Source organism: Halobacillus sp. B23F22_1 (assembly GCF_043497005.1).
Lineage (GTDB): Bacteria > Bacillota > Bacilli > Bacillales > Halobacillaceae > Halobacillus_A.
Genome location: NZ_JBIEKE010000001.1, coordinates 461,017 through 518,348, shown reverse-complemented (window position 1 = coordinate 518,348; position 57,332 = coordinate 461,017). Strand labels below are relative to the sequence as shown.

57 protein-coding genes, 1 pseudogene and 1 riboswitch (2 of these 59 only partly in view) are annotated in these 57,332 nt (G+C 40.0%); of the genes and pseudogenes, 25 read left to right on the top strand and 33 right to left on the bottom strand.

Features of this window, described 5'->3' with window-relative positions:
* Positions 1-1,248 carry the 5' portion of an EAL and HDOD domain-containing protein gene (locus tag ACGTNH_RS02590; protein WP_394584799.1) on the bottom strand. It extends 3 nt beyond the left edge of the window, so only the first 1,248 of its 1,251 coding nucleotides appear in the window; the start codon lies at positions 1,246-1,248; its stop codon lies off the left edge, out of view.
* A 129-nt stretch (positions 1,249-1,377) separates the two neighbouring features.
* On the opposite strand from ACGTNH_RS02590, the gene ACGTNH_RS02585 reads away from it, so the two are divergent.
* On the top strand, positions 1,378-2,970 hold the full coding sequence (locus ACGTNH_RS02585; protein ID WP_394584798.1) for an FAD-dependent oxidoreductase: 1,593 nt from the start codon (positions 1,378-1,380) through the stop codon (positions 2,968-2,970).
* 105 nt (positions 2,971-3,075) lie between these two features.
* Positions 3,076-3,978 (top strand): EamA family transporter RarD, encoded by a 903-nt coding sequence (gene rarD, locus ACGTNH_RS02580; RefSeq protein WP_394584797.1) that lies wholly within the window; start codon positions 3,076-3,078, stop codon positions 3,976-3,978.
* A gap of 245 nt (positions 3,979-4,223) precedes the next feature.
* Here the strand turns inward: rarD and ACGTNH_RS02575 are convergent, their stop codons facing one another.
* Positions 4,224-5,165: an NAD(P)/FAD-dependent oxidoreductase gene (locus ACGTNH_RS02575; RefSeq protein WP_394584796.1), complete on the bottom strand. Its 942-nt coding sequence runs from the start codon at positions 5,163-5,165 to the stop codon at positions 4,224-4,226.
* Positions 5,166-5,447: 282 nt separating this feature from the next.
* On the opposite strand from ACGTNH_RS02575, the gene ACGTNH_RS02570 reads away from it, so the two are divergent.
* Positions 5,448-6,293, top strand: a complete 846-nt coding sequence (locus ACGTNH_RS02570) for a TetR/AcrR family transcriptional regulator (RefSeq protein ID WP_394584795.1) — start codon at positions 5,448-5,450, stop codon at positions 6,291-6,293.
* A 38-nt stretch (positions 6,294-6,331) separates the two neighbouring features.
* Here ACGTNH_RS02570 and ACGTNH_RS02565 read toward each other — a convergent pair whose 3' ends face one another.
* The 3 genes from ACGTNH_RS02565 to ACGTNH_RS02555 form a co-directional block, all read right to left on the bottom strand.
* Entirely contained in the window at positions 6,332-6,781 is a 450-nt protein-coding gene (locus tag ACGTNH_RS02565) for a hypothetical protein (RefSeq protein ID WP_394584794.1), read from the bottom strand.
* Between the two features lie 18 nt (positions 6,782-6,799).
* The gene (locus ACGTNH_RS02560; RefSeq protein WP_394584793.1) at positions 6,800-8,014 is read right to left on the bottom strand and encodes an NAD(P)/FAD-dependent oxidoreductase; all 1,215 of its coding nucleotides are present in this window, start codon (positions 8,012-8,014) and stop codon (positions 6,800-6,802) included.
* Between the two features lie 93 nt (positions 8,015-8,107).
* Positions 8,108-8,305, bottom strand: coding sequence for a DUF2188 domain-containing protein (locus tag ACGTNH_RS02555; protein ID WP_394584792.1), 198 nt, complete (start codon positions 8,303-8,305; stop codon positions 8,108-8,110).
* A 156-nt stretch (positions 8,306-8,461) separates the two neighbouring features.
* A riboswitch (SAM riboswitch) is annotated at positions 8,462-8,572 on the top strand.
* Between the two features lie 83 nt (positions 8,573-8,655).
* Here ACGTNH_RS02555 and metX point away from each other — a divergent pair.
* Both metX and ACGTNH_RS02545 read left to right on the top strand, forming a co-directional pair.
* Positions 8,656-9,729 (top strand): homoserine O-acetyltransferase MetX, encoded by a 1,074-nt coding sequence (gene metX / locus ACGTNH_RS02550; protein WP_394584791.1) that lies wholly within the window; start codon positions 8,656-8,658, stop codon positions 9,727-9,729.
* Positions 9,719-10,690, top strand: coding sequence for a homoserine dehydrogenase (locus tag ACGTNH_RS02545; RefSeq protein WP_394584790.1), 972 nt, complete (start codon positions 9,719-9,721; stop codon positions 10,688-10,690). The genes metX and ACGTNH_RS02545 overlap by 11 nt, the downstream gene beginning before the upstream one ends.
* A 75-nt stretch (positions 10,691-10,765) precedes the next feature.
* Here ACGTNH_RS02545 and ACGTNH_RS02540 read toward each other — a convergent pair whose 3' ends face one another.
* The 11 genes from ACGTNH_RS02540 to ACGTNH_RS02490 all read right to left on the bottom strand — a co-directional run bounded on the left by ACGTNH_RS02540 (position 10,766) and on the right by ACGTNH_RS02490 (position 20,691).
* Positions 10,766-11,485: a hypothetical protein gene (locus ACGTNH_RS02540; RefSeq protein ID WP_394584788.1), complete on the bottom strand. Its 720-nt coding sequence runs from the start codon at positions 11,483-11,485 to the stop codon at positions 10,766-10,768.
* 99 nt (positions 11,486-11,584) lie between these two features.
* A complete protein-coding gene (kynA, locus tag ACGTNH_RS02535; protein ID WP_394584787.1) occupies positions 11,585-12,421 on the bottom strand; it encodes a tryptophan 2,3-dioxygenase in 837 nt (278 codons plus the stop codon).
* 14 nt (positions 12,422-12,435) lie between these two features.
* Positions 12,436-13,080: a DUF4166 domain-containing protein gene (locus tag ACGTNH_RS02530; protein ID WP_394584785.1), complete on the bottom strand. Its 645-nt coding sequence runs from the start codon at positions 13,078-13,080 to the stop codon at positions 12,436-12,438.
* A gap of 86 nt (positions 13,081-13,166) precedes the next feature.
* Positions 13,167-14,693 carry an RQC-minor-2 family DNA-binding protein gene (locus ACGTNH_RS02525; protein WP_394584783.1) on the bottom strand — a complete coding sequence of 509 codons (1,527 nt, stop codon included), beginning with the start codon at positions 14,691-14,693 and terminating at the stop codon, positions 13,167-13,169.
* A gap of 84 nt (positions 14,694-14,777) precedes the next feature.
* Positions 14,778-15,479 carry a ribose 5-phosphate isomerase A gene (gene rpiA, locus ACGTNH_RS02520; RefSeq protein ID WP_394584781.1) on the bottom strand — a complete coding sequence of 234 codons (702 nt, stop codon included), beginning with the start codon at positions 15,477-15,479 and terminating at the stop codon, positions 14,778-14,780.
* 231 nt (positions 15,480-15,710) lie between these two features.
* On the bottom strand, positions 15,711-16,343 hold the full coding sequence (locus tag ACGTNH_RS02515; protein ID WP_394584779.1) for a response regulator: 633 nt from the start codon (positions 16,341-16,343) through the stop codon (positions 15,711-15,713).
* A complete protein-coding gene (locus ACGTNH_RS02510) occupies positions 16,340-17,383 on the bottom strand; it encodes a sensor histidine kinase (protein ID WP_394584777.1) in 1,044 nt (347 codons plus the stop codon). The genes ACGTNH_RS02515 and ACGTNH_RS02510 overlap by 4 nt, the downstream gene beginning before the upstream one ends.
* Entirely contained in the window at positions 17,380-18,096 is a 717-nt protein-coding gene (liaF, locus tag ACGTNH_RS02505) for a cell wall-active antibiotics response protein LiaF (protein ID WP_394584776.1), read from the bottom strand. Before liaF ends, ACGTNH_RS02510 begins: the two co-directional genes overlap by 4 nt.
* Before the next feature lie 79 nt (positions 18,097-18,175).
* Positions 18,176-18,820 (bottom strand): PspA/IM30 family protein, encoded by a 645-nt coding sequence (locus tag ACGTNH_RS02500; RefSeq protein WP_394584774.1) that lies wholly within the window; start codon positions 18,818-18,820, stop codon positions 18,176-18,178.
* A gap of 15 nt (positions 18,821-18,835) precedes the next feature.
* The gene (locus ACGTNH_RS02495; protein ID WP_394584772.1) at positions 18,836-19,186 is read right to left on the bottom strand and encodes a lmo0954 family membrane protein; all 351 of its coding nucleotides are present in this window, start codon (positions 19,184-19,186) and stop codon (positions 18,836-18,838) included.
* Between the two features lie 404 nt (positions 19,187-19,590).
* Positions 19,591-20,691 carry a M24 family metallopeptidase gene (locus ACGTNH_RS02490; RefSeq protein ID WP_394584770.1) on the bottom strand — a complete coding sequence of 367 codons (1,101 nt, stop codon included), beginning with the start codon at positions 20,689-20,691 and terminating at the stop codon, positions 19,591-19,593.
* 165 nt (positions 20,692-20,856) lie between these two features.
* On the opposite strand from ACGTNH_RS02490, the gene ACGTNH_RS02485 reads away from it, so the two are divergent.
* Complete coding sequence (locus ACGTNH_RS02485) at positions 20,857-21,255, top strand: hypothetical protein (protein ID WP_394584769.1); 399 nt, start codon at positions 20,857-20,859, stop codon at positions 21,253-21,255.
* 38 nt (positions 21,256-21,293) lie between these two features.
* On the opposite strand, the gene ACGTNH_RS02480 is transcribed toward ACGTNH_RS02485, so the two are convergent.
* The 3 genes from ACGTNH_RS02480 to ACGTNH_RS02470 all read right to left on the bottom strand — a co-directional run bounded on the left by ACGTNH_RS02480 (position 21,294) and on the right by ACGTNH_RS02470 (position 26,307).
* A complete protein-coding gene (locus ACGTNH_RS02480; RefSeq protein WP_394584767.1) occupies positions 21,294-22,367 on the bottom strand; it encodes a PQQ-dependent sugar dehydrogenase in 1,074 nt (357 codons plus the stop codon).
* Positions 22,368-22,609: 242 nt separating this feature from the next.
* Positions 22,610-23,869 (bottom strand): L-lactate MFS transporter, encoded by a 1,260-nt coding sequence (locus ACGTNH_RS02475; protein ID WP_394584765.1) that lies wholly within the window; start codon positions 23,867-23,869, stop codon positions 22,610-22,612.
* Between the two features lie 179 nt (positions 23,870-24,048).
* Positions 24,049-26,307 (bottom strand): ATP-dependent DNA helicase, encoded by a 2,259-nt coding sequence (locus tag ACGTNH_RS02470; RefSeq protein ID WP_394584763.1) that lies wholly within the window; start codon positions 26,305-26,307, stop codon positions 24,049-24,051.
* 244 nt (positions 26,308-26,551) lie between these two features.
* Here ACGTNH_RS02470 and ACGTNH_RS02465 point away from each other — a divergent pair, with 244 nt between their 5' ends.
* From ACGTNH_RS02465 to cysK, 3 genes are all read left to right on the top strand, one after another.
* Positions 26,552-27,496 (top strand): SGNH/GDSL hydrolase family protein, encoded by a 945-nt coding sequence (locus ACGTNH_RS02465; RefSeq protein ID WP_394584761.1) that lies wholly within the window; start codon positions 26,552-26,554, stop codon positions 27,494-27,496.
* Positions 27,497-27,514: 18 nt separating this feature from the next.
* The gene (locus ACGTNH_RS02460) at positions 27,515-28,171 is read left to right on the top strand and encodes a YpmS family protein (RefSeq protein ID WP_394584759.1); all 657 of its coding nucleotides are present in this window, start codon (positions 27,515-27,517) and stop codon (positions 28,169-28,171) included.
* A 100-nt stretch (positions 28,172-28,271) separates the two neighbouring features.
* Complete coding sequence (gene cysK / locus ACGTNH_RS02455; RefSeq protein WP_394584758.1) at positions 28,272-29,201, top strand: cysteine synthase A; 930 nt, start codon at positions 28,272-28,274, stop codon at positions 29,199-29,201.
* Positions 29,202-29,237: 36 nt separating this feature from the next.
* Here the strand turns inward: cysK and ACGTNH_RS02450 are convergent, their stop codons facing one another.
* Positions 29,238-29,849, bottom strand: coding sequence for a trimeric intracellular cation channel family protein (locus ACGTNH_RS02450; RefSeq protein WP_394584757.1), 612 nt, complete (start codon positions 29,847-29,849; stop codon positions 29,238-29,240).
* Positions 29,850-30,137: 288 nt separating this feature from the next.
* Between ACGTNH_RS02450 and ACGTNH_RS02445 the strand changes: the two genes are divergently transcribed.
* From ACGTNH_RS02445 to ACGTNH_RS02435, 3 genes are all read left to right on the top strand, one after another.
* Complete coding sequence (locus ACGTNH_RS02445; protein WP_394584756.1) at positions 30,138-30,665, top strand: helix-turn-helix domain-containing protein; 528 nt, start codon at positions 30,138-30,140, stop codon at positions 30,663-30,665.
* 18 nt (positions 30,666-30,683) lie between these two features.
* Positions 30,684-30,839: a sporulation histidine kinase inhibitor Sda gene (gene sda / locus ACGTNH_RS02440; protein ID WP_394584755.1), complete on the top strand. Its 156-nt coding sequence runs from the start codon at positions 30,684-30,686 to the stop codon at positions 30,837-30,839.
* A 113-nt stretch (positions 30,840-30,952) separates the two neighbouring features.
* Positions 30,953-31,906 carry a ring-cleaving dioxygenase gene (locus tag ACGTNH_RS02435; RefSeq protein ID WP_394584754.1) on the top strand — a complete coding sequence of 318 codons (954 nt, stop codon included), beginning with the start codon at positions 30,953-30,955 and terminating at the stop codon, positions 31,904-31,906.
* A 36-nt stretch (positions 31,907-31,942) separates the two neighbouring features.
* On the opposite strand, the gene ACGTNH_RS02430 is transcribed toward ACGTNH_RS02435, so the two are convergent.
* A complete protein-coding gene (locus ACGTNH_RS02430) occupies positions 31,943-33,892 on the bottom strand; it encodes an aconitate hydratase (RefSeq protein ID WP_394584753.1) in 1,950 nt (649 codons plus the stop codon).
* 331 nt (positions 33,893-34,223) lie between these two features.
* On the opposite strand from ACGTNH_RS02430, the gene ACGTNH_RS02425 reads away from it, so the two are divergent.
* Both ACGTNH_RS02425 and ACGTNH_RS02420 read left to right on the top strand, forming a co-directional pair.
* Entirely contained in the window at positions 34,224-35,507 is a 1,284-nt protein-coding gene (locus ACGTNH_RS02425) for a helix-turn-helix domain-containing protein (protein WP_394584752.1), read from the top strand.
* The gene (locus ACGTNH_RS02420) at positions 35,504-35,623 is read left to right on the top strand and encodes a lipoprotein (RefSeq protein ID WP_394584751.1); all 120 of its coding nucleotides are present in this window, start codon (positions 35,504-35,506) and stop codon (positions 35,621-35,623) included. Before ACGTNH_RS02425 ends, ACGTNH_RS02420 begins: the two co-directional genes overlap by 4 nt.
* A gap of 163 nt (positions 35,624-35,786) precedes the next feature.
* On the opposite strand, the gene ACGTNH_RS02415 is transcribed toward ACGTNH_RS02420, so the two are convergent.
* Both ACGTNH_RS02415 and ACGTNH_RS02410 read right to left on the bottom strand, forming a co-directional pair.
* A complete protein-coding gene (locus ACGTNH_RS02415; protein WP_394584750.1) occupies positions 35,787-37,193 on the bottom strand; it encodes an MBL fold metallo-hydrolase in 1,407 nt (468 codons plus the stop codon).
* 163 nt (positions 37,194-37,356) lie between these two features.
* Positions 37,357-37,860, bottom strand: coding sequence for a DUF6933 domain-containing protein (locus tag ACGTNH_RS02410; RefSeq protein ID WP_394584749.1), 504 nt, complete (start codon positions 37,858-37,860; stop codon positions 37,357-37,359).
* Positions 37,861-38,198: 338 nt separating this feature from the next.
* Here ACGTNH_RS02410 and ACGTNH_RS02405 point away from each other — a divergent pair, with 338 nt between their 5' ends.
* Positions 38,199-38,486, top strand: a complete 288-nt coding sequence (locus ACGTNH_RS02405) for a hypothetical protein (RefSeq protein ID WP_394584748.1) — start codon at positions 38,199-38,201, stop codon at positions 38,484-38,486.
* A gap of 423 nt (positions 38,487-38,909) precedes the next feature.
* Here ACGTNH_RS02405 and treR read toward each other — a convergent pair whose 3' ends face one another.
* Genes treR through ACGTNH_RS02385 form a run of 4 tightly spaced genes read right to left on the bottom strand, consistent with a single transcriptional unit; the run spans position 38,910 to position 42,916 of the window.
* Positions 38,910-39,623, bottom strand: coding sequence for a trehalose operon repressor (gene treR / locus ACGTNH_RS02400; RefSeq protein ID WP_394584746.1), 714 nt, complete (start codon positions 39,621-39,623; stop codon positions 38,910-38,912).
* Between the two features lie 24 nt (positions 39,624-39,647).
* The gene (treC, locus tag ACGTNH_RS02395) at positions 39,648-41,333 is read right to left on the bottom strand and encodes an alpha,alpha-phosphotrehalase (protein ID WP_394584744.1); all 1,686 of its coding nucleotides are present in this window, start codon (positions 41,331-41,333) and stop codon (positions 39,648-39,650) included.
* Positions 41,334-41,360: 27 nt separating this feature from the next.
* Positions 41,361-42,770 carry a PTS system trehalose-specific EIIBC component gene (treP, locus tag ACGTNH_RS02390; RefSeq protein ID WP_394584743.1) on the bottom strand — a complete coding sequence of 470 codons (1,410 nt, stop codon included), beginning with the start codon at positions 42,768-42,770 and terminating at the stop codon, positions 41,361-41,363.
* A gap of 20 nt (positions 42,771-42,790) precedes the next feature.
* Positions 42,791-42,916 (bottom strand): hypothetical protein, encoded by a 126-nt coding sequence (locus ACGTNH_RS02385; protein ID WP_394584742.1) that lies wholly within the window; start codon positions 42,914-42,916, stop codon positions 42,791-42,793.
* 371 nt (positions 42,917-43,287) lie between these two features.
* On the opposite strand from ACGTNH_RS02385, the pseudogene ACGTNH_RS02380 reads away from it, so the two are divergent.
* From ACGTNH_RS02380 to trhO, 3 genes and pseudogenes are all read left to right on the top strand, one after another.
* Positions 43,288-44,473 (top strand): annotated as a pseudogene (locus ACGTNH_RS02380) (MFS transporter).
* 58 nt (positions 44,474-44,531) lie between these two features.
* Entirely contained in the window at positions 44,532-45,080 is a 549-nt protein-coding gene (locus tag ACGTNH_RS02375) for a cysteine hydrolase family protein (RefSeq protein ID WP_394584741.1), read from the top strand.
* Positions 45,081-45,227: 147 nt separating this feature from the next.
* Positions 45,228-46,169, top strand: a complete 942-nt coding sequence (trhO, locus tag ACGTNH_RS02370; RefSeq protein WP_394584740.1) for an oxygen-dependent tRNA uridine(34) hydroxylase TrhO — start codon at positions 45,228-45,230, stop codon at positions 46,167-46,169.
* Between the two features lie 26 nt (positions 46,170-46,195).
* On the opposite strand, the gene ACGTNH_RS02365 is transcribed toward trhO, so the two are convergent.
* The 3 genes from ACGTNH_RS02365 to thiD are packed head-to-tail and all read right to left on the bottom strand — an operon-like array spanning position 46,196 to position 48,134.
* Entirely contained in the window at positions 46,196-46,642 is a 447-nt protein-coding gene (locus tag ACGTNH_RS02365) for a regulatory YrvL family protein (protein WP_394584739.1), read from the bottom strand.
* Between the two features lie 5 nt (positions 46,643-46,647).
* The gene (locus ACGTNH_RS02360) at positions 46,648-47,313 is read right to left on the bottom strand and encodes a Type 1 glutamine amidotransferase-like domain-containing protein (protein ID WP_394584738.1); all 666 of its coding nucleotides are present in this window, start codon (positions 47,311-47,313) and stop codon (positions 46,648-46,650) included.
* 17 nt (positions 47,314-47,330) lie between these two features.
* A complete protein-coding gene (thiD, locus tag ACGTNH_RS02355; protein WP_394584737.1) occupies positions 47,331-48,134 on the bottom strand; it encodes a bifunctional hydroxymethylpyrimidine kinase/phosphomethylpyrimidine kinase in 804 nt (267 codons plus the stop codon).
* Between the two features lie 93 nt (positions 48,135-48,227).
* On the opposite strand from thiD, the gene ACGTNH_RS02350 reads away from it, so the two are divergent.
* From ACGTNH_RS02350 to ACGTNH_RS02335, 4 genes are all read left to right on the top strand, one after another.
* Positions 48,228-48,530 (top strand): MGMT family protein, encoded by a 303-nt coding sequence (locus tag ACGTNH_RS02350; RefSeq protein ID WP_394584736.1) that lies wholly within the window; start codon positions 48,228-48,230, stop codon positions 48,528-48,530.
* A gap of 1 nt (position 48,531) precedes the next feature.
* Entirely contained in the window at positions 48,532-49,476 is a 945-nt protein-coding gene (locus ACGTNH_RS02345; RefSeq protein ID WP_394584735.1) for a PD-(D/E)XK nuclease family protein, read from the top strand.
* A 71-nt stretch (positions 49,477-49,547) separates the two neighbouring features.
* Positions 49,548-50,180, top strand: coding sequence for an SDR family oxidoreductase (locus ACGTNH_RS02340; protein WP_394584734.1), 633 nt, complete (start codon positions 49,548-49,550; stop codon positions 50,178-50,180).
* A gap of 189 nt (positions 50,181-50,369) precedes the next feature.
* Positions 50,370-51,620, top strand: a complete 1,251-nt coding sequence (locus ACGTNH_RS02335; protein ID WP_394584733.1) for a transcriptional regulator — start codon at positions 50,370-50,372, stop codon at positions 51,618-51,620.
* A 44-nt stretch (positions 51,621-51,664) separates the two neighbouring features.
* Here ACGTNH_RS02335 and ACGTNH_RS02330 read toward each other — a convergent pair whose 3' ends face one another.
* Positions 51,665-52,540 carry a 5'-3' exonuclease gene (locus ACGTNH_RS02330; RefSeq protein ID WP_394586115.1) on the bottom strand — a complete coding sequence of 292 codons (876 nt, stop codon included), beginning with the start codon at positions 52,538-52,540 and terminating at the stop codon, positions 51,665-51,667.
* Between the two features lie 203 nt (positions 52,541-52,743).
* Between ACGTNH_RS02330 and exaC the strand changes: the two genes are divergently transcribed.
* Both exaC and ACGTNH_RS02320 read left to right on the top strand, forming a co-directional pair.
* The gene (gene exaC / locus ACGTNH_RS02325; RefSeq protein WP_394584732.1) at positions 52,744-54,264 is read left to right on the top strand and encodes an acetaldehyde dehydrogenase ExaC; all 1,521 of its coding nucleotides are present in this window, start codon (positions 52,744-52,746) and stop codon (positions 54,262-54,264) included.
* An 85-nt stretch (positions 54,265-54,349) separates the two neighbouring features.
* On the top strand, positions 54,350-54,718 hold the full coding sequence (locus ACGTNH_RS02320) for a DUF779 domain-containing protein (protein WP_394584731.1): 369 nt from the start codon (positions 54,350-54,352) through the stop codon (positions 54,716-54,718).
* Positions 54,719-55,006: 288 nt separating this feature from the next.
* Here the strand turns inward: ACGTNH_RS02320 and ACGTNH_RS02315 are convergent, their stop codons facing one another.
* A complete protein-coding gene (locus ACGTNH_RS02315; RefSeq protein WP_394584730.1) occupies positions 55,007-55,789 on the bottom strand; it encodes a DUF4037 domain-containing protein in 783 nt (260 codons plus the stop codon).
* Between the two features lie 106 nt (positions 55,790-55,895).
* Positions 55,896-56,612 carry a GNAT family N-acetyltransferase gene (locus ACGTNH_RS02310; RefSeq protein ID WP_394584729.1) on the bottom strand — a complete coding sequence of 239 codons (717 nt, stop codon included), beginning with the start codon at positions 56,610-56,612 and terminating at the stop codon, positions 55,896-55,898.
* 119 nt (positions 56,613-56,731) lie between these two features.
* Here ACGTNH_RS02310 and ACGTNH_RS02305 point away from each other — a divergent pair, with 119 nt between their 5' ends.
* Positions 56,732-57,332, top strand: partial view of an NADP-dependent oxidoreductase gene (locus ACGTNH_RS02305; RefSeq protein WP_394584728.1) — the 5' portion only. Its footprint extends 401 nt past the window's final position; only the first 601 of its 1,002 coding nucleotides appear in the window; the start codon lies at positions 56,732-56,734; its stop codon lies beyond the right edge, outside the window.

Here is a 57,332-nt window from a genome sequence, read left to right as displayed (position 1 = left end):
ACTATATACCTCTTCCATTTGTAAATGAGGGTTATACAACTGCTCTGTCCAGGCAATAGCCTGCCCGTAGATCTCTAATAATTCACTTAAACTAAGGTCCATTTTTTCAAGAATAGGTTCCAGACGTTCAAATTCCGCATGCTCAACTGCCACTGCGATGTCAAGGATTAATCGATGCATATTGTCTTCCCCATTCAACGCTTCGTGAATAGCTGTATCTAACGGCAGGGTATTCATCACTTCCTCAGAGGAACACTGCATTATTACATTCACAGCGGATAATAAACCGGTGAGAAAATATTGTTCTCCTAAGCGATTGTGCCCCATACTAATTCCAATTTGTTCGCACATTTTTGCTCTTTGTAAACTCGATTTCATTGTTTCTTGAGATGCAGGAGCCGGACTCTCTTCCTCCACTGTAAACACATACATCCATTTCTTTAAAGGTTCCACCCCAAACAACTGAACAGCTTGTTTAATCGATTGCACAGGCTTTGACAGCGAAGAAGAAAAATTAATTAAACGGAGAAGCTTATAGGTAAGAGCTAAATCCCTTTCAAAGATTTGAATAACTCGATCTAAATTAATGTCTTCCTCTTCAACAGATAGCTCTTTGATAATTGGAAAATAAGACGAACGATAAAGAGGAATGTCCACAGCGGAAACAATGACAGGACGGCTAATGTAATACCCTTGAAACAACTCAAAGCCTTCCCTCATGCATTGATTAAACTCTTCAGCCGTTTCTACCTTTTCGGCTAACAGCGTAATATTTTTATCTTGAGCGATTTTCCCAATTTCTGTCCGAATCGTCTTTGATGATTGACGGATATCTATTTTTATAATATCTACATATGTAAGAAGTTCTTGAATATTCCTTTGCTCAATACTCATAACATCATCTAGTGCTATAGAAAACCCTTTTTCTTTTAATTCACGGCAAACTTTAATTAAATCACCATTCCAATTCACATCTTCTAAGATCTCCACGACTAATTTGCCTGGATCGAAATATTCCGGCACCTTATCCATTAACAATTCTTCTGTAAAATTAATAAAGCAAGGGTGATTTTGAGATAATCGTTCAAGACCAATTGTTAAAAAGCTGTTAATTAAAACTTCACGTGTCGCTTTATTACCATCAGTCTGAGGGAATGTATTTTCTTTACTATTTCTATATAAAAGTTCATAACCATAAACATTCTTATGCTCATCAACAATTGGCTGCCTGGCAACAAATACCTCCACTCAACATCCCCCCTTAAATAGATGGCTTTTTTATTAGTATACTACATCAAAAATCAGAAGTTAATTTCACTTACATGAATTTCCTCCTATAGGACAAACTGAAAAAAAGCAATTATTAGGAGGTTATTTATGGATAAAAAATTGGATTGGACTCACCCAGAACCTTTATGGACTAAAGAGGCTTCTCTTCCTTCTTTCGACCAGTTAACCGACTCACTAGATACAGAAGTCGCTGTCATCGGCGGCGGTATTACCGGGATAACAACAGCCTACTTACTAGCAAAGGAAGGAAAAAGCGTTACAATTCTTGAGGCCGATCGTATTCTAAATGGTACAAGTGGTCACACGACTGCAAAAGTTACAGCTCAACATGGATTAATCTATCATGAACTAATAAATCACTTCGGAGAAGATCACGCGGCCTTATATTATAAAGCACAACTGGACGCCTTAACTTCAATGCAAGCAACCATAAACGAATTAAATGCTTCTTGTGAATGGTCTAAGCAGAATGCTTATCTTTATGCCACTACAAAGGAAGGGGCAAAAAAGTTAGAAAGGGAACGGGAAGCCTATGAGCGTTTAAATATTCCTCAAGCCTCTGATTCAGCATTACCTTTTGACAGCGATGCGACAGCCGTATTGTCCATGGCTGATCAGGCTCAATTTCATCCTCTTCTCTATTTATCGACGCTCTTAGAGGAATTCTTAAACCTAGGAGGAACCGTTTACGAAAACACCACAGCTGTAAAAGTAAACGAAGGCGAACAAATTGAAATAAGTACGAACCAGGAGGCCACTCTTTCTTGTGACCAATTAGTTATTTGCACCCACTTTCCTTTTTATGATGGAAGAGGGTTGTACTTCAGCAGAATGTACGCCGAACGCTCATATGTGATAGCCATTGAACCGAAAAAAGATTGGCAGGGCGGCATGTACTTATCGATTGATGACCCCAAACGCTCCATCCGTTCAGCTAACTATCAAGGTAAGGACATTCTCCTTATAGGAGGGGAGAGCCACCGGACGGGTGAAGGAGGAGAAAGTTTATTTCATTACAATGCCCTCGAAGAGTTTGCTGAGCGTACGTTTGGAATTAGAGCAAAACTTTTTCAATGGTCGGCCCAGGATTTAACTACCTTAGACAAGGTACCTTATATCGGTCCGATTCGTAAAAATGACAAGCGTGTTTTTCTAGCCACCGGTTTTAGGAAATGGGGAATGACCAACAGTAGAGTCGCGGGTGACCTTATAACCGACTATGTCATGGGACGTGACTCCCTTTACAAGACACTGTTTACTCCGTCACGATTTAAAGCTGACCCAAGCATGAAGGAATTTCTAAAAAATAATTCTAACGTAGCCGCTCACCTTATGGAAGGTAAGATCGAACTCGTCGGCACTCGCCCTGAAGCCTTATTAAAAGGTGAAGGGGCAGTCATTCAGTGGAAAGGTGAGCGCGCAGGAGCTTACAAGGACGACAACGGTGAACTTCATGTATTAGATACAACCTGTACTCATATGGGTTGTGAAGTGGAATGGAACAGTGCCGAACACAGCTGGGACTGTCCGTGTCATGGATCACGTTTCTCGTTCGATGGAGAAGTTATGGAAGGACCCGCTAAGAAGCCTCTAAAGAAAATTGCTTACAGTGATACAGATGAAGTCCGTCACATCCCTTATGAGGACGAAAATGATGAAGAACCGACTGATCAACCGTAAAGGCGCATGCTCATGCGCCTTTTTCCATTTTAAAACAAATCCCTTTCCATCTATGCTTTAGTTGGCTAAAATAGCAGTAGCAATTAAGAGAAAGGAATTTGGCTTATGCTCGAAGAAAATAAATTAGGGGTTCTATATACAACAGGAGCATATGTATTATGGGGATTTCTTCCGATTTATTGGAAGCTTATGCAGCATATCCCCCCATTTGAGATTCTAGCTCATCGTATCATATGGTCAGCTGTTTTCATGACCTTGATTATTATTTTGTTAAGGAAAAGACATCAATTCATTGCAGAGGCGAAACAAGTTTGGAAGAAAAAGCGAAGTTTAATTGGAATTTCTTTAGCTTCCATCATGATTAGTCTTAACTGGCTTACTTACATATGGGGAGTAAACAATGAGCATGTCGTCGAAGCAAGTCTTGGCTACTACATTAATCCACTCGTCAGCATTTTGCTTGGGATGATTGTACTGAAGGAAACTTTCAGCCGGCCTCAGTGGATTGCTTTCGCTTTAGCAGGCAGCGGGGTCGTTTATATGACGGTTCACTTCGGTTCTGTTCCCTGGATCGCTTTATTGTTAGCCTTTAGTTTCGGCACCTACGGATTACTGAAAAAATTAGTACCGCTAAATGCCATGTTTGGCCTCATGATCGAAACGTTAATTGTTTCTCCAATTGCTCTCATTTACTTAATAGGTGTACAGAAAACTTATGAACAAGTCGATTGGGTTTCATGGAATACGGTGCTCGTTTTCGGCGCCGGGGTGGCCACAGCTATCCCGCTTCTGTTATTTGCAGCTGGAGCCAAGCGTATTCCTCTATCAATGGTCGGTTTTTTGCAGTATATCGCCCCCACGATTATGCTTATCTTAGGTGTTTTTCTTTACGGGGAACCTTTCACAAAAGTGCACGCTGTCTCGTTCACCCTTATTTGGATGGGGTTAGCTGTATACACCTTTTCACGTATGAAACGATTAAGGAAATATGAAGCTCGTGCCAGTTAACGATGGAAAGATTTTCGATGTGCCTACAGAGAATGGCACTGCGGCAGATACTTCACTAACCCGCTCTTCTCATTCAATGCAATAGAACAAAGCTGTATAAAGGATAAAAACATCCGAACGATTCTGTAAAAATCTGTTCGGATGTTTTTATGTTAAAGAAAATTTACACACCGCTCCGCCAGAAAAAGTAAGTCATAAATTTCATCCTGAATTACTGAACAAGTCTTCATAACAGCATGCATCATTCAACTCATTACAGCTCCCGCTACATCTATGCCTGAAATAAATGCACTCTCAAAACGCGTCCGTCCAGAGGGATCATTTGGTCTTAGAAATGCATCACCTGCTGCAAACACAGTGTCTGTCACTGCCTCATACGATCGAGAATGTGTAGCGGCCGCCTGGGCATAACGCCATCTTTTTAATTGTTCAGATACTGTTTCATCAAATGAAAGGTACCCGCCTGTACGTTCTTTCATACGTTCTAACACGTCACTATCTCCATAATGTTCTGTTGACCAGTCGGCTGTCATATATACGCTGACTACAACGTCTTTCGAAATTCCTTTTTTAAAGTGATCGACAATCCGCTCCACACCAGCTGGAAGCTGGTTATCTATGTGCCCTGACGCGGGTAAGGTCGTAGGTTTTTCAAAATGAAATATCCCGACGCAGGTGGGTTGAAAGGTTATCCTTTCTAATGCCTCTGTTCCAAGTCCACTTTTTTGTAAAAGGGCTCCAGCTTGAGGAACGGGAGCAGTTATAATGATTTTCTTACTTCGCCACGTCGACGAATCCTCGGCTGTAATTGTGAATCCGCCATCGTCTTCCCTCCATTTTTCCACTGTTGTATGGGTTCTTACATATAAACCATCCGCCAGGTGTTTAGCTAAGCCATTCATTCCGTCTATCGCTGTATAGCGAGGATAATCTACTCCAAACCAATGTTTAATCCAACCATTTTTCAGCCATTGCTCAACTTCTTGTTGCAGCTCAGAAGTGCGAACTGTGAAAAATTGAGCACCATGATCAGCTTTCCCCTCGGCCACTCGTCTCGTTGCTAACCGGCCCCCTACACTTCTTCCTTTATCAACAATCAGGACATTTTCTCCCGCCGATTGCAACTTCCGGGCAGCTGTTAATCCTGTTAAACCTGCTCCAATAATGGTAATATCATAGTCCTTCATTACACGGCCCCCTTTTTAATTTCTTCAGGAACATTCCCTTTTTAACGGAAAAGAACACCTTATAATCTTTCATTCACAGGGTTTGCAGGAACATAGTGCTTATAGAAATGATGGAGACTCAATTTCTAGTTTCATATTTAATCCTTCATACAAACCTGCTATGGTTATAATAATGGACATAAAACTATAAAACAGGAATGAATCACTTTCATTCCCACATTAACTAAATAGTCATAAGACGAGGGATAACTTTACTACGGAAAAAATGAAGGAGCTTTCAAGATGGAAGATAAAAAAATAAATATCATACAACAAGCAATTAAACTATTTGCCAAAAAAGGATTCAGCACAACTTCTGTGCAAGAGATCGCTAATGAATGCAGTATCTCTAAGGGAGCTTTTTACCTTCATTTCAAATCGAAAGATGAATTACTGCTCGCTATCTTTACTCATTATTCTAAGGAAATCGAACAAAAAACCGCTGCTATTGAATCGATGGATTTAGACCCCCGGACTAAATTTGTAAAACAGCTGACGGTTACTTATCAGGAAATCATTAAACACCGTGACTTTATTATTATGCAAATTCGGGAACAAGCCATCCCTTTCAACGAGGACATTGAATCCTTTCTTCAACAGATGCGCTTTCACTCTTACTTATTCTACAAAAGAAGTCTTCTGGCCATATATGGAAAAAAGATTGATCATTCGATATGGGAAGTGACACTGTTAATGCAGGGTATGTTTAAAGCATACATGGATCTCATTATTATCGAAGAGGTTGAATTTGATATTGAAAATTTGTGTAAGGCGATTTTAAAACGAACAGACTACCTGGTTGAAGGCTTTAACCGCAACGACGATCAACCAATCATAACTGATCAATTAATGAATGAAATCATTCCTGAAGATTTTTATTACAACCAGCTCGACACCATAGTGCACACATTAGAAGAAATAAAGGAAAAGGCATCGGGTGATATTGAAGTGACGATTGCAGTACTTCTAGAAGAAATTCAGAAACCTTCTGCTCGGCATGCGGTTATAAAAGGGATGCTCTCTAACTTAGAGGAAGAAGAATCCTTTAAAGGAATCACAGGTCAAATCCGAACTTTTTTTCAACTATAAAAAGGAGACCTCTTTTTTCCAAAAGGAGGTCTCTCGTATTATTCATCTTCCACAATTTCATCTAATACAAAGTAGACGGACTCTACCCCTTCCTGCGCCACAAGACAGGCCACCCCCAGCGTTGTCGTCCAAAAAGAATCAGGGATATACGGATTCTTTAAACCGGCTGGCTGAAAAAGGGCTCGATAAATTCGATTCAAATGCCTTTCTGTTTCGTTAGGATCAGTCTCCTTCTCCCCTCTGGCGATGAGAAATACATAGCGCATAGATTGGAACAGATTATCACCCGGCATAAACGTATACTCTTTGAACAACTTAAGCTGCTTCTCAGCATCCTCTTTCATGCCTGTCTTTACAGCTAAATCATCTAAATGCTCATAAAGATGACGATAAATTTGCTGAAAGATTCTACGTTTCTCGTCCTGCATCACTTTATCGGTATAAATGTCCTGTAATTTAGCAAACGCTGTCTCTTTAGTCCAAGTCATAGATTTCCCCTCTTTCATTTAGTACTCAAGACCAAAACTCTTTGCTTCATGCTCCACTGATCCATACAGTTCAGGCATGTGTTGGGATTGCTGCTTAAGCAGCTTTGGCAAATGGGGAACCACTTTATTCCACACCATTGGGTTTGCAGCCATCGCCTGGAACAAAGATTCTTCCTGTGACGTAAGCGCTCTGCGAGATTGAATATAGTCTAATGTTAAACGGTAGCCTGGACCTAAATTTTCATCCCTTTGCTTTTGAAAATGCTTGATGAGCTCGCGCCACGAGCCACCGTTATCCCAAGCCTCAATCGCTTCTGCTAAAAGGAAAGACTGCATCAGGGCATCATTCATTCCTAAACCAGTACTCGGATCTTTACTATGAGCTGCATCACCTACTAACGCCCATCCGTTTCCTCCAGCCTCTCTAAAAAAGTTAGGCATACCTGTAGTACCAATGATTTTGCCTTGAAGCGATGCTTGCTCTAACCGCCTTTCCATTCCGTAAAACTGCCGGTAAATTTCTTCGAATCTTTCAGGGTGTTTCGCTATCTCAGAGAACTCATAGGGAAATACTTCTAAACCTAAGCAGTCCACCCCCGGCTCCATAGGAAATAAAAAACCAATTCTTCCTTTATCCAGGAATATTTCTGTTGTTGGTTCCACTAGAGGCTGCACATGATGATAATATCCATAAAACACAGGACGGATAGGAGATTGTTCGTTATATTTTTGGGCACCCGTTTGTTTAGCGATAAATGAATTTTTACCATCTGCTCCTACGACAAGGGAGGCTTTAAATTCGTGAACCTTACCTTTTTTATCTTGTGCTTTAACACCTTGGACGCGACCCTGGTTTTTGAGAATATCGTTAACTTGATATCCTTCCTTCAATTCGACGGTGGGATAGGACAGTGCCTTTTTCACTAACACATGGTCAAATTGTTCTCTTCTTGGAATCAGGGTATACGATGCACGAGGCCCTTCTATAAAGCTATTTCCTATGTAAGTACGCATACGGTTTATTTTCCGCAAGCCTGAAGCTTCTACCTGTTCTAATACACCAAGCTTTTTGACATATTCAAGGTGCGAAAGATGATGAGTTGAAAGCGTATCACTAGGAAAAACTGCTTTGTCTAACAATAAGACCTTCTTCCCTATCCTTCCTAATAAGATCGCAAGGCTTGCCCCAGCAACGCGAGCCCCGACTATAATTACATCTGCATTTGAATTCATACGTTGCGCACACCCTTATCATTGTTATCTTCAGCGTAACGTTTTTACTTCATTATTTCTATAAAAAAAGCTCCCGTCTGGGAGCTTTTCTGACTAATATTTAATTTCTTCTTCTACTTCGTGATTCTGATCTAAAATGATTAGACGGCTCGGCTTATTTTCTTGAGCCATTTCTTTAGCTTTTTCTACAGCTGTGTCTCGCTCATCATATTCGTCCGTTGGAGCGATATCTTCAATTTTTACAATCCAGCCTGTTACGTCTTTATTTGGCGCTACACTATATTCCTTCATGTTTGATTCTCTCCTTTTTTTCTTGGTCTCTATAAGTACTTTCCCAACGCCTATACCTTTCAAACGTAGGAATGGATTTTCACAAATAGTTTGACATTATGTACAGCTCATTCTATAATTCGTAACATACCTTTAATGCAACGATTAATTAAATAACTCTTATCTAGAGTGGCAGAGGGACTAGGCCCTGTGACGCCCGGCAACCTTCAAGGAACGACTTGAAAAGGTGCTAATTCCTACAGATCATACCGATCTGACAGATAAGAGGAGGAACCTAACGAACCGCCCTCTTCTTATTTCAGAAGAGGGCTTTTTTATATGCCGTCAATTTAGTAAGGAGGGCAACGCGCATGTCCATAAAATACGTGATGAACCAACATGCTCATACAAAGGTTTCGATTGGAAACTTTACTTTAGAGTCTGGAGATACACTTCAAGACGTGGAGTTAGCTTATGAACGCTGCGGTCCTGAGCATGCTCCAGTTGTTCTTATTTGTCATGCCCTAACAGGAAATCAACATACCGTAGGTTCTTCAGAGAGCCCAGGCTGGTGGAAAGGTCTGGTTGGGGATGGCTGTGCTATTGATACGACTGCGTATCAAGTCATCACCTTCAATGTACTAGGGGGGTGTCACGGTTCCACAGGTCCCACAAGCGTTAATCCGGAAACGCAAGTACCGTATCGTCTGAATTTCCCCAAAATAACGATTCGAGACATCGTGCGTTCCCAATATGAAGCCTTAAAAACACTAGATATCCACGAAGTTCATGCCGTAGTCGGCGGGTCTTTAGGGGGAATGCAGACTCTTGAATGGGGTCTTCTCTATCCTAAATTCATGAAACAGCTTTACGCCCTTGCCGCCACACCTTACTTAAGTGATTACGGCATAGCCTTTAATCATATTGGAGCAAGGGCAATTCAGGATGACCCTGCTTTTTTAAACGGAAACTATGATAAGAATGAACAGCTACATGGATTCGAAATTGCGCGGATGGCTGGCATGGTCACCTATCGGAGCGGAAAGCTGTTTCAGAAACGATTTGACCGCCACCAAAGTGAATCTTTTTACGACATTCAATCTTATATGAATTATCAAGGTGAGAAAATTAAAGAACGATTTGATGCCAACAGCTATCTTTATTTACTAGAAGCGATGAACCACCATGATATCAGTCAAAGCCGCGGCACTCTTCAAGAGGCTGCCGCCCAATATCAGGTTCCGCTTTTTACAGTGAGTTTCGAGCACGACTTACTCTATCCAAAAGAACTCATTCAACCCTTTAGTCAGTTAGCCGCAAACAGTGAGCATCTGCACGTCCAAACTGATTATGGGCACGATGGATTTTTAGTCGAATTCAATCAGTGGGGATCATGGCTTTCTCATAAACTAAACGAAGGAGCAGTGAATCAACATGACAATTAAAGCAGCCATCCTAGGCTTCGGCACCGTGGGCCAGGGGATTTATGAAATATTACAAACTAAACGCAGGCAGCTTCATAAGCTGATTGGTGACAAAGTAGAAGTAACAAGCATACTCGTCCACAATGTTCATAAAGAAAGGTTTTTACCTGATAATGTTATAGTCACCGACCGTTTTGACGACGTATTAAATCAAAAGCCGGATGTTATATTTGAAGCTACCGTCGGGATAGAACCAAGTTATTCCTATTTAAAACAAGCCATTGACCAACATATTCATGTCGTTACTGCCAACAAGGTGATGTTTGCCGCCTGCGGCCACAAGCTAATACAGCGCGCAGAGCAAAGGATCGGTGTTGGCTATGAAGCTACTACAGCCGCAGGTATTCCCATTATCGGCACTTTGACCACCCTCCTGCAAACGAATAATATTACGAAAGTACAGGGAATATTAAACGGCACGAGCAATTATATTTTGACAGCTATGCAAGATCAAAATAAAACGTTTTCTGAAGCGCTTCAGGAAGCTCAAACAAAAGGCTATGCTGAAGCGGACCCTACGAACGATATAGAGGGACATGACGCTTTTTATAAATTAATGATTTTAAGCCAATTGCTTTACGAAAAGCAGCCAGATTGGTCAGCGGTTTCATTAACAGGAATATCAAACCTTAACGAAACCGATTTAATATCTGCTGAGGAGAAAGGCGAAAAAATCCGCCATGTAGCTACTCTAGAGCTAGTAGATGGAGAATTAAAAGGGACGGTCGAGCCGCTTTTTCTTCCACCTTCACACGGACTATTCGGAATAGAAGGCGTAGACAACGCCATTAGCGTAACAGGAGACTTAGTTGGGTCTGTTACCTTAAGGGGGCCGGGGGCCGGCCAATTACCAACCGCTAGTGCCATGATTGAAGACTTTGTACAGATTTGGCAGACAACGCCTGCAAAACAATTCATATAAGACATCAAAAGCCTAAGCATTTCTTAAAGTAATCCTGATTCAGGAAAACGTAAGAAGCGCTTAGGCTTTTTAAATTTATTCGTCGATCCATGAACTGCGGATCTCAGCATAACGTGGTCTCATCATATCTTCTAAGTCGGTTTTAGAAATGAAAATACGATCCGACTCTGCTCCTGCCTTCTCTTGTTCTTGAGGAGTTAAATGGACTTCTATCCGATTCCCTTTAAGAGCAAGATTACGAAAATTCTCTTCTGCTGTAGATTCATCAAAACTTCCTTTTACTTTTTCATTAGCCAGCTTTGTTAATGTTTCTAAATACTGCCCATCTTCAGTGAAAATGTGATTAAGATCTAATCGCTTGCCGTTTGATTTATCAAAATTCAAAACCGTTTGCGATTCCTGAGAAACATCCTTATCCATCTCCATTACTTCTGTAAACTTAACAACAAAAACTTGCTCGTCCTCAAACAGCACATCATAGCTCACGGCTAAGCTATGCTTTTGATTGTTGTTTCGATTCACTTTAGCTTCATAACTTTCTTTTTTAAACGTATCTTTTAATTGATTTACATAATCAATAATGGATTGATTAATTTGATCGTTTGGTGTTTGAGGAAATTCAATAGAATACTGATACTCCTCGATATCTTTCATCTCTTTTTCACTCGTAACCGAGTAAGGCTCCTGTTTATTTGCACTGGAATCTTGATCGTCATTAGCATCTGCAATCATAAATGAACAAGCCGTCAGTAATATTACACTAAGGATTGATAAATATATATTAAATGAATTCATTTCTATTCCCTCATCATTCTCTATCTATTCACATTCATCACATAGTGTAACACAAATGTAATAATAGATTAATACATTTGTTATAAAGAATTTATTTTTTTATATTTTCGTTCTTACTTCCCATAGTTCTGGGAAAAAACGGTGGTCTAAAACTTTCTTCAAATAGCCCACCCCTGAAGAACCACCTGTCCCAACCTTGTGACCTATAATCCGCTCCACTGTTTTCATATGACGAAACCTCCATTGTTGGAGCCAGTCTTCAATATCTACGAGCTTCTCTGCCAATTGATACAAATCCCAATAATCGTCTACGTTTTTATAAACTTTAGCCCAGGCTGCTTCAACCGAAGGGTCGGCTTCATATACCTTCGTATAATCCCGCTCCAACAGCTGTGGGTTAATAGAAAAACCAGCTTCCATTAACTTCTCAATTGCTGCGTCATATATACTGGGCGATTCGTAGGCTTCCTTCAACTGTTTGTGCAGTTCAGGATCCTTTTCATAAATTTTTAACACGTGAGGCGTTTTATATCCTAATGCAAACTCAACCATGCGATATTGATAAGACTGGAACCCGGAAGCCTGCCCCAGCTTATCCCTAAACTGAATATATTCAGCAGGTGTTAATGTAGACAACACATCCCACCCATGAATGATTTGCGTTTGGATGTTCGATACCCTTGACAGCATCTTAAACGCTTCTTGCATTTCCCCTTTACGAATCGATTCAACAGCCGCCCATAATTCATGAAGAATAAGCTTCATCCATAATTCGCTTACTTGATGAATAATAATAAACAACATTTCATCGTGATGATCTGATAAACGTTTCTGGGCAGCCAATAATTGATCAAGGCCCAAGTATTCTCCGTACGTCATTCTTTCTTTAAAATCTGTATGAACATGTTCATTTCCTTTTGATTCTTGTTCTGACATTTCACTCACCTCGCTTAGGATAAGATGCCTCGATCTGGAATATGAGAAACAGTAATTGGTAAAAATTCTGCATAAACAAGCCCCTCATACATAATAAGTGTACCGAACCAAGGGTGCTCGACGTGAACATGCACCCTGTACGCTTCTTCCTCTTCATCGTAATGTTCATATAAGGAAGTAGTAGGGGCAGAGAACGTCCACTTATTCTTTACGTTCATTTCCCTGGATTGCAGCAAAAGCCCGCCTTCTTTAGACACATCTACATCCAATACTGAAGTTATAGAAGCTGTCTTTCCTAAACTGTCAACAATCGCTTGCTTTTCTTCATCATAATGCATCGCTGCATCAAAACCTCTAATCGCGTATGGAAAAAAGAACCGCCGTACGTAACTGATGGCTTCCTTCCCTTGTTCATCGACGTAAGAATAGTTTTCTAATGTGAAAGGGACATCCTTACCTCGTTCTGCAAAGATTAAATGGTCTTTAGCTCCAATATTTAAAAAAGGGCGCAGCCATAAAGGGGTGCCTCGAATTTCTGTCATTCTGCCCTGGCCTAAAATCATGACTTTTTGACTGCTGGTCATTCCAAACTTTTTTTGTAATTCCGGATGTAAATCATGAAATTTATCACCGAGTGCACGATGAAAGATTGATTTCATTATAAGTCCTCCTTGGTGAATCCTCATACTCTATCCTTATGTAACTCAGGGCTTGTTTTAAGAGCCCTGTTTTTAATTGGTTTGTATCACATGACCTCTTCAGCAAATTGGCTAATTGAATATCCTTTTTGCTGCTTCATCAGCCAACCTTTTTTCTCCAACTGATTGAAAAGTCGTTGAATATGTTTTTCAGGCCAATCCGCCAGCATCCCAAACCAACGTGTCTCATGAAGATGCAGTCTTCTAAGCTTGTTTGTTGATTTTCCTGCTAATACTTGTACAAGCGTGTGAGCTGGGTAGTCTGTACCGTAGTAATGGACTAAATCCAAAACATGCTGGACAGAATGATAGTCCAAAGCCCGTCCTTTTACCGTAATAATAATATCATCATCCTGGTAAGCGACTTCATTTAAACGTTCCTTTAACTCATGGAGCAATTTTTCTAAAGCCATGTCCATGTCTTCTGGCAGATTCTCAAGCCACACCTCCACTTGTTTTACCATGGTCACGTCGGCAAGCTGGATGTGAGAGAGCCAAATGAGATTGGATTCAAATGAGTCAATGGGCAGATTGGATTGAGAAAGTTTTTTGTGCATTTCAAGCAGCGGGTAAGCATCTAACAATGGTTCGTCAACTTTGTAACGTTCAATTTGCTCTGCCAGCTGTAAAGCTTCAGCCAACGCAGGTAAATATGGATGAAATCTTTCCTTCAGAAAAGAAAGCTGACGTAATTGATAAAGTAAATCCGTGTTCTGATCAGCCACTTCATTAAATTGTTTGTGTACAGTGTCTACACGTTTACGAACTTTAAGAACATCGAATTCTTCTTCAAGAAGAACTTCATTTCCTTCAGTGAAGTAGTAAAATCGACTATCACACGCTTCGCATGCACATTGAATCATGGATTGATTGGAGATGAACCGTAGTTCTTTATTATGGGGACAGCTGCTGTATCTGTCATTGACCCACAACTGTGGAAGCGTTCTAAAGGGACGCATCACAATATCAACACGATTTCGCCATAAGGATACATCTTCTGGATATTTCAATAAAGAAAGCAAAGCAGATTGATTCATCGTCTCAATTGAAGAAATCGTATGTTTCTTTTCATGCATTAATTCTACAATCGGGTGTCTATGGAAACCCTTCGTCATTTGCTCCAGCCATTCATCCCTTGATTTTAAACTAATCGCTGCCACAAATATATAATCATCAATAACTTGGCGAATATGCCGCTCCAATTGTTCAGATGACAGCCTTGTAATATCCGTTTCATATCTGTACTCTGCCTTTAAAGGCAGGCCGTGCTCAGCAGAATAATTTTTCCATAAAAAGAATTCAGGCTTAAGCAAATGGGGATGCAGTGTATCATCCTTTGAAAAAGAAACAGGAAGTAAAGCATCTCCGTTTATATTTAAAAAAGTTTGAACCATCCTCACATTTATTTTCTTTTCAGCGACATATTCAGAGATCGCTTCATTTACTCGGGAAAGAATACCTCTTTCGAATTTGTGACCAATTGAACGAATCTGTTTGTTTTTCTTACCTATTGGAGTAAGAATAATGTACGGATAACGTTCATCGTGGTACGTTAGACTAGCTGGAAGTCCCATAGTGATTCCCCTTTATGATGGAAGGATATACTACTATTATAGAAAAAGTATGAAAACATACCAATGATTATTGAAGAAATGGGCTTACGAAGTTAAAATTTCCACTGAATACCCAATAAATAACCCTGTTTCTACAACCCCGGGTAAGGCTTTTACTTCATATTCTATATTATGATTTATTTTTTGAAATTTAACGTCGAATATAACATTTCCTGATTCCGTGATGACAGGCCCGTCTTTAGATACGGCCATTCTTAATTGAACGGATGCCACGTGGAAGGATTTTATCAGCTCTGTCTCAACTAAATGAATGGCGCGTGGATCCACTTCTATAGGAACGGATGTTTTTTCCCCCAGCTTTTTTACGAACTTTCTGCTATCCACTAGAATGTAAGTAAGCGGAGAACTGGCCATCACTAACTTTTCAGCAAGAAGCGCCCCGCCTCGTCCTTTTATTAAGTTCCTCTCCCCGTCTACCTCATCTGCCCCATCAAATCCCCAGTCAGGTCTTTCATCTGTTAATGTAGTAGTCGAAACTCCAAAATAAGCGCAATTTAATGCTGCCTCTTTAGATGTAGGAATAGCTTTGACGTCCATGGCCTCTTTTCTTACTCGCAGGCCGATAGCTTTAAGTGCTAATAAAGATGTTGAACCTGATCCCACGCCAATAATATCTCCGTTTGAAACTTTTTCGCTTAAGGTTTTTGCTGCTTTTTCCTTCTCTTGCTGATTATCGATCTCTCCAGACCAGCTCAGCGTATTATACAAAGGATTTTCCCATTTCATAGCCATCGCCCCTTCTTCTTGGTATTCCCCAAATAGAAGAAAACAAGCGCTCTATTCATCGAACAATCATCTCATACATAAGATTCAATAAGCCGATAATCTAAAAGCCCCTATAGAGAAGGTGAATACATGCAGAAACTTTATGTAAAGTTAATCATTTTTTATCTTGTATTATTTCTGGGATTGTTGTTTGTGATGTTAGAGAAATAGCCTCCACCTTTGACGGGGAGGCTATTGGATTAAATTATGTTTAAACGCATAAATCACGGCTTGTGTCCGATCATGAACATCTAACTTCCCTAAAATATTGCTAACATGTACTTTCACCGTCTTTAAAGCAATAAATAATTCTTCAGAAATTTCTTGGTTCGTTTTCCCTTCTGACATAAGCATTAGTATTTCTTTTTCCCGAGTGGTCAACTGGTCATGCAGGGGAGTATGCTTTGAGGTACGCATTTTATTCATAATTTTCCCTGTCACTTCTGGCTCAAGAATAGACTGCCCAGCATACGTTTCCCTTATCGCTTTAGCAATTTCTTCTGCTTTTGAAGTTTTTAACATATAGCTGGTTGCTCCCGCTTCTAAAGCTGGGTACACTTTTTCGTCATCAAGAAAGCTGGTAACAATAATAATTTTAGCATCCGCCCATTGTTCGATGATTTTCTTAGTAGCTTCAATTCCATCCATTTCCTTCATAACAAGATCCATCAAAATAATATCCGGACGATGCTTTAACGCTAAGTCCACGGCATCTGTACCATCATTAGCTTCCGCGATGACATTAATGTCCTTTTGTGAAGAAAGATAAGCCGACACACCAATTCGAACCATTTCATGATCATCCGCAAAAAGTACTGTAATCAAGACATTTCCCCTCCTCTAGATAAAATAGGTACTTTTACTTCCAGTCTTGTTCCTTGTCCCTCTAAGCTGATTACTTTGAATACTCCCCCAACCTCGATCGTTCTTTCCCTCATATTTTGCAAACCATAGGAACTCGTTTTTGACTCTTCGACTTTAAACCCAATTCCGTCATCCACTACTCTTAAAATAATATGGTGATCGCGCTCAATTAACATCACATGAAGAGAGTTTGCTTTGGCATGTCTTAATGTGTTGGAAACCGCTTCTTGCAAAATCCGAAACAGCTGATCCTCGATGCCTTTATCCAGGGATAATGGTTCTACTGTCCATTCAACTTCCATAGGAACTTTTTGTGTCAGCTCAGCTAGAAGCTCCTCTGAGCCTTCTGATAATGTTTTCCCTTTTAGGGCTACAGGACGCAAGTGGAGAAGTAATGCTCTCATCTCAAGCTGAGATTGATGAATCATATTTTCTACCATCGATAATTGATGCTTCAGCTCAGCTTCCTTCTCAAGTTTACGATTTTCATTAATTGCAGACATGAGCATAGAGGCTGCAAATAACTGCTGGCTGACAGAGTCATGAAGCTCCCTTGCTAAGCGGTTTCTTTCTTGGATCACTACTTCTTGAAGACTCTTCTCTCGCTCCTGCGCACGCTCGGAAGCCAGCCGTTGAGCCATTTCTGCTTGCGAGGAGAATTTCCCTTCAATTTTTTTCATTTTCTCTTCTATGATCGACAATTCTTTGTGCTCTTGACTTTCATATACAAGTGACTGACCCTTCACAATTTCTTCAAGCTGGTGTTCAATATAATGGAGCTTTCGACGCGTTAACCAGGCTTGACCCCCGCCAATAAATGCCCCCGTCGATACAGACAAAAGCAAGATAAATACTACATACGGGAGATCCAGCACTTTTCTCGTCCATAACTCTTCCCAGTTCTGCAAAGGAAAAGCCACTAAAGTCAGGCTTAAAATAATACAAGCTAAGAGAACGCACGTAATAATACTGCCGAACAGCTGTCTTTTCCACGTAATCATATGCGTTTCACCTCAATATCACCAGACCCTAAGGAGGTCACAATTTTCACTCGAGGCTTGCGCAATACATAATCAGATGTTTGATAACTAACAGTCTGATTAATTAATTTTGTGTTTCGATATTGGAAAATGGTCGATCGACCCAGAATTGCACTATGCTGAATCGATACTTCTACTTCATAGGGAACGTAGATATATAGGTTGCCGACGAAATGTCTAATGGAGATCACGGCTTCATCATTAGGTAAAACCGTATTACTCAAATCGACGATCCGCTCGCCGAATCCTCCGTGAATATTAATATCCTGCCACTTATACGCACGGTCAGGTGTTGAATCATCTCCAAAGAACTTCTGACGAAGGACTGGTTCTCCTCCACTACTCTCCATTTCTTCGTAAATGACAGGTTCTATACGCTCAGGAGCATTTTTCGAGCGGTAATAATGCCTTATCGCTAGGACGAGAGCGGCAATGATGAGAAAGCGTACAGCCATCATATTTATAATAGTGGCAAATAAGCTTATCGCTCCAATCCAGAAAATTACCTTGGCCCAAAGCTTTTTGTAACTTTTCCAGCCAAAATAAATGAGTAACCCTGAAAACACAACTGAAACAATTAATCCACCATTGAAGAATGCGACTTCTAAAACAAGAAGAATCGCTCCGATAAGAAGTATAATATTCACTGTATCTGTAGACATTCGTCTTAACATAGCGATTCCCCTTTCCGTTCGCCTTGTCTTTCTTCTATGTAAAAAGGCGCAGTACACTGCGCCTTCTATCATATCATGATTAAGATTGAGCCGGAATATTCTCTTTATCCTTCATATCCTTCTCAAGCTGTGCTACTTTGCTGTCAAACGTATTTCGATAGTATGAGCTATTGACCTTGTACTCTAAGTCTTCAATATAACGATCCATTTCCGCAAATTTGGAATAGGGCTTGTCCGCCGTATCTACTATCACCTGGTTCATTCGATGATGGGCCCGTGCAATATTCTCTCTCCCCATCAGTTCCATACGCTTTAAGTGCATGTCTTTTAGCTTGTGTTTCATTTCTTCATATTTTTGTTCTAATACTTCCAATTGTTCGATCGATTCTATGCGGGAATTTTTCAAGCGTTCAGCACGCGCCTCATACTCTTGCTGCTCTTTCACTGCGAATTCATACATCGCTTCTTCCCCAGCTTTTTGAGCGACTTCAGCTTGATGCTTCCGTTTTTCGCTCATATCCTGAGCACTTTGGTACTCCCGAGCAAATTCATCTCTTAATTGGTACTGACGCTCCACGAGTTTGCGAACCTTTTCCGTTTCCTTTTCACTTTCACGCAGGTACTGATTCAGCATCGCAATCGGATTCTTTTTCTCCTTTTGATCCAGAGCCTCATGAAAATCTGCTGAAATGGTATCCTTCAATCGTGTAAATAAATTAGCCATCCTTGATCTCTCCTTTTAAGATTTGTTTAATTCTGACCACTGTTTTTCAAAGTTAATAAATGGGTCATCTGATTGTGTTACCGCTGGTTCTTCTTTTGGGCTTGTCCAATTTTTAACGATAAGGTAAATCGCATAAGCTGCTGCTAATCCGATGACAGCATAGATATTAGATACCGCAACACTCAAAATGATTAACCCTAGAATAACCCAGCCAATTTTGCCGGCAGTTGAATTGCTCTTCATAAATTGCTTAAAGACGATATAAAGCAGCCAAACACTTACACCTAAAAGAATCATAGGTCCAAGGTTAGCAAGCAAAACAGCTGCAGCTACTAACGCGGCAAGGAAAAGTAAAAATTTTTTCATTACCAAAACTCCCTCCTTCTTTAGAACTTACATTCATCTTACCGCCAAATCTAATAAACCATAATGAGCCTGGGATATATTTTCTTGTAAGACTTGAGACGTATTTGTACCTGGTACCGGGAGATAAAAAATTTGATCGGAGCTTTGCAGATGTAAAAGAACTCAGTTTTGCGTGTAAAAGAGAAAGTTAAGGAACAGGCGATGATGATGGCTGCCTGCCACAACATGAAAAAGGCTGCCCTCCATCTAACAAAGGTGAGCTAGGTGAAAGAGAGTCATTTCTACCTTAAAGAAATCCCAAGGGGCTTTCGCTCCTGACGGCAAGAAAAAAGCTTGTGGAGAAACAGGGGTTTCTCCACAAGCTGAAAAGCCTGAAATCAGAAAATCTGATTTCAGGCTTTGGGTCATTTAATAATTTTCAATTCAGTAGGGGTTTTTGTTAGTGTTTCACAGCCTTCTCTGGTGACGAGGACATCTTCTTCTAACCGTACTCCGCCTAAGCTTGGGTTATAAATCCCTGGTTCTATTGTATAAGTCATCCCTGCTTTTAGCACCCCATCATTTAAGTGACTCATGGACGGGAATTCATGAACATTAATCCCGAGCCCGTGACCAATACGATGAGGGAAGAGCTTGCCGTAGCCTGCCTTATCAATCACATCTCTCGCAGCCTGGTCAAGATCTCCTATACGAGTGCCTGGTTTACTTAACGCTAATGATGAATGCAGGGCTTCCCTTACCTTTTCATACATTTGCCGCTGTTCTTCCGACACCGATTGAAAAGCAAAGGTCCTTGTAATATCTGACGTATACCCTTTCCAAACGACGCCAAGGTCGAACAGCACAAAATCTCCAGGTTTTAACTTTCGGTCTCCTGGATTTCCGTGAGGCTGTCCCGATTTTTCTCCAAAAAGCACCATCGTCGAAAAAGACATCTCAGCGACACCTTTTTTCTTCAACTCATACTCAATTCGGGCTAACACTTCCATTTCCATGATACCTTCTTCTAATGCTTCAACCCCAACTTGCACTCCGTAGTCTGCCAGTTCAGCTGCTTCTCGCATAATGCTGATTTCATGTTCATCTTTCACGACTCTCATCTCGTTCAACTGATCTTCGACGTCAATTACTTGCGGCTGATCCAGGACCTGAAGCAGCGATTCACTTCTGCCAAAAGTTAAAACTTGCTTTTCTATGCCTGCTTTTTGAACAGGGGGTATACTTTTTTCTTTTATGCTTTTTTTCACTAGAGCCCACGGGTCCTCGTGATCGGCATACCCAATCACTCCAAACGTCCATCCTGCTTCTCGGATTTGCCCGGCTTCCATTCCCGGCAAGACTACAACAGGCTCACTGTCAGGAAACACAAGTAACCCTAGTAACCGTTCATGGGGATCCGTTAAAAAACCTGTTAAATAAAAAACATTCTCTGGCGAATTTATAAACGCCGCATCAATCGAGTGTTGTTTTAAATATGTAGAAAAATCGATTAATCTTCGTTCCATGTGTCGATCGCCCCTTCCTTCTACATTTAATCATATAGGAAAAGTTAACTCTTTCCAAACCAGCAGGAATTATGAACCTTTTCCGACATTTTGTCAGGTTGATTTCTTTTCGAAATGACTTTCTGTATAATGACTGAAGAATCTATAGTTATGGAGGTTATTCCTTTGGATCGTACGCGATTTTTTGTAAGAGTGTCCGCAATTTACGCATTAATTGGAGCGTTTATGGGTTCGCACATGGCAGGAGGCGGCGGCTATCAACTAAGTGCTATTCATGCTCACATTTTAGTCGTTGGATGGCTTTCACTATTTGCTTTCGCTATTTTTTATAAAGTGTTCGCCATTCCAAAAGCGTCAAAGCTTGCCAGCTTTCATGTATGGAGCTCTTTTATTGGAGTATTCGGACTTACTGTTGGAATGTGGCTATATTATACCGACCCTTTTGGAGGGCTAGGTATCTTTAATACGATCTTTTTTATTGCGGGAGGCACCATTTTACTTTTTGCTTTTATTAGTTTCGCCATTCTTGTTTTTGTCCAAGGAAAACATATTTCAGAAGCTTAAAAAAGGAGCCGGACCTACTCCAAGGTCCTGGCTTCCTTCTATGGGTAAAAACGAACTAGCTTGTCATCTTCACCTTCTGGATTTCCTCTTCCATCCGTGTTATTCGTTATGAAATATAGTTCCTCATTAACCAATTCAACATCTCGCAGTCTTCCGTAATCACTAGTTACAACTTCTGTCTCATTTCCCTCTGTATCAAGATTCATTAAAGCTTCTCCATTTAAAGCAGCAACGTACAATTCGTCCTTATATACAACCATTCCGGATGGAGCCCACGTATCATTACCTGTTTGAAAAAGAGGATCCTGATACCCATCTTGTGATTCGTCTCCCACTATTTCAGGCCATCCGTAATTTGCGCCAGGATCAATCTTGTTCACTTCATCGTGGTTGGTAGGTCCGTGCTCCGTGGCAAACAATGTACTATCTTCAGTCCAATCCAAGCCCTGGGGATTACGGTGCCCCATACTGTAAATATAAGAATTATCTATTGGATTACCCTCAGGAATATTCCCATCTAAATCCATACGAAGAATCTTCCCCGCTAAACTCTCTTCATCTTGAGCAAGCTGCTCATTTTGAGCATCCCCAGTCGTCACGTAAAGGTTCTCATCTGGTCCAATCTCGATTCTGCCTCCGTTATGAAAGTTATTGCCCGGAATATTTTCTAATAGACTTTTCTCTTCACGCCATTCGCCTTCTGCGTAACGAAGCTGTATTACTCGGTTCTTAATTTCTCCTGCTTCTTCGTAAGTATGATAAGCAAAAGCTAGCTGATTATTCTCAAAGTCCGGGTCCAGCTTTAAGCCAAGCAGCCCCCCTTCACCAATTTGAGAGATCTCTTTATCTGTTGATACTTGTTCTCTTTGAACTTGGTCATCGCTTGAGATTCGCGCTATAGTACCTCCACGTTCACTGATTAGAAATAATCCATCATATTCTTCCATATCCCAAGGAGATTTAAGATTTGAAGCTACTTCATAAAATTTTTCATCGTTTTCCATCTCATCCTGCTCGTTCTCTTCGGGCTGAGTTTCATTTCCGCCCCCATTCTCACCAGCCTGACAAGCTGCAAGTAAAATGAAGAGCATCACCCATGTGATTCTACTCATCCGTTTCCCCCCAGTTTTCAACTTACTAGTATTGTACAAGTTTCTCGGAAGACAAACAAAAAAACCGGCCACTAAAGGACCAGTTTTAACCGGATTGGGCAGCCAATACAATTAACTTTTCCTGAAGATCATCAAAGGGATCTCCAATCAAAAGCCGTTAATTCCCTGCCCCTCAGCCCATCAAAAACCCCTTCCTAATAACTCTATCGGAAGGGGAGTAAAATAAGTATTCGAGTTTACCATTATGCATTAGACTGCTTTTCTCTCATTGCAGATTGTTTTTTCTTTATGTCCACCTTCGTTAAGATAGACACCACTAAAGCTACAATAAATAATACACCAAAATAGATCATACTATTCGCGTAACTGCCCGTTAAGTCATTCATGATTGCAGCGAATTGAGGACCGGCTAAGCCAGCAGCCGCCCACGCTGTAAGAATGTAACCATGAATAGCGCCCAGTTCTTTTGTACCAAATAAGTCACCAATAAATGCAGGCAGAGTGGCAAATCCTCCTCCATAACAAGTGTAAATAATTCCAAAGAACACGACAAATAGAGTAACAGAGGTTGTGATAGGCAACAGCATAAACAATGGAATTTGCAAGGCGAAAAAGATAATATATGTGTTGGATCGACCTATATAATCAGAAGCAGAAGCCCAACCAATTCGTCCAAGCCCGTTAAACACTCCCATGACACCAACAAGAGTTGCGGCAGCTCCGGCGCTCATTCCTACACTATTTTCAGCAAGCGGCTTAGCTGCCGAAATTACGGCAATTCCACATGTGATGTTAATAAACAACATAATCCATAAATAGTAAAATCGCTTCGTCTTTAAAGATTCTTTTGCTCTAATATTCGCTAGATCTTGTGATTTCACATCTTTTTCTTCATCTGGATTGTAGCCTTTAGGCGTCCAGCCTTCAGGCGGTCGTGATAAGTATAAGGACGACAATATCATTATTGCAAAATAGCTAACTCCTAATATAAAAAATGTCATAGCTATTCCTACTGAACCAATTAACCAATCCATGACCGGACTTGCTATTGCAGCAGCAAACCCAAAACCCATGATGGCCATACCTGTAGCTAATCCTCTTCGGTCTGGAAACCATTTTACTAATGTGGAGACAGGAGCAATATATCCTACACCCAGACCTATCCCACCTAAAACTCCATAAAAGAAATATAAAGCCCATAAAGATTCCAGCTGAATGGCAAATCCGGAACCAAACACACCAACTCCAAAGAATATAGCTGCGGTAATACCAGCTACTCGCGGCCCATATTTTTCAACAAACCAACCTAAAAATGCTGCCGATAACCCTAAAAATAGAATGGCTAAGCTGAATGTCAACTGAACTTGTTGTGAAGTCCAGCCAAACTCTTCACCCAGGGGGCCGGTGAAGTTACTCCACGCATAGACAGAGCCAATTGAAATATGTATTCCAACTGCACCTAACGCAATCAGCCACCGATTTTTCACTTTTCGTTCTGACATAAGCTATCCTCCTATATTTTTTACTATTCTGTAAAGAGATAACCTAAATGTCTCACGTTCAAACTTTTACTCCCTCACAAATTTGACAAAAATAAATAGGAACCTCTCACTTTTAGTGAGAACTTCCTGTTCCAGAGCATTCTTTCGACATAATCAAATTTTATTTCCCAGGAAATGATTTATTTCTCAATATTATAATTCTGCCATTCTACTGGCAATAATTTTTGATAGGTTGGTTGAAGAAATCTGTCATCAACCAGTTGGATTACCCCATGATCTTCCTCTGACCTAATAAGACGTCCTCCTGCTTGCAGCACTTTATTCATCCCTGGATATACATAGGCATAATTGTAGCCATTTTTACCGCGGTTAGTAAAATAGTTCTTTATCAGCTCTTTTTCAAAACTTCGAGGGGCTAAACCGATTCCAACTACGGCTACTCCATTCAGACGATTCCCTCTTAAGTCAACGCCTTCTGAGAACACGCCGCCAAGAACTGCAAAACCTATGAGTGATCCCCCAGGAACAAATTGAGCTAAGAAGTCGTCTCTTCTTTCTTCTGTCATCCCAAATTCTTGTTCTACAGCATCTACATCTTCAAACTTCTGAAAAGCCTGGTAAACCATATTCATGTATTGATAAGAAGGGAAGAAAAACAAGTGATTTCCCTCCTGATTCTTTACTTGCTTATATAGAAGTTCTGCTAGTTTATCTGCGTTATTTTCTCTATCTTTAAAACGAGTAGATATAGGTGCAATTGTTACTTTAATTTGATCTGCATTATATGGAGAGGGAAGTTTTAAAATGTAGTCATCTTCTTGTCCACCCAGCATCTCCTTATAATAAGCAAAGGGTGATAAAGTGGCTGAAAAATATATGCTGGACCGAAACATTTCCGTGACCTTTCTTAACACGAATGATGGATCTACACAATATAGTTTTAAAGCATCTTTAGATGTAATAATCTTGTAGTGTTCATCTAATAAACTGAAAATTTTCACAAAATTTTGGCTTGAAAAATAGCATTCCAGGAGGGTTTCGGTATCTTCCCCATCTTGGTCTTCCCTTAAAACTTCTTCAGCCCGCTCGATAAATCGTTCTAAGTTCTCTTCAAGCTCTCCAGGAATTTCTGTAATTATTGTTTCATCTTCACTATTTAAGCTTTGTAAATCTTTTCGTACGGCTTGAGCAGATTGTGCTAATTTATGATTCAGTTCTCCCCACTCTTCTTCTACTTGCCAATACGAATTGCGCACAATTGTCGCTGAATACATTTCCCGCGCCCGTTCGACTAAGTTATGGGCTTCATCAATTAAAAGTGCCGTTTTCTTTTTATGCTCCGGCATAAGCCGTTTTAACGCTACTCTTGGATCAAAAACATAGTTATAATCACCAATAATAACGTCGACGACATCTGTTAAATCTAAAGAGAATTCAAATGGACAGACACGATGCTTACGAGCATACTTTTCGACTACGGGCCTGGTAATTTGTGTTTCGTTTTTTAATACGTCTATAACCGCTCCATTGATACGGTCGTAATACCCATCAGCGAATTCACAATAATCGGGCTGACAGATCGTTTCTTCTTTAAAACATATTTTATCTTTCGCAGTGAGTGTAACCGACCGCAATCGTAATCCGCTCTTTTCCATTAAAGCTAACCCTTCCTCTGCGGTCAGTCTCGTAACTGTTTTTGCTGTTAAATAAAAGATACGTTCCTGCTTTCCTTCTTCCATTGATTTTATAGCCGGAAAAAGGGTTGAAATTGTTTTACCAATTCCTGTAGGAGCTTGTGCAAATAAATTTCTTTTTTCTTGAGAAGTGCGATAAACGGCTCCAGCTAAATGTCTCTGCCCATTACGATAGCGTGGAAAAGGGAATTTTAAATCGGGAATAGATGTCTCTTTTTCATTCTTAATATGCGTTAGCACTTTAGCATAGGAGACGTATTCTAGTATTGTTTCTTCCATAAATTTTCCCAGATGGCTGATGGAAAAATTATATAAAAATCGCTTCTTTTCTTTTGTGCGTTTTTGCACATATGTGAGCTGCACCTTTATTTCTTCTAAATCTTCATTTTTGGCATAAATATAAGCATACCCCTTCGCCTGTGCCCAATAGACGGGATAGCTCGCCTCCGTAATGTCTTCAAGATCTTGAGCCGTCGATTTTATTTCATCAATAATTTTTCCTTCTGAAGTCGTTAGTACCCCGTCACAACGTCCGTGGATCTTTACATTTATATCTTCTGTTGTATAATCCCATTTCAAAAAAACTTCACTTTCATCTTTATCCGCGTATTCTTTTTGAACCGATTGGTGAATCGCTGTACCTTCAAGCATAGAGGCATTTGATCGAAACCGATCGTCTATACTGCCCCTTCTATACACATATTCCATTAATTCACGTACAGAAATACTTACTTTTCCTGACATGAACGAGCCCCCCCTTATGTATTTCTTTTAACCTCTTACCGTCACCTCTAAATCAAGAATTTCGAATGTCTATTTTATAGTTTTAAGTGCTATAATATAGGTTACAAGGTATTTATTACAATTTTAATGAATTATTTTAAATAAGTGATTGCCGTCTTTATAAATCACTTGTTTTTATCCCTAAATATGGGTTCTATCCATATACTAATCATAACTCATAATACTACAACAGGTGTGATCATAAATGAAAAAAGCAAAGTGGCTGTTTCTCCTCTCCTTCTCCATTATATTTCTTGCTCTTATTGTATTTACATTTGTTACAAATCCTATAGACAATAGTCAAAACGACTCCGAAACAGTGAATGAGACAAATGAGGAGAATGAGAGCAATATCAGAGAGGAAAATGAGGACCAAGAAGAAGAGGAAACCTCTGAGGATGAAAATACCGATGCTCCTGAAGAGAAAGAAGGCACGGTGAGTGACGAACTTCGAGAAGTATTCTCTGGAGTCATCGAGAATGCACGTAATCTTTTTATTCGAGATGATTTAGAAGTAGTAGCTATGGGCGATTCTCTTACTCAAGGAGTGGGAGATGGTACAGAAAACGGTGGATATGTTGGTATTCTTGAAGATAACATTAACGAAAATAATGAAACAGCCAACTTTACAATTGATAATTATGGAAAACGCGGAGATCGTACAGATCAACTGCTCACTAGAATGAAATCTGATGAAATTTCTTCTTCGGTTGAAAAAGCAGACTTAGTGCTGATCACAATCGGGGCAAATAATGTGGTACAAGTGATAGAAGATCATTTCACGAGTCTAAGCTACGACGATTTCTCTCCAGCCCGTGAGCGGTATCGCGATGAATTAAATGAGATTTTAACCGAAGTTGAACGTGCGAATCCTGATGCTTCCATTTATCTCATTGGATTATATAATCCTTTCAATCAATATTTCGAAAATATTCCAGCTCTTGCCCAAATTATGAATGAATGGAACACAGTTAGTGAAGAAGTAATAGAGGAATACCCAACCGCATCATTTATCCCTATTAATGATGTGTTTGAAGGAAATGAAAGTGAACTTTTATGGGAAGAAGATCATTTCCACCCTAATGAGGAAGGCTATAAACAAATGGCCAAACGCGTGTTAGAATATATTAGAGATGAAATAGAGGAATAATACAGGTGGAGTGCATTTATGCTAAAGCGTATGTTTTTAAAAAATCGATGGAAAACGTCTTTTTTTATACTTGCGATTATTAATGTTGCTATTATTGCGTGGATATTATCCTTGGTTCTCCTGCCAAGTTCATATACGCTCGTTAACGTGGATAGAGAAAAACAGGATTCTCAAGCAGAGTTTACGGTTGTCTCTACGAAAGAGAATTTAGAGCAGTTAGCGAATGAGTATTTAAGTGAAATTTCGACTCAAACCGTGTTTGATTACTCGATATCCCTCGATCGAAACGTTACGTTAGCAGGGAATATTCGAGCTTTTGAACAAACTATACCTATTAAGGTTGAGCTCAACCCCGTTGTTCAGGAAAATGGAGATTTAGTGTTAGAACAGGAGCGGATATCGCTCGGCCAGCTTCCACTTCCAAATAAAAAAGTTATGGAGTTCGTTGCTGAAAATTATCAATTCCCAGAATGGGTTACGGTCAATCCCAACGATGAGAACATTTATGTTGCTGTGACTCAAATGGAAACGGAGAGTAACATTGATATTGAAGTAGACCGATTCAACCTTAATTCTAATCAATTAGCTTTTAAGATTTCGTTTCCAGAACGATCGTTTAGCTTTGCAGAAGCTTTAGTGGAGGATGAATTATCAGAAGAAAACCCTCCAAATTAACTGGATAGGGATGCTTGCTTTGCTTTTAAGCATAGTATTTCTGTAAGAATAAGCAGTTATGATAAACTTTTGAATAGAGAATAACAAAGGAAGTGACTTCATGCGTGTCGTTGACAACATTGCTGACCTAATAGGCGATACACCACTTGTGAAACTAAATCAGTTAGCTCCAAAAGGCGGGGCTGATATTTACTTGAAATTAGAAAAATACAATCCTAGCGGAAGCGTAAAAGACCGCGCTGCGTATAATATGATTGTACAAGCAGAAAATGATGGTCATTTAAAAGAAGGCTCAACGATTATCGAGCCAACCAGCGGCAATACGGGGATAGGAATTGCTATGAATGCTGCCGCAAGGGGATATAGATCCATCCTAGTTATGCCTGATACTATGACACAAGAACGGATTAACTTATTAAAAGCTTATGGTGCTGAAATCGTATTAACCCCAGGCGATGAAAAAATGCCCGGTGCTATTACCAAGGCCAAAGAACTTGTAGAAGAAGTAGAGGGTGCTTTCATGCCCATGCAGTTTGAAAATGCCGCCAACCCTGATGCACACCGTCATACCACTGCTTCAGAAATTATAGAAGCAATGAACGAGCTGGGTAAACCTCTATCAGCTTTTGTCTCAACAGCTGGTACTGGTGGGACGGTTACCGGAACAGGGGAAGAACTAAAAAAATATTATAAACAACTGACGGTACATGTAGCAGAACCAGCAGGTTCTCCTGTTCTTTCAGGAGGGAAACCTGGAAAACACAAGCTAGTTGGGACGAGCCCGGGATTTATTCCTTCTATTTTGAACCAAGAAGTCTATGATGAAATTTTACAAGTTACCGATGAGGATGCTTATGATATTACGCGTCGTTTAGCTCACGAGGAAGGCTTACTTTTAGGTACATCTTCCGGTGCTGCCTGCTGGGCAGGTATAGAAGCAGCTAAGAAGAAACAGCCTGGTGAAGTAGTGGTCATCATTGCACCAGACACAGGAGAACGTTACCTTTCTGGTGACCTTTTCCGTCAATAAATTCACACAAAAACCGCGTGTTTTCACGCGGTTTTATTATAGACGATAGAGATCTCTAAAGCGTAAATGCCACCCTAAATGGTAAGACAACACGCGGCAGCCAATGATTAAAATAAATAAGATGTAATATTGAAAGTCGCTTTGTACGTCAACCACTCCGATGCCCACCATCAACCCAGACAGCATAGCCCAAACAGCATAAATCTCCTGATGAAGAACCATTGGTTTACGCTGTGCCAGAACATCTCTAGTTACTCCACCCCCCACTCCTGTTAATATAGCAGCAAATATAATGCCTCCTAATGGAAAGTCATGCGCTACTGCAAACACAGCCCCTTGCAGCGCAAAAGCTGATAAACCAATCGCGTCTAAATAGATATTCCAACGATCCCAAAACATAACCCAGCTTTTAGGGAAGACATAAACAATACTTATCGTTATAAGAGCAACGTAAAGTAAATAACCCTGCTCCCACACATGTACAACGGGGACATCCAAAGCCATATTTCTTATAATCCCACCTGCAAAGGCAGTAGCTATTCCCAAAATAAAGGTACCAAATATATCGTATCTTTCACTAAGAGCCACGATGGCCCCGCTAAAAGCAAAAGCACTCACAGCAATTATATCCAATATTTCTAAAGACATACAAAATCCCCTATCTATACCTTGGTGAAAACCGTAAACTTCTCCAACCGGATTTATCATAGCAGAAATTTCTCTTATTGATTAGCATTTAACAAATGTATACTAAATAAAATGACGGACAAACCCTTCTATAACACCTAATATAATAACTTAAAAAAAGGAGTATATTTTTTGAAATAGGGAATATAAAATCATGGACTCGTTTTTGTTGCAAACTGCCACAAGGATACTAAGAGCAGGACTGCGAATATGTTAAGTAGGACAATAGACATATTGGGTGTGATAATAATGAGAGACTGGCTCATTCAGCTTAGAAAAGAAAGAAAACTTACACAGCAGCAAATTGCAGAGGGCGCTCATATTGATCGTGCCTATTATGCTCAAATAGAGAGCGGAACTCGAAATCCAAGCATGGCAGTAGCTTCACAAATTGCCAGCTTCTTAAACATTAATACCTTTCTTTTTTTCTCAGAACATCTTAGTGAACCTTTCACGCTAGCGCTGAGAAACTCCCCCATTATCGTCGCTCATTGTGATTTGGATTTAAGGTATACCTGGATGTTTAACCCCCACCCTGACTTCAAATCAGAAGTCGTCATCGGTAAAAGAGATGATGAACTCGATCACAATGAAGGAACCATCGGCCTAATGAAAATAAAGCGAAAAGTGATTGAGACACAACAGTCGATTAGAGAAAACGTTTCTTTCCCATTATCAGACGGTCTCATTACTTATGATGTTTTCGCACAGCCTATATATAATGATGTGAATAAACTGATTGGCGTAGCTACAGTTTCGACTGAACTTCTAACTTAGAGTAAGGGGGTCCTCCCAATGAATTTAGAGCACCTTCCTCTTCGCATTCTCATGATTACTTATCGAAGAGCGGTAGAATTAGATTTGGATAAGGAATTCATACAGTGGATTCGTAAAGAGATCCTTGAAAGAGAGAGCGAAAAAGAGGAACGCAGCAAAAAAGCGAACTTATAATGTTCGCTTTTTTATTTGTATATCAAACTTCATTTCATGAAATTGACAATTTTTAAATTCTGTCGTATTATTATCTTGAATTCGAGATTATTACTAAATAGGGAGGGGTTACCATGCAAATTAAAGGAATACACCATGTCTCCGCTATAACAGCCAATGCAAAAAAGAATTATGATTTTTATACAAATGTACTAGGTATGCGTCTAGTGAAAAAGACGGTCAACCAAGACGATACTTCAATGTACCACCTCTTTTACGCTGATGAAAAAGGAAACCCTGGCACGGACCTTACATTCTTTGAAATACCGAGAGCTGGAAATACTTATCCCGGCACTCACAGTATTTCTACCACGTCATTAAGGGTTAAAAATGATGAAACATTACGTTTCTGGCAAGAACGGTTCAAGCAATTAAACGTAGAGCAAGACCCTATTAAAGAGTATGCTAATCGAAAAACGTTATCGTTCAGGGATCCAGAAGGACAGAGGCTTATGCTTGTCTCTGATGAAAATAACAAAGGTGTAGCTGCAGGTCAGTCCTGGGAGAAAAGTGGCCTCCCAACGAACCGTGGGATTACTGGACTAGGACCCGTTCACTTAACTGTCGCCAACCTTGCTCCTACGAAACAGGTTCTTACTGAAATATTGGGCTTTAGAGAAGTTGGTCGATTCGACAACAAACTCGTACTTGAAACAGGCGAAGGCGGCACAGGAGCGGAAGTTCATATTGAGGAACGCACGGATTTATCCCGTGAACGACCCGGACGTGGCAGCGTCCATCACGTAGCATTTCGCGTCGAAGATGAACAAGAACTGGAGCAATGGAAGTTAATTATCCAAAAAGCAGGTTTTCCAAATTCCGGCCTTGTGGATCGCTTTTATTTCAAATCCCTTTACTTTAGAGAACCTAATCACATTCTATTCGAACTTGCTACGGACGGCCCTGGTTTTGCGACTGATGAAGACATGGATCATTTAGGAGAAAGTCTTGCCCTTCCACCTTTTCTAGAAGACCGACGTAAGGAAATTGAACAAAGTTTAACACCATTAGACACTGACGAATCATAAATAAAACCTACGGCCTCTCAGCCGTAGGTTTCTTTATTACTCGTCTAAACGATCTTTCAACCAATTGATTAGTCCGCCTTTCTCCATCATTTCCAACTGTCTAGAAGAGAGTGCATGTTCTACTTGTATGCTTTGATTCTTACCTTTAAGTTCTACTTCAAATCCATTCTTACTGTGGATTTTCTTGCGGAGATCTTTAAATAAAAGCGTATCTCCCTGGTCGATTTTTTCATAATCTTCTTCTTTAGAAAAGGTCAGTGGCAAGATTCCAAAATTAACTAAGTTCTGCCAATGAATCCTAGCAAAATCTTTCACAATCGCTATTCTTAATCCCATATACCTGGGAGCTAAGGCGGCATGTTCCCGGCTGGAGCCTTGACCGTAGTTTGTACCTCCTACGATCACATGGCCTCCCTCTTCTTTTTGTTTCATCGCCCGGTCATAATAGGTATCATCCACAATTTCAAAAGTAAACTTACTGATTTCTGGGAGGTTGCTTCGATAAGGAAGGACTCTTGCTCCTCCGGCTAAAATTTCATCCGTAGAAATGTCATCCCCTACTTTTAACAAGATAGACAATTCCATATCATTAGGAAGTTCATCCATCTTAGGAATTGAGGCAATATTAGGTCCTTTTACTAGTTCCACTTGTTCAGCTTCTTCTTGAGGCAGTGGAGCATCAAGAAGGTCCGTATCAATCGTAGGTTGTTCTAATTCTTGAACCTTAGGATAATCAAATCCGGCATTTCTTGGGTCAGTAATTTTACCTGTTAACGCTGAAACGGCAGCCGTTTCAGGGCTGCATAGAAACACACTGTCCTCTTTTGTACCGGAGCGGCCCGGGAAGTTTCTCGGTGTTGTCCGCAGGCTGTTTCTTCCTGAGGCCGGTGCCTGTCCCATTCCTATACAACCATTACATCCCGCTTGGTGCAATCGTGCACCTGCTTGAAGAAAATTAGCGATGTGACCTTGTTGGGAAAGGTCGATGAGCATTTGCCTGGAAGTTGGATTCAAATCAAATGATAAACCATTTGCAATATTTCTACCTTCGACGATCTTTGATGCAATGGCAAAATCTCGATAGCCTGGATTTGCTGAAGAGCCAATGTAGGACTGGTAAATATCTTCGCCCTCTACTTCTCTTACCAGAACAACGTTACCAGGACTTGACGGCTTGGCAATCATTGGTTCCAAACTGGATAAATCGAGCTCATCATGACGATCATACGCAGCACCTTCATCTACCGTTAACTCTTTCCACTCATCTTCCCGTCCCTGAAGCTTCATGTATTTTCTAGTTTCTTCATCTGAAGGAAATACCGTAGCTGTAGCTCCTAATTCAGCTCCCATATTCGCAATAACATGTCGGTCCATCGCTGACAAATTCTTTAAACCTGGGCCGTAATATTCAAAAATGTGATTAACGCCACCTTTAACTCCATGGCGGCGAAGCATCTCTAATATAGCATCCTTGGCACTTACCCACTCAGGAAACTCTCCGGTAACCTTCACCCCCCAAATTTTAGGCATCTTTACATAGAAAGGCTCGCCAGCGATTGCCATTGCTACATCAATTCCTCCGGCACCCATAGCAAGCATCCCCATACATCCGTTCGCACACGTATGACTGTCAGATCCAAGCAAGGTTTGTCCCGGCTTAGCTAACCTCTGCATATGAACGGGGTGACTTACTCCATTTCCTGGACGACTAAAGTAAAGTCCAAATTTCTTAGCCGCACTTTCTAAAAACAAATGGTCATCAGGGTTTTTGCTGTCCTCTTGTATTAAATTATGATCTACATACTGTGCGGAGGCTTCTGTCTTGGCACGATCAATACCCATCGCTTCAAGTTCAAGCATAACCATCGTTCCTGTCGCATCTTGCGTTAACGTTTGATCAATTTTTAAGCCTATTTCCGAACCTGGAGTCATTTCTCCTTTGACTAAATGATCCTTAATTAACTTTTGCGTAACATTATATCCCATCTTTTTTTCCTCCCTCTTTACTTCATACAGGCAATAAAGCGTTTCTATACCATTTATACCCTTTTTTTGGGGAGTTTACTCATAACCCAATTAAGGTATAATTGGTAAATAGCGTCATTTACTAGACTTGTTTATCAATTTTTGTAAAGATAAACCTCTTTTTTAAATTAAAACCTGTGAAAGTTGGTCCTTTTTAACCCCTCTTAAGCTATGAAAAAAGACCGACTTGGGAAACTAGGGAATATAGTTGAAAAAAATTCATCGAACGTGTATTCTGAAAATAGATTTGAAAGCAATCAAATCGACAGTTGATCAACTAGGTGTGTGAATAATGGAATATGGTAAAGCGCTTCGATTTCATCGAGTTAAGCAAGGTTTAACTCAGAACCAGCTTGCTGATGGCATCATTTCGGCAGCCTATCTTTCAAAGATCGAAAACGATCAGACGGTTCCAGCCATTGAAGTACTCGAATTGCTTTACGAGAGGCTTGGTATTGATTTTAATGAATCAAATTTCAACCACCCTTCTATGGAAAAATTGAGGGAGTGGTATGAAGCTATCGTTTTCAAGCAGAAAGATGATGCAAAAAGGTTAAGAGATGAACTCCTTAAGCAGAAAAGCACTCTGGAAAATCATCAATTGTATATATTCTATGAATTATTTCGCATTCGCTATCTTTTGTTAGAAAACGAGGTAGAGAAGGCTTATGAAACATGGGAAAATTTAAAACAGCTTAAAGATACTTTTGATGAAGAAATGGAGTTCTATTACCATCTCATAACGGGCCTAGTAAAGTATTATAAAGGTGACTTTAACGATGCTTTCCAAGAACTTATGGAAGCAAAAAATTATAGTACATCTATTGAAGTTGAAAAATGGGAAGCTAGCGATCTATACTACTTGCTTTCTTTAAGTTCGAGTCAAGCTAACCATATATCGCCATCGATATATTATGTGGAACACGCTTTAGAGCTTTATCAATCTTATTATGATCTATCAAAAAGTGCTGACTGTCATATTATTTTGGGAATAAATTTTAGCAGACTTCGTAATTATGCAAAGTCAATGGAAAATTATCATCTAGCTAGAAAAATCGCACTTCAAATTAACGATTACGATAAACTAAAGTTAGTTTATAGTAATCTAGGCGTTCTAGAAGCTAGATTAGGAAACCATAAAGCTTCTATAAAAAATTATGAAAAAAGTTTTGAATATACAATTGATTTGGACACTCCTCTTAATCAATATGATTTATTTAATTGCATTCATGGTTTAATTACCGAACATTATAAACTCGGTGACTATAAAGGATGCGCATCCTGGATAGAAAAAGGATCTGCACACTTAGAATCTTATCCATCGAAACCTCATGAATTACATTTTACTTTTTACAAAATGTTAATAAATGATTCTCCCGGTCTTATGGAATTCATTGAAGGTGAAGTGATTCCTTACTTTAAACAGCGGAATAATCATAATCATATTATTCGATACTCACTGTTTTTATCTGATTTATTGGAGAAACAGAGAATGTATAAAAAATCTACATCTTACCTTAGGTTAGCAATTCAATTGTTAAATAAACATTCTAATTTAGGAGGGATACTTTTATGAAGAAACTCTTAGCTGTGTTAGGAGTAGTAGCATTATTAGCTTCTGCTGCAGGGCCGGTAGTTTACGATACTGCTGATGATAATTATCCAAAACCCTTAGTGGTTGAACAAGTTTAAGTTAGTTTGTTTTAATTGTTAGTTTTACTTTAGTGTTTTAATGAACACTCCCCTAATCCTATACCTATAAATTTCTTAGTCCTTACCCCTGTGGTAAGGATATTTTTTATTCTAAAAGAAAAGCGTTGAACAGCTTTATCACTGAACAACGCATTTTCTTTCCTTATGCAACTTTTCCTCCGTATTCTTTCCAGGCACTGAATCCGCCTTTAAGGTTCAGCACATCTTTAAATCCGCAGGCTTGCAGTACGCTTGTTGCAATTGCTGAGCGAACACCGGATTGACAATGGACAATTGGAGTCTTTCCTTCTGGTATTTCATCTAAACGGTCTGGCAGTGTGCCAAGCATAACATGGAGAGCTCCTTCCATATGCTCTTCATCCCACTCTGATTGATTTCGTACATCAACGATAATATAATCTTCATGGTCTTTGAATCTCTCAGCTAACTGGTCGGCTGTTATGCTTTCATACGTTTCTAAATTTTCTTTTTGATTTACGTCATACTTGTTTATAAATCCGACTAGGCGGTCCAGCCCGATGGATTGTAAAGCTATTTGAATACCTTCCAGTTCTGACTCATCGCTAATTAAAATAATGTCTTGGTCATAATTAATTAACCACCCGGCCCAGTTTGCAAATGCTTTATTAAATGGCAGGTTTATCGTTCCTTCTACGTGACCTTTTGCGAAATCTTCCTTCGACCTAGTATCTATAACTGCATTTCCTTTTTCTAAAGCTTTTTGGATTTGTTCTATATTCATTTTTTCTACTGATTGATGGTCTTCTAACAAACCTGGACCTTCTTTGTTTAACTTTTTCATCATCGCAAAATACTTAGGAGGTTCTGGCTGCCCTTTTAATAGCTCGTCGATAAATGAAGCTTCTTCATCATAAGATAGAGCCCAGTTATTAAGTTTTTCGTAACCAACCGTAGAGGATGGCACGGCTCCCAGTGATTTACCGCAGGCGCTCCCTGCTCCGTGACCAGGCCATACTTGGACAAAATCAGGAAGTTCTTTAAATCGTTGCAAGGACTTATACATGTCTTTAGCCCCTGCTTCTGAGCTTCCGGATGCCCCAGCTGCTTTCTCTAATAAGTCAGGACGCCCTACGTCACCAACAAACACGAAATCTCCTGTGAAAATTCCCATCGGCACGCTCGATCCGCCGCCTTCGTCGGTTAATAGATAAGATAAACTCTCCGGGGTATGACCAGGAGTATGAAGAACGTCTAGTTTAACGTTTCCTACATAAAACTGATCTCCACCCTTTATCCATTGGTGTGAATACTCTTTAGCAAATCCATATTTCCAATCATCATCTCCTTCATCTGACAGATAGAGCTTTCCTCCTGTTTGTTCTGCAAGCTCTCTTGATCCAGAGAGATAATCAGCGTGAATGTGGGTTTCGGTAATACTTGTTATTTCAAAGTCTTCTTTTTTTGCGGTAGTCAAGTAAGGAGTTATATCTCTTGCAGGATCAATAACTAATGCTTCTCCCGTCTTTTGGCAGCCGACCATATAAGACATTTGCGCCAGGTTTTCATCAAAGAATGACTTAAAAAACATGTGTGATCCCTCCGTAATAAATTTCGTTTACATATAGAATTATATACCCATATGGGTATATTGTAAACATATACAATTTCTTTTATTAATACCCTATTCATAAGTTGTTACCACTTAAACATTTCATCAAAAAAACCGCACCCAGGATGGGTACGGATTAAATTTATTTATCGAAAAATTCGCGTAATGCCTCAACAGGCGGTTTACCTATAGGTGTAAATAGAAGTTCAGCATTGCTGACATAATTGATCTCAGAGGCGTCGATGGCTTCATAATCCAATCCCTCAGTGGCATCTTCTACTAAATATTGAACTTGGTTCATCATACCAAGTACTTGGCGATTATCTGTTTTGGTATAGACGATTGGTTCGGCGTTTTCTAAGAGTTCATTAATAATTTCTTCCTCGACTTTAACGAGCTGTAATAATTGCTTAAGTGAGCCTTTAATGACGCTGTTCAAGTTTTCAAATTGTTGTTTTCGCAATCCAAATAAAATAAGGTTAATCCCCGTTTGATTATTCATAATAATTAAGCATTTTCTACGATTGACTGTAATCAAGTTCGCATGCCACTTATAGATAGCAGGAATCTCCTTATACTGCTCAGGTGTTTCTAGTTCTTTATTAATTTCTTTCGTTAGTTTTTGCGTTGCTCCAATGACAAACATGACGTTCCACCTCTTGTTGATTTCTTTCCCCTAGTGTAACAGTTCCTAATGATTTCACATACTCATATCCATTTTTTATCTTACACAAAAAGCAGCCAATGATTACAAATTATCGGCTCAGACTGTCGAAAAGGCTTAGAGGGGTTTATTATAAGATTATAGGTGGGATTAGTATGAAGAAAAGGAAAAAAAGCGCCGCTTTCCCCGAGTCCACTAAAAAAATCCATTTTAACTAAAAAGGTGTTAAAGGTTGTAGTTGAATCTCACGAATCGCTTGTCGGTGGATGCTTGCCGCGGGCACGGCCTCACTAACTTGGTCAAGAAGTTCACTTGACCAAGTGGATCTTCGGCTCGCGCTGTTCCCGCGACACACCGGACGTGCTAGTGTCGATGTTGGCCACAGGACGTGGCCGGTTTTAATCGACCAGGCGTCACCACCGAACGCTCATCGTGGCGTCAACAGAGATCAATCTAAAACCCATTCCTATATTACAACGGGAAGGGCGATTTCACAGCCAATTGAACGAATCGTTAAACTTATGAAGGAAGCAAAGGCACAAATATCTTTAAAGTTAGAAGAAAAACGGTCTGTGCAGAAATTAATTTCTGCACAGACCGCTTTTTAAAATTTCACCTTTCATAGACCTCAGTTTTTCAGCGGGCTCCTTTCTGAGGGACAAGACGGAAAATCTCCTCGGCTCGCAGGAGTCGGCACTTTTTCCGTTCCTTTTATCAAAGTGGAATCGTGAAGTGTATGCCAAGCTGCAAACTCTGTTTTCATAAGGACACAGCTTGATTAAGTGGTTTTTCCAGTGATCTATCTCGAAAAAGGGTTTTAGGAAACGGCGAGACTCCCATGGGAGATACGAATAAGGTGTGACCCCGGAGGGCTATAAAGCCCGAGGAGGCACACCATTCGCCCATGGAAAGGGAGTAATTTCCTAAAACCCTTTTCTCTTTCTAATGCGAGAAGTGTTTACATTGTCGAGGTAAAAGAGAAAATTAAGGTTTCTCTCCAAGCTGAGCCGATGATTACAAATCATCGGCTGTTATTTTGTCCGCCTGGCAAAATCAACAAATTGGAACTTATCTGGTCTGTGTCTGGACTCTGTAAATTGAAATAATGTCGCGTCTGCAAGGTAGACATAGCTTCGTATGACTACGACTTGAGCATGCTCTTCTACATCTAAATACTTTTGATCTTCTGATGTTACTTGTTCTACGACAATTTCCTTTTTAGCAAAGCTGATATCTAACCCCAATTCGTTTTCAATATATTCATATATAGAGCCTTCAGCAATTGATTTCGTCAAATTGGGCACTATGTCTTCTCTGATGTAGTCTTTATCTAGTATGACACGCTCCCCATTAATTTCTCTAGATCTGGATATTTTCCAAATCTTTACGTTCGTCTCACAATTTAACCTGGAGCGCAATCGGTTATCAGCGGTTTCTACAAATACTTCGTGCACATATGTTTTAAAGTTTTGACCAAGCTGATCGGATAATTCTTTAAAACTTGTAAGTCCGGAAACAGGAAATTCAAACTTATTTTGATCTAATACTACCGATCCCTTTCCTCTCACTTTTTGGATATATCCATTTTGAGATAAAAGGTTTAACGATTTACGTATCGTTTCTCTTGAGGTAGAAAATTGTTGGGAGAGATCATGTTCAGAAGGCAATGTATCCCCAGCCATGAACTCCCCTTGCTGAATCATCTGAACTAAGTCGTTGTAGATAACAAGATATTTATTTTTCATGTTCACATCACCGCTACTATCCTATCATTTCGCATTAAAATGGTAAACAATGGATTCATATGGACGCAGCTTCACCTGACGATAGTCCAAAGATGGCTGTTCGTAGTTGTTGATTAAGACTTCTGGCTCACCTTTAATTTTTAAGTTATGCGGCAGTTCAAAAATGGTTTCTTCACCATAGAAATTGTTTACTACAAGAAGTGTTTCATCATTCCACTGTCTCGTATATGCGAATACCTGCTCGTCCTTTTGATCGATCCACTGGTAATCTCCATGAGTAATGATGTCATGTGTTTTACGAAGTTCGTTTAACTTTTGATAATGAGTAAAAATGGAGTTTTCTTCTCTCATCACTTTCCCTGCATTCACTTGAGGATAATTTTCCGCTACAGGAATCCAAGGTGTACCTGTTGTAAATCCAGCCGCTTGTTCATTATTCCACTGAACTGGAGTACGCGAGTTATCACGTGACTTCTGCTTTAATATTTCTAAAATCTCTGCCTCGTCTAACCCTTTTTCCTTAAGCAGCTTAAAGGCATTCAATGATTCAATATCTCTATACTGGGAAATCGATTCAAATTTAGGATTTGTCATACCAAACTCTTCCCCTTGATAAATATAAGGGGTTCCTTGCATCATGTGAATGGTCGTTGCCAGCATTTTTCCGGATTCTTCCGGGTAATTTACATCATCTCCGAATCTTGACAGAACCCGCGGCTGATCATGATTGCACCAGAATAACGCATTCCAACCACTGCCTTTATTCATCTTTTCCTGCCACGTGGAGAGAATTTGTTTGAGCTGCTGAAAATCAAACGGCGCTTTCGTCCATTTTTCTCCGTTTGGATAGTCAACCTTTAAATGATGGAAATTGAACGTCATACTTAGTTCCTTACGTTCTGGAGCCGTGTAACGAATGCAATGTTCAATTGTAGTTGATGACATTTCTCCTACAGTCATTAAGTCGTAAGGCGTAAAAACTTCACGATTCATTTCCTTCATATATTCATGAACCTTTGGACCGTCCGTGTAGAACTTACGTCCGTCTCCTGGAGCAGCGCTTCCGTCATCGTTTGGAAAGTCTTGATCTTTCGAGATTAAGTTAATGACATCCAGACGGAAACCATCAACACCTTTTTCTCCCCAGAAGCGCATCATCTCATAAAGTCTCTCTCTTACTTCTTTGTTCTCCCAGTTGAGGTCGGCTTGAGTCACATCAAATAAGTGTAAATAATATTGACCGGTCTCCTCATCATACTCCCATGCATTCCCTCCAAATTTGGACTGCCAGTTGTTTGGCGGTCCGCCATCGACTGGATCTTTCCAAATATAATAATCACGGTAAGGATTATCTTTTGATTTCTTTGCTTCTTGAAACCATTCATGTTCCGTAGACGTGTGATTAATAACAATATCCATAATCAACTTCATTCCGCGTTTATGTGTTTCCTCAAGAAGCCTTTCAAAATCTTGCATTGTTCCATATTCATCGTGAATATCATAATAATCACTAATATCATATCCGTTATCATTCTGCGGGGATTTGTACATTGGTGTGAGCCAAAGAACATCAACCCCGAGTGTTTTAAGGTAGTCTAATTTTTCAATGATACCCTGGATATCGCCCACACCATTTCCTGTTGTATCATTAAAGCTTTTAGGATATATCTGATAAACGACAGCTTTTTTCCACCATGGTTGTGCGGTCATATGAGCTTCCTCCATTTCAATTGATTCTTACACGTCACGTTTACGTTTTGCATATAGATAAGTGGCTATAATCGGCAGAACGATAACGATCACCATTCCAATAATAAAGTCAAACCAGTACTGCGTGACAATGGAGAATATTCCGGGTACACCACCGACACCAATTGAGTTAGCCAGTACACCTTGAGAAGAAATATAAAGACCGGCGATTGCTGAAGAAGAAATTGCAATCACAAATGGGTATTTAAATCGTAAATTCACCCCGAATAAAGCAGGCTCCGTTACCCCTAGCCAAGCAGAAATACCTGAGGATAACCCTAAACCTTTGAGTTTTTCATCACGTGAAGCAAGCATTATGGCAAAGGCTGCAGAACCTTGGGCAATGTTTGATAGTGCCAGCATTGGCCACAGGAACGTTGTATTTGTGCTTCCAATTAATTGAATATCTACAGCTAAGAAGGTATGGTGCATACCTGTAATTACCATTACTCCATACAAACCACCATATATTAAACCACCAAGAGCTGCAGCTGCATCGAAAATTCCAACTAGTCCGTCTGTAATAAAATTACCAATTGCGAATGTTACAGGTCCTATTAGTATGAACGTTAAGAAACCAGTCACAAGCAAAGCAACAGGGGCGACAACTAATAGCTGAATCGCATCTGGCGTACGTTTCTGCATGAAGAGCTCTATCTTCGTCATTACCCAGGCAGCTACAAGTACAGGTAGTACCTGGCCTTGATAACCGATTTTGTCAATTTCCAAACCAAATAAATTCCATACCGGCACGGATCCTTCTTCTACCGCATCACCATAAGACCATGCACTCAGTAAATCCGGGTGGACAAGAGCAAGTCCCAACACAATACCGAGAAGCGGATTACCACCAAACCTTTTAACAGCCGACCACCCGATTAAACCGGGCAAAAAAGCAAAGGCGGTATTTGCAATAATGAAAATCATATTCGCTATGCCTTCCCATTGAGGATAGACATCAATAATAGATTCTTCATCAAAAAAGATCCCAGGACCCGTTAATATGTTGTTAATCCCTAACAGCAGACCGGCTGTAACGATGGCAGGTAAAATAGGAATAAAAATATCAGCTAACGTTTTTATGCCTCGTTGAAGCGGATTCATTTTCTTGGCAGAAGCTTCTTTCACTTCTTCTTTAGAAGACTCGCCAATTCCTGCGATAGCAACTAATTCTTTATATACTTTATCTACCGTCCCTTGCCCAATTACGATTTGAAACTGGCCATTTGTAGAAAAGGACCCTTTCACGGCTTCAATATCATTTAACTTTTGATCATCTACAATACCTTCATCATTTAACGCTAACCGAAGACGTGTGACACAGTGAGTAGCAGCATTAATGTTTTCTTTGCCGCCAATCGCCTCGAGTATCAACTCGGCTTGTTTTTTATGATTCATGATCTTCCCTCCTCGATTTACTAGCAATGTACGCTTATTAGTACGGTTGTCCCAGCTGCAGCTTTCGTCTCTACATTTTCTTCAACAATTGGTGCTATCTTACTCTCAGCTTTCTTGATAAGTCCGCCACCATCAGTTTTCTGCAAAAGCAGGCTCGTACGCTTTCTTTATGTCAACGATTTCTCCCTTGACCGGGACAACCACCTCCACTGTTTTCTCTCTATATTCAAAAAGTTTCTTTCACTTGATGACTTCCTCTTAAACGCTTACATTCGACTGACTTGTATATACAAAATTCACTTATGATTATAATTTGTATATACAAGTTTTGCAAGCGTTTTTATAAAAGGATTTTTTTATTATTTATAGATTCCCTGATGTGAAAGATTTACACTAGTTTGTTTCCTTTAAAGTGAGCCCCTTGTATGGTATAAATATTTAGTGTAACGAAATACCTGTGGAAGAAGGGGTTGCTATCCTTAGTCAAGAGCAAAGAGCCACACGTAACGTTTGGATAATGTGGTTCGCAAACTTTTTTATCGCGGGCAGTATTACAATGGTATTGCCTTTTTTATCGCTGTATATAGATGATCTAGGGGGATTTTTCTAGTTCGTACGTCCAGACCTGGTCGGGATGGGTGTTCGGTATTACATTTGTAACTGCTTTTCTATTTTCTCCTATCTGGGGGAAAATAGGAGACCGTTATGGAAGAAAAAATATATTAATTATTTCCTCTACCGGGTTAGCCTTATCCGTATTACTTATGGGGTTTGCTTCATCCGTGTGGGAACTATTTTTCTTACGTTTTTTTATGGGAATTTTTACTGGCTTTATTCCAATGTCACAAGCTTTAATTGCTACTCAAACACCTAAACATATGGCGGGGCGTGTACTTGGAACGCTGCAGACAGGAAGTATTACAGGAACGCTTCTTGGTCCAATGATTGGAGGAGTTATCGCGGATTCCATTGGTTATGGCATGACTTTTCAATTTGTATCGATCTTCGTCTTTATTTCAGCGTTTATTGTTTTCTTCGGAATTCAAGAACAACAAATTGATAAAGAAGAAGATGAAAAATCAAGCTATACATCAAAAGAAGTCATAGCTCACATCGTTCAGAACCCTGTACTGCTTGTCGTTATGGTCATTTCACTGTTTATCCAAGTAGCCCATTTTAGCATTCAACCCATTCTTTCCTTGTACGTAGAAGATTTACATGGTCCGGAAAACTTAGCTCTTTTTTCGGGGATTGCTTTTTCTGCTGCAGGTTTGGGGAACTTGATGATGGCTAGACGCTGGGGAACCATTGCTGATCAACAAGGCTATATAAGAATCCTCATTTTTTTATTATTTATGGCAGGTCTTGTCTACTTCCCAGCAGCTTTCGTAACAAACATTTGGCAATTAGTGATTTTACGTTTCCTTCTCGGTATATCTATCGGAGGAATCATCCCTGTCCGAACCGCTTACATCCGCCAGCAAGCCCCCGTCGCTATGCAGGGAGAAGTGCTTGGTTATAACACAAGCTTACGCTTCCTCGGTAACATTATCGGTCCTGCCCTGGGAGGGATGCTTTCTGGGTGGTATGGTTTCTCGTCAGTCTTTTTTGTAACAAGTGCACTTCTTGTTCTATGCGGTATTGTTTTATTGATCGCTGTTCGTAGAGATACAAGTATAAGTGTAAAAGCATCTTCTACCTAACCAGGATCCCTTGTGTTAAGATAAGTGTATATACAGAACATAAGGGGTGGGGAATGGAATGAATAAAGCTTTGATTGTAATTGATTACACCTATGATTTTGTAGCAGCTGATGGAGCGCTGACTTGCGGCGATCCAGGTCAGAGCATTGAAACCAAGATCATTCAGTTAACGAAAGAATTTATCAAACAGGAAGATTATATTGTATTTGCTGTGGACGTTCATGAAAAAGATGATCCTTATCATCCAGAAACAGAGCTTTTTCCCCCACATAATATCCGTGGAAGTCACGGCAGAGGTCTTTACGGTGAACTAGCTAATATTTATAACGAGCATCAGTTAAAAGAAAACCTATTTTATATGGATAAAACAAGATATAGTGCTTTTAGCGGTACACAATTAGACATGAAATTACGTGAGCGAGGAATTACCGAACTGCACTTAGTGGGAGTGTGCACCGATATTTGTGTTCTGCACACAGCTGTTGAAGCTTACAATCTTGGTTATCAAGTCGTCGTTCATAAAAATGGTGTAGCCAGCTTTAATCAAACAGGGCATGAATGGGCGCTTGAACACTTTAAGAATGTACTTGGAGCTTCAGTACAATAGATTTTTAGCGCACCGCGTGAACCAACGGTGCGTTTTTATTTTGTTCAAAAAACTTCCATTTGCTATTCTTGAAAAAATCGAATATGATGATATATGGACATTTATGTGTTTATATATAAGCAGGAATTTATATAGGAGGAATCACCCATGAGCTCACAAGATTATCGAGTTCTTTTGTACTACAAGTATGTTGATCTGCCTGACTATGAAGAATATTGCCAAAACCATTTAAAATACTGTAAAGATTTAGACCTGCGCGGTCGAATTATTGTATCTCCCGAAGGCATAAACGGCACTGTATCTGGTACTGTTGAACAAGTAGAACAATACATGGATTACGTGCGTTCAGATAAACGTTTTGCTGACATCCATTTTAAAATTGATGAGCATGAAGGACATGCATTCAAGAAAATGCACTGCCGCGTTAAACCTGAACTTGTTAATTGGAGCATCGAAGAAGACGATATCGATCCTAAAGATTTCGGCGGAAAACATTTGAAGCCAAAAGAATTCTACGAAATGCTTAAAGATGAAGATACTATCGTCATCGATGGTCGAAACGAGTATGAATACCGCATCGGTCACTTCCGTAACGCGATTCAACCAGGTGTGGATCACTCTCGTGAGTTCCCTGAGTGGATTGCTGAAAACGCCGATCAGTGGAAAGATAAGAAAGTTCTTACCTATTGTACAGGCGGTATTCGTTGTGAGAAGTTAACAGGTATTCTGATGAAAAATGGTGTAGAAGATGTGTATCAGCTTGAAGGCGGTATTACCACTTACGGAAAAGATCCCGAAGTTAAAGGGGAACTTTTTGATGGTAAAATGTATGTGTTTGATGAGCGCATAGCCGTTCCTGTCAATCAAGTTGAAGAGAATATAGTCGCTGAATGCGAACATTGCGGTAAAAAAGAAGATCGCATGATCAATTGCAGCAATCCGATTTGTAACCGTCAATATGTATGCTGTGAAGAGTGTGAGATCGAGCAGCATGCTGCTTGTACAACAGAATGTAAAGAGCATCCAGAAAACCGTTGGGATGCTGAACGACAAAAACAAATTGATAAATATGACCGAATCTCCGGTTAATTCAGAAACTCGCTTAAGCTTGGGGCTTAAGCGAGTTTTTCATTTCTTATTTTTCGATCATCAAATGCATAGTCTAAGGCAACTAACAGTAGAGCAAAGATCCATTGTGACCACAGGTGCATCGCGACGCTTACAATTAATTCATCCACGATATAGACTGTGAACCAAGTAAATAGAATGTCAATTCCTACTCTAATGTTGAGGTGGGCTTTTTTTCCACTTATAATTTGAGCCTTAATGAGCTTCGCTAATACTTCGAATAGAAAACCTAGTGTAATCACGAGTAATCCAAAGAAAACAAGCGAGCGATTGGATTCATAAGTGACTCCTAAAAGTTGAAACAACCCTACCATCCCTAAGAAGAATACACCGAGGATGATAAATAAGCCTAATAAAACGAGAAAAGACAAAATAACAATCACAACGAGCTTGGTTTTTCGGTCTAATTCATTAAACGGCTTCTTTTTAGACATATCGTTTAACCTTTTCCTTCCCTTACAGAGGACATCCTCTCCATGTATACATACCCCTCTATGGCTGTCAGCCCTTTCTCAGTAAAATAAATACCAGACTGGTCGTCAACTCCATATCCGACTTCCACTTTCAATTTCCGTACGATTTGTCTTAAATGAGACTGATCCTGCCACCTTAAATAATGAGCGGATAAAACGATATTTTCTATTAAACCAAGCCCTTCCTTAATTAAGATTACTCCTTCAGCATTATCCTTAGCAGAAATCGCACATGCTTTCGGAGCAATAAGCGCTCCGGCTGAGTATCCAGCAATTGGAACCCCTTGTCTGTGCAGATCTCTAATAATTGGAGCAAGATCGGTATCGACAATATTCCGCTGGTATTTTACTGTATCGCCTCCGCCAATCATTACGGCACCAGCCGATTTAAGTGTGTTCAGCTCGTCTTCGGAATAATGTTCCTTTATCGAAATATAGGAAAAGGAAGCATAAGGCGAATAATATAAAATCGGCTCTGTGTAAGCAGAAGCATACTTTTTAATTGCTACCCCTTCTCTTGGTGAAAAAAGTAAGACAATGGGCCCTTCTTCTTTGAAATGAGCAAAACTCTTTGCAAGCAGGGTCGGCATAGGGGGACCGCTCCCGAGAAGAAACAAATGAGTGTTCCTCATGGATTCCCTCCTTTACTTTAGCTGTGATACTTGCGATAAGCCGCGTGATAGGTGGAACCAATTCCTTTATTAAAGTCGAGCGCGTATTTAATGGCAGTAGTGACAAACGCTTTTGCAGTTCTAACAGCTTCCTCTACCGGCTTTCCCTTAGCAAGTTCTGCTGCTATCGCAGCAGAATACGTACAGCCCGCTCCACTCGTATGAATAGTAGGGAAACGTTCAGATTGGAGATAAACCATTTCTTCTCCATCATAGAGAATATCGATAGCTGGGTATTTTTTTAGAGAACCACCTTTCACTAATACGTACTGTGCGCCCGTCCCATAAAGTTCACGGGCGGCCTTCTCCATAGCTGATGGTGAATCAGGAGTTGGTACGTTCAAAAGACGTGCCGCTTCTTCTAAATTAGGCGTGATAATCGTTGCTGTCGGCAGCAGGTGTTTCCTTAACGCTTCGATCGCTTCATCCTGTAGAAGCTGAGACCCCATTTTACCAATCATCACAGGATCGACCACCACATTCTTTATTCCATAGTATGAGATCAGCTCGCTTGTTCGATCTATGATTTCTTCTGTAAATAACATACCCGTTTTAAGCGCTTGCGGTTCTACATGTTCAAAAGAGGCGTGTATTTGAGCTTCTATGGCTTTGAGGGGCTGAGTGAATATTCCTTGTTCTGTTGTTGAGTTATTAGCTACAATGGCTGTAACAGCGCTCATTCCGTAAACGTCTAATTCTTGAAACGTTTTGAGATCAGCCTGAATGCCTGCACTCCCCTGGGCCGCGGAACCAGCGATAGTTAATACTCGTGATATACTCATACATAAATCTCCGTTCTCTATTGTTTAGCTGAATTGTACCAAATTTTGTTACCTTTCGGCTATTGATGTGAACGAGGCAGAGGAGCTTTTTCTATGAATCCTTTTACGGAAAGGGTGTTAAAGACGATTCGTTCGATTCCGTCAGGTTCGGTTATGACGTACGGTCAAGTAGCACGTGAGGCCGGCAATCCTCGCGCCGCCAGACAAGTGGCTCGTATACTTCATTCGATGAGCCAAAAACACTCTCTTCCCTGGCATCGAGTGATTAATGCAAAAGGAGAAATCGCTGTTAAAGATGACGAAACGGCATTAGAACAGCAGTTGGATCTTGAAGATGAAGGGGTCGTCGTTATAAACAAAAAAGTGAATTTACAAGAATTCCAATGGAGGATATAGAATGTTTGAGGTTAGAAACTACCCGGAGATGTCATGGTCTTTGTCACGACACAAGACCATGCTGACCTGCTTAAGAAAATATGCTTATGATTATTACGCTTCCCACAACGGCTGGCTTCACAACGCTGATTCACTTGCCCGCCAGACCTATCGTTTAAAGAAAATTACGAACTTAGAAATGCATTTCGGAAGCGTGGTGCACGATTTAATCTATCAAATTATCCAACGAGTTCTGAAAAATCAAGAGATTCCTAGTGAAGAGTCTGTAATAGATGAAATTCGCCATCAACTCAATCGCAGCTTTATTGAATCTACAAAGAAAGAGCATTTATGGCAGCACCGGCCTAAGCATTACACGATGCTGCATGAGATTTATTACAGTCAGACGAACCAACTGCCAAAAGGGAAAACTGATAAAATTACGGATCGGCTTCACACGACCGTAAGCAACTTCTTTGCCAGCCGTTCGTTTTCTGATGTACTTAACAAAAGTGAGATGCGGTTCATGGAGTCAGAGAAGTTTCGATACATGAAAGTCAACGGAGTAAAAATTTTCGTTGTCATGGACTTGCTATATAAAGATTTAACACAAGGAAAGTGGATTATTGTCGATTGGAAAACAGGAAAATCCTCGGAAGAAGATCGTAATCAACTGGCTCTTTATGCTTTGTATTTGCAGCAAAAGCATAACATTGACTCCCGCGATGACATCGTAATTCGAAACGAATATTTACTAGACGGAATTCATATTGATCATCAGCTGAAGGAACAAGATTTAGTCAACGTCCAGCGTTTGTACGGAATAAGCTTAGAGCAAATGCAGAGCTTACTAATCAATGCAGATGAGAACATCCCTAAACCGATTGAGCAGTTTTCGATGCAGGAAGATCCACGTATATGTGCACGCTGTAACTACCAAGAGTTATGCTTCCCTTCCACACCCTAATGTTTAAGACGATTATGAATCGGATACATATTAGGTGGATGCAGATTTATTCGAAGGGAGTTTTGTGAGTTATGAAAGTACTAGTAGCAGGAGCTAATGGAAACACAGGACGTTTACTCATACAAAATTTGAAAGAAGACGGCCATGAACCTTATGGTATGGTACGTAAAGAGGAACAAAAAAGTACAATTGAAAACCTGGGCGGAACTCCAGTCCTGGCAGACCTAACGAAGGATGTGGGTCATGCAATTAAAGGGATGGATGCTGTTATTTTCGCAGCTGGTTCAGGCTCAAGTACAGGCCCTGAGCAGACAAAAGCAGTAGACCGAGACGGTGCGATTAATCTAATTAAACACACTGAGAATCTCGGTATTAAGAAGTTTGTTATGTTAAGTGCAATGAATGCAGATGACTCAAGCGAAGCTTCAGGAAACTTTAAAGTTTATCTAGATATGAAACGAGAAGCTGATGAATATTTACGAGGTACTGAGCTCGACTATACGATCGTTCGTCCCGGTGCCTTAACGGATGATGAAGGAACCACAAAAATTAAAGTGGGAGAAAAAGTGGAACGAGGCGAAGTTCCACGTGCGGATGTAGCGAAAACAATGATAACATGTATGCAATATCAGAATGCTTATCACAAAACATTTGAGATGATCTCTGGCGATACGCAAATTGAAGAGGCATTAAAGACATTATAAAGAATACCAAAACACGGGTAAAACCACACCCGTGTTTTTTAGTGATCTCGCACCTCTTTTTTTATGAAAAATATGGAAAAATACCCAAATTTATTACTCTATTCAAAGATAGTTTGATATAATGCAAGTTAGTTTCAATTCTTAAAAGATCGAGACGATCAGTTTTTTGTTGATGAAGAGGTGAAAGTTTTGAAGGGCCAATTAATTAAACAGCATCGTAAGTTTAAAAACATGACATTAGAAGAGTTAGCATATGGAATTTGCTCAGTTTCATATCTTAGCAAAATTGAACATAACACAATGACCGCGAGTAATGAGATTTATCATCTTTTGGGCGAAAGATTAAATATTCGATTAGAAAACCTAAATGAAGAGTTCGATGAAGAGATTTATAAGGAGATCCTTAACTGGCATGAAGCTATCCAACTAAAGGATTTTTCTCTAATGGATGAACTACAGAAACAATGTACACTCTACCTTCATAAAAATCAAAACATTGATTTAACCAATTTATACAAGGTCGTGCGCTCCAGATACCAATTGACAAAAGATTATAAGCCCCTGTCTAGTAAAATCACAAAAGAGCTTCGTGACGTGCTGCCTCAATCTTCAAATGAATATCATTTTCTTTATTATAAAACGATAGGTATTCATCATTTCTTGAATATGGAATACAAAAAAACCATTCATTATTTTCAATGTGCTGAAAAAATGATGGAAAAGCTTCCCCAATACGATAGTGAGCTTCACTATCACTTTTCCCTCACATATACACGCCTCCGAAGATATGTTGAATCTAATTACTACGCTAATCTTGCTTTAGAAGAATACCAGAAATCGCTTACCTACTCTAAAATTACCGACTGTTATATGATGCTTGCAATTAACTATAACTTCTTAGAAGTCCACGATGTAGCTGAGCGTCTATTCCACAAATTATTAAAAGGCTCTAAAGAATACCTAAGTGTCATTGATGAAGGAAGGATCTACCACAACCTTGGATACATTTATAACAATAAAAAGGAGTATGAACTCGCTGTTGACCATTTACTCTTTGCCTTAAAGTTAAAAGAAAGAGAAAACCTATCAATTGTAAGTACTTTATATTTGCTTGCTGAAACGTATCTTCACCTTGAAGACAAAGAGTCCGGACGAGACTACTTATCCAGAGGTGAAAAAGTAGCCAACAAACAACAAGATAAAAAGTACCAACACAAATTTTACGTTCTAAGGAACAAAATGAATCAAACGATGAATGAGGATACATTTATTGATACGTTAGAGAAGACCATTATTCCTGATGCCCTGTCACTCAATGAATATAATGATCACAAAAATTATTTAGAATTGTTAGCAGAACTCTACTATGATCGCAGAATGTATAAAAAATGTTCGATGCTGTTTATAGAAGCCAGCCGCTATAAATCAAAGGAAATTTAAAACACTCTTAAAAAAAAACGATCGGCTCTAGGCCGATCATCTTTTTATATTCGCACAATGTTTTTCTGCCAGTTTTTAAATTCTAATTCATCGAATTTATTCGCCATTCGTTCTTCATCGATATAAAATAAAGCTTCATCGAGGGAACAATTAACATCCGCTTCGCAGTAAATTTGAGCAAGCTTCCTTGATAAATGCAGCATTTCAAGATCCTTTTCAATCTTAGTACGCTGACCTTTCGTAAGTTGCTCTATATTTTCTAAAATCCCTTCAATCGTTTTGTGTTCCATCAATAACTTTAACGCTGTTTTTTCACCAATGCCACGAACACCTGGATAATTATCACTGCTATCTCCCATCAATGCCTTTAAATCGACCATTTGTTGAGGGGTAATCCCTTTTTCTTCGTAAAAGGAATCTTCGCGATATTCAGCATAATTCCCATATCCTTTTTTTAATAAAATAACGGATACGTTAGGCTTCAACAGCTGCAGCATATCTTGATCTCCCGTTAAAATAAACACTTGAGAATGCTCACTATACCCTTGGCTTAGCGTGCCCATACAGTCATCAGCCTCATATCCAATGGTGCCTATGTTCGGGATATTCAATGACTCCACTACTTCTTTAGCTAGATCAAATTGAGGAATTAGTTCTTCGGGAGGCGCCCCGCGATTCGCTTTATAGTCTGGGAAAAGGTCATTTCTAAAAGTCTTGCTCCCCATATCCCAGCAGCAGACCACATGCGTAGGCTGATAAGTATCGATTGCAGTAAATAGGTGCTTCATCATTCCATAGACGCCATTCGTAGGTATCCCTTTGCTATTCACCATATAATAATTGCTTATAGCTGTGGCGTAAAATGCTCTAAATAACAGCGCCATTCCATCTACAAGCATAATGCGATTCGTTGTCGTCATCATAAATTCTATCCTTTCTATCATAAATATGAATCTATTATAACAAATTTCATAGTCGACGCGAGCCTTTGTCACCACCAATATTATCTAATAATTGACAAAATTCAGATACAGTGATACTTTCGAATTAAGTGCAGATTTTCTTTTTGGTGAAATTTGTAAGCGTTTGCACTTAAAAGATTATTTCGGGAGGAATCTAATATATGGTCTACGCATTTCCAAACACAGAAGGATCAGTGGTACAATTTAAGGACAGATACGACAACTTTATTGACGGAAAATGGACAGCCCCCGTTAAAGGACAATACTTTGATAACGTTTCACCTGTAACAGGTAAAAACTTCTGCCAGGTGGCTCGTTCTACAGAAGAAGACGTTGAACTTGCTATTGATGCCGCCCACAAAGCGAAAGATGCGTGGGGTAAGACGTCCGTAACAGAAAGATCATTAATCTTAAATCGAATTGCTGACCGCATGGAGGAAAATCTGGAGCAGCTGGCAGTTGCGGAAACATGGGAAAATGGAAAAGCTGTACGAGAAACATTAAATGCTGATATCCCTTTAGCTATCGATCACTTCCGCTACTTTGCTTCCGTTATCCGGTCGGAGGAAGGTACGATTGGAGAAATTGATAACGATACAGTTGCTTACCACTTTAAAGAGCCGCTAGGTGTAGTAGGTCAGATTATTCCTTGGAATTTCCCTATACTTATGGCAACTTGGAAGGTCGCACCTGCTCTTGCCGCTGGAAATGCCATTGTACTAAAACCTGCAGAACAAACTCCAGCATCTATTCTTTACTTACTCGAACTGATTGAAGACTTACTTCCAGCCGGCGTTTTAAATATAGTAAACGGGTTCGGCTTAGAAGCTGGTAAGCCACTTGCCCAGAACCCTCGTATTAATAAAGTAGCTTTTACTGGAGAAACTACAACAGGTCGAATGATTATGCAATATGCATCGCAAAACATTATCCCTGTTACTTTGGAACTTGGAGGGAAATCCCCAAACATTTTCTTTGAAGACGTGATGGCGGAAGATGATGACTTCTTAGATAAAACAATTGAAGGTATGGTTATGTTTGCCTTAAACCAGGGTGAAGTCTGTACATGTCCATCCCGGGCTCTTATTCATGAATCCATTTACGACAAGTTTATGGAAAGAGTCATTGAACGTGTTAAGGCAATCAAAACAGGTAACCCATTAGATCCTGAAGTGATGATGGGAGCTCAAGCTTCCTCAGAACAGCTGGATAAAATCCTTTCTTACTTAAATATTGGTAAAGAAGAAGGAGCTGAATGCTTGGTTGGAGGCGAACGTAATCAAATGGACGGCGACTTCGCTGATGGATATTATGTACAGCCTACGATGTTTAAAGGAAATAACCAGATGAGAATTTTCCAGGAGGAGATATTTGGTCCAGTCTTGTCTGTTACTACTTTTAAAGACCATGAAGAAGCTATGAACATTGCTAATGATACGTTATATGGACTTGGTGCAGGTGTGTGGACGCGGGACATGAATACCGCTTACCGCTTCGGGCGCGGCATCGAAGCTGGGCGGGTCTGGACAAACTGCTATCACTCTTACCCGGCGCATGCAGCATTTGGTGGTTACAAAATGTCCGGTGTGGGTCGTGAAAACCATAAGATGATGCTGGATCATTATCAACAAACGAAAAACCTGCTTGTCAGCTACAGCCCGCAGAAACTTGGATTCTTTTAAAATTAAAGAGCGACATTGAAAGAGAGGGGGATTTGCTCCCCCCTCTCTTTCAATGGTTCTAAAATTAAACGGAGGTGAATAGCTGATGGTTGAGCGTGTTATTGCAACTGACGCTGCCCTCGAACTTTTGTCCACCCTTAAGGAAAAGCACGGACCTCTTATGTTTCATCAATCTGGTGGCTGCTGTGATGGGAGTTCTCCTATGTGTTATCAGCAGGGAGACTTGCTCATTGGAAGTCAGGATGTAAAATTAGGCGAAATTGGAGAGACACCTTTTTATATGAATAAAAAGCAATACGATTATTGGAAACACACTCAATTAATCATTGATGTGGTTGATGGACGAGGCGGGATGTTTTCGTTAGAAGGAGTAGAGGGAAAACGGTTCTTGTCACGATCGCGTGCTTTCACGGATGAAGAATATAAGCAATTGAAAGCGGAAGGTGCCTTCTAGACAAAGATTGCTCATTACCTGTGCAGGGTTAGCTAGGTGATGGGCAATCTTTTTCGGTTTGGGGCGGGCGAATACCTCGAGACTCCTGCGGAAAGCGAGTGATATTAAAGGCCGATGAAAGATAGAATTAAAATAGCGTCCTGTGTGGAATTTAATCTCCACACAGGACCCTTTTCTTCTAACTATTAAGAGATTTGCGCCTTCTATCCCTTCATAAGTTTAACGATTCAATTCACACTAGCTGGGATTTAGCCAGACCATGTATAGAAAGGCGTGGTATTCTCTTAATTATAGGGAAGTGTCCTTCTCATCAATTAATCGCTCTATGTCTTCAATTACTCCCTCTAGTTCTTGAAGACCGGCAGCAGGAGTTGATAAGAAAACACTTTCTAAACGTTCATTTATACGATCGGGCTTAATATTCATCAAATCTAAGCTCTGTTTTTGCCACTTATATGCGGGGTGGTGAACATACATACAGTTGAGTCCAAATAAGAGTCCCATCACCTTTTCCTGGGTCCCCGTTAATAAACTATAAAACATCAGCCAATCTTCTCGATCCAGCAGGGTGTGGCGATGCTTCCATCTCGGTCCAAAATCTAAATGGGCATTGATCATATTGCTGCTTAGAGATTCAGGATAAACAAGCACTTTTGCTTTAAGTCCATCCAGGACTTCCTCGCCGTATAACGGAATACCATAGTGAATAGAAGCCGCGATACTCTGATCTTCTATATCAATTCGGAATTCTTTCGTTACTCGTTGAATTTTCTTAAGTATCGTCTCTGTCAAAAAGCTGCTGATCTCAATTTTAGCTCCATCCACTTCATACGATTCGGACCATTCTTCTTCTTCATATTCGTGAAAATCAATGATGCTGCCGTTCAGTTCGTTGATGACGGACTTACGATCTTCATCACCAGGAGACTCACTCCAACATATATTCAACTCAATATCAGAGTATTCATCTTCCCACTCCCTGGATAAGGAGCCAGCAATGTAAATCGCTTCAACTTTTGAATTGGCTTTATAAGCATTAGCCACCTTAACAGCTGTCTCTTTTAGGATCATTGCCTCTCTCCAAACTTTTATATTCTATCGATGTCGTTCTTTTTTACTAATACTCTTACACCTTACCAAATTTTTACCAAAATTTCTATATGTCAACCTTTTTTATCTATTTTCGTTTTATGGTTTTTCTAAAGGCAAGCTTCCTCTCTCTTACTTCACAATCATTAGCGGAAAACACCTTTAACATTGGTTCATTGTTTTGACTGGTAGCACCAATATAAGTAGTGGCGCCAAAATCATCTCTTAATCTAATTAATGCAAGATGATGAAGCTCCCTGCCTCTATATTGTCCACGGAACTTTGGGCGTAATCCGAAATAAAACAGCCGCCCTTCTTCCTTTGTCCCTTGTTCTATATGAGGCATAATCACCCCGATCGGTTCTTCATTTTCAAAGGCAGTCATACACGTCTTTTTATAGCTTGGCCCAATTTCTTTTTTAACACTTTTCATTTGTTCTTCCATGTGCAATGGTGAGTCACTACTTAGTGAACCGCTCATTGACTCTTTCCATACATCCAGAAAAGCAGCCTCAGTCTGTGTTTCTAAATCTCTTAACTTTATCGAACTTGAGCGACCTTCAAGTTGTATAAGATTTTTATGTACATAAACAGTAGTTTCTTCCCATTGGTAGCCTTTTTCTAAGAGCACATCTTCAACTTGTTTAGTTTGAAACTTACTCAACAAAACAGTATAGTGTTCTACCTCATCATAGTTTACTTCCAACTCCTCTAAGAGCACTCTCATCCTCACATGATCAAGGCTCTCCGCTTCTTCGACAGTAACAAAATTCTCCCCTTCTACAATTTTTACTTCCTTGTACATTTTCTTCCCCCCCTTTACATTTACTTTATCATGGTTCGGCCATTTTAAAGCTGATTATTTTATAAGCATTGAATTCACCGTTACAATGAAAAGACCTTCACATAAAGGAGAGGACAATATTGAACAGTGAAATACATTTAGTGAAAAGACCAGAAGCTGCCCCGACGCATGAACACTTAAAAATAGTTGAACAAAGTAATCCAAAGCCTGATAAAGGAGAAGTATTGTTAAAAACTCTATATGTCTCCGTTGACCCGTACATGCGAGGCCGCATGAGTAATGCTAAATCGTATATTGAACCATTCCAATTAAATGAGCCCATATCCGGTGGTGCGATTGCTCAAGTGATAGAATCACGCTCTGAGCAATTTAATGAAGGGGAGATCGTAACAGGATCCCTGGAATGGAAAGAATACTCGGCCGCAAATGAAAAATCTATAAGAAAAGTCGATCCCTCGCTAGGCCCAGTCACTACCTCTTTAGGAATTCTTGGGATGCCTGGCTTGACTGCCTACTTTGGCCTTATGGATATTGGAGCGCCTAAGGAAGGTGAAACACTGGTGGTATCCGGCGCAGCAGGTGCCGTTGGCTCAGCTGTTGTCCAAATCGGAAAAATTCACGGATGCCGGGTTGTGGGTATTGCAGGCACCCAGGAGAAGACACGTTATCTTACAGACGAATTAGGGGTCGATCTCGTTATTAATTATAAAAGCCAGAATG

What these genes read in the sequence shown, in the direction of transcription:
- ACGTNH_RS02445 (WP_394584756.1), top strand. Translation starts at nt 30,138, where the DNA reads ATGAGAGACTGGCTCATTCAGCTTAGAAAAGAAAGAAAACTTACACAG.
- ACGTNH_RS02495 (WP_394584772.1), bottom strand. Translation starts at nt 19,186, where the DNA reads ATGAAAAAATTTTTACTTTTCCTTGCCGCGTTAGTAGCTGCAGCTGTT.
- ACGTNH_RS02470 (WP_394584763.1), bottom strand. Translation starts at nt 26,307, where the DNA reads ATGTCAGGAAAAGTAAGTATTTCTGTACGTGAATTAATGGAATATGTG.
- ACGTNH_RS02560 (WP_394584793.1), bottom strand. Translation starts at nt 8,014, where the DNA reads ATGAATTCAAATGCAGATGTAATTATAGTCGGGGCTCGCGTTGCTGGG.
- ACGTNH_RS02320 (WP_394584731.1), top strand. Translation starts at nt 54,350, where the DNA reads ATGGTTGAGCGTGTTATTGCAACTGACGCTGCCCTCGAACTTTTGTCC.
- ACGTNH_RS02410 (WP_394584749.1), bottom strand. Translation starts at nt 37,860, where the DNA reads ATGTTTGTCATTGGAGCAACGCAAAAACTAACGAAAGAAATTAATAAA.
- ACGTNH_RS02315 (WP_394584730.1), bottom strand. Translation starts at nt 55,789, where the DNA reads ATGATCCTAAAAGAGACAGCTGTTAAGGTGGCTAATGCTTATAAAGCC.
- ACGTNH_RS02450 (WP_394584757.1), bottom strand. Translation starts at nt 29,849, where the DNA reads ATGTCTTTAGAAATATTGGATATAATTGCTGTGAGTGCTTTTGCTTTT.
- ACGTNH_RS02545 (WP_394584790.1), top strand. Translation starts at nt 9,719, where the DNA reads ATGACAATTAAAGCAGCCATCCTAGGCTTCGGCACCGTGGGCCAGGGG.
- rarD (WP_394584797.1), top strand. Translation starts at nt 3,076, where the DNA reads ATGCTCGAAGAAAATAAATTAGGGGTTCTATATACAACAGGAGCATAT.
- ACGTNH_RS02350 (WP_394584736.1), top strand. Translation starts at nt 48,228, where the DNA reads ATGAATCCTTTTACGGAAAGGGTGTTAAAGACGATTCGTTCGATTCCG.
- ACGTNH_RS02570 (WP_394584795.1), top strand. Translation starts at nt 5,448, where the DNA reads ATGGAAGATAAAAAAATAAATATCATACAACAAGCAATTAAACTATTT.
- ACGTNH_RS02330 (WP_394586115.1), bottom strand. Translation starts at nt 52,540, where the DNA reads ATGACGACAACGAATCGCATTATGCTTGTAGATGGAATGGCGCTGTTA.
- ACGTNH_RS02460 (WP_394584759.1), top strand. Translation starts at nt 27,515, where the DNA reads ATGCTAAAGCGTATGTTTTTAAAAAATCGATGGAAAACGTCTTTTTTT.
- ACGTNH_RS02480 (WP_394584767.1), bottom strand. Translation starts at nt 22,367, where the DNA reads ATGAGTAGAATCACATGGGTGATGCTCTTCATTTTACTTGCAGCTTGT.
- trhO (WP_394584740.1), top strand. Translation starts at nt 45,228, where the DNA reads ATGAGCTCACAAGATTATCGAGTTCTTTTGTACTACAAGTATGTTGAT.
- rpiA (WP_394584781.1), bottom strand. Translation starts at nt 15,479, where the DNA reads ATGAAATGGGAAAATCCTTTGTATAATACGCTGAGCTGGTCTGGAGAG.
- ACGTNH_RS02540 (WP_394584788.1), bottom strand. Translation starts at nt 11,485, where the DNA reads ATGAATTCATTTAATATATATTTATCAATCCTTAGTGTAATATTACTG.
- sda (WP_394584755.1), top strand. Translation starts at nt 30,684, where the DNA reads ATGAATTTAGAGCACCTTCCTCTTCGCATTCTCATGATTACTTATCGA.
- exaC (WP_394584732.1), top strand. Translation starts at nt 52,744, where the DNA reads ATGGTCTACGCATTTCCAAACACAGAAGGATCAGTGGTACAATTTAAG.
- ACGTNH_RS02360 (WP_394584738.1), bottom strand. Translation starts at nt 47,313, where the DNA reads ATGAGGAACACTCATTTGTTTCTTCTCGGGAGCGGTCCCCCTATGCCG.
- liaF (WP_394584776.1), bottom strand. Translation starts at nt 18,096, where the DNA reads ATGTTAAGACGAATGTCTACAGATACAGTGAATATTATACTTCTTATC.
- treP (WP_394584743.1), bottom strand. Translation starts at nt 42,770, where the DNA reads ATGAATCATAAAAAACAAGCCGAGTTGATACTCGAGGCGATTGGCGGC.
- ACGTNH_RS02310 (WP_394584729.1), bottom strand. Translation starts at nt 56,612, where the DNA reads ATGTACAAGGAAGTAAAAATTGTAGAAGGGGAGAATTTTGTTACTGTC.
- ACGTNH_RS02525 (WP_394584783.1), bottom strand. Translation starts at nt 14,693, where the DNA reads ATGGGACTTCCAGCTAGTCTAACGTACCACGATGAACGTTATCCGTAC.
- ACGTNH_RS02475 (WP_394584765.1), bottom strand. Translation starts at nt 23,869, where the DNA reads ATGTCAGAACGAAAAGTGAAAAATCGGTGGCTGATTGCGTTAGGTGCA.
- ACGTNH_RS02490 (WP_394584770.1), bottom strand. Translation starts at nt 20,691, where the DNA reads ATGGAACGAAGATTAATCGATTTTTCTACATATTTAAAACAACACTCG.
- metX (WP_394584791.1), top strand. Translation starts at nt 8,656, where the DNA reads ATGTCCATAAAATACGTGATGAACCAACATGCTCATACAAAGGTTTCG.
- ACGTNH_RS02565 (WP_394584794.1), bottom strand. Translation starts at nt 6,781, where the DNA reads ATGACTTGGACTAAAGAGACAGCGTTTGCTAAATTACAGGACATTTAT.
- treR (WP_394584746.1), bottom strand. Translation starts at nt 39,623, where the DNA reads ATGAAAAATAAATATCTTGTTATCTACAACGACTTAGTTCAGATGATT.
- ACGTNH_RS02375 (WP_394584741.1), top strand. Translation starts at nt 44,532, where the DNA reads ATGAATAAAGCTTTGATTGTAATTGATTACACCTATGATTTTGTAGCA.
- thiD (WP_394584737.1), bottom strand. Translation starts at nt 48,134, where the DNA reads ATGAGTATATCACGAGTATTAACTATCGCTGGTTCCGCGGCCCAGGGG.
- ACGTNH_RS02510 (WP_394584777.1), bottom strand. Translation starts at nt 17,383, where the DNA reads ATGATTACGTGGAAAAGACAGCTGTTCGGCAGTATTATTACGTGCGTT.
- ACGTNH_RS02415 (WP_394584750.1), bottom strand. Translation starts at nt 37,193, where the DNA reads ATGTTTTTTAAGTCATTCTTTGATGAAAACCTGGCGCAAATGTCTTAT.
- ACGTNH_RS02585 (WP_394584798.1), top strand. Translation starts at nt 1,378, where the DNA reads ATGGATAAAAAATTGGATTGGACTCACCCAGAACCTTTATGGACTAAA.
- ACGTNH_RS02530 (WP_394584785.1), bottom strand. Translation starts at nt 13,080, where the DNA reads ATGAAATCAATCTTTCATCGTGCACTCGGTGATAAATTTCATGATTTA.
- ACGTNH_RS02500 (WP_394584774.1), bottom strand. Translation starts at nt 18,820, where the DNA reads ATGGCTAATTTATTTACACGATTGAAGGATACCATTTCAGCAGATTTT.
- ACGTNH_RS02435 (WP_394584754.1), top strand. Translation starts at nt 30,953, where the DNA reads ATGCAAATTAAAGGAATACACCATGTCTCCGCTATAACAGCCAATGCA.
- kynA (WP_394584787.1), bottom strand. Translation starts at nt 12,421, where the DNA reads ATGTCAGAACAAGAATCAAAAGGAAATGAACATGTTCATACAGATTTT.
- ACGTNH_RS02340 (WP_394584734.1), top strand. Translation starts at nt 49,548, where the DNA reads ATGAAAGTACTAGTAGCAGGAGCTAATGGAAACACAGGACGTTTACTC.
- ACGTNH_RS02430 (WP_394584753.1), bottom strand. Translation starts at nt 33,892, where the DNA reads ATGGGATATAATGTTACGCAAAAGTTAATTAAGGATCATTTAGTCAAA.
- ACGTNH_RS02365 (WP_394584739.1), bottom strand. Translation starts at nt 46,642, where the DNA reads ATGTCTAAAAAGAAGCCGTTTAATGAATTAGACCGAAAAACCAAGCTC.
- ACGTNH_RS02425 (WP_394584752.1), top strand. Translation starts at nt 34,224, where the DNA reads ATGGAATATGGTAAAGCGCTTCGATTTCATCGAGTTAAGCAAGGTTTA.
- ACGTNH_RS02555 (WP_394584792.1), bottom strand. Translation starts at nt 8,305, where the DNA reads ATGAAGGAATATAGTGTAGCGCCAAATAAAGACGTAACAGGCTGGATT.
- treC (WP_394584744.1), bottom strand. Translation starts at nt 41,333, where the DNA reads ATGACCGCACAACCATGGTGGAAAAAAGCTGTCGTTTATCAGATATAT.
- ACGTNH_RS02420 (WP_394584751.1), top strand. Translation starts at nt 35,504, where the DNA reads ATGAAGAAACTCTTAGCTGTGTTAGGAGTAGTAGCATTATTAGCTTCT.
- ACGTNH_RS02345 (WP_394584735.1), top strand. Translation starts at nt 48,532, where the DNA reads ATGTTTGAGGTTAGAAACTACCCGGAGATGTCATGGTCTTTGTCACGA.
- ACGTNH_RS02465 (WP_394584761.1), top strand. Translation starts at nt 26,552, where the DNA reads ATGAAAAAAGCAAAGTGGCTGTTTCTCCTCTCCTTCTCCATTATATTT.
- cysK (WP_394584758.1), top strand. Translation starts at nt 28,272, where the DNA reads ATGCGTGTCGTTGACAACATTGCTGACCTAATAGGCGATACACCACTT.
- ACGTNH_RS02575 (WP_394584796.1), bottom strand. Translation starts at nt 5,165, where the DNA reads ATGAAGGACTATGATATTACCATTATTGGAGCAGGTTTAACAGGATTA.